Here is a 57,671-nt window from a genome sequence, read left to right as displayed (position 1 = left end):
TGATCAAAGGCAAGTCCAACATCATATGATAAGTCTCTCCCTTCCGCTATATCATACTCATTTAACATACCTACAGGTCGTAACTTAGACACTGGAATACTATACCCTTCATTATAACAATAGTTGTAATAAAAAATAGAATCGTTACTAGACATTTTAATATCTCTAAACACTTCCTCTGCCATCTTAGGCTCAAGTGTTATATAACTCCGTTCTTGCTCACTCATATTCCTAACATACTCTTGACTAACATAATTTTTCCAAACAAAACTAGAGTATTCAGCTCCACCCTCTCTACTTTTTATTAGCCCTTCTATGGGTAAAAACACTTCCCTTTTTTCTTGAGAAGAATATACCTCAATAAGTTGTCCGCGACTACTAATAGTCATTAACATCAATACTAAATAGATTAAATAACTTCTTTTCATTTTCTTTTATACATTAATTAAATATTGAAGTAGACACAATGTTTTGCGTCTTTACATGACCTGCAGAATGAAATAATAAATGCCATAGGCACACACTCCTAATTCTTAATTTTTAATTCCTAATTAAATATGAGACCTTTCCTAACGTCAAGGTGACATACTGTATGGTAAGAAAAATAATCAAAACCAATTCCCAATTAAAATCAGTTTCCTTTCATCACGTATAGCTTCACGGTGTATTGCATGGGGATTTTCTTACCTTTTATAGAAGCAGGTTCCCAGGCGTTCATGGTTACCTTATCGATTAATTGGATAAGGTGGACTTCCATCTCCTTGTCGAAGTCACTGCGCACTACCTCTATATAAGATGCAGTACCGTCAGGCTCTATCATAAAGTCAAAAATAACCGAGCGATCATAATCCACAGCATTAGTAGGAAATTTCTCCTTAAAGGCTTTGGTCAGGTTGCGAGATAGCTGCTCGATACTGATGCGAGAGCGCACAGGAGTAGCCTCCTTACTATAGCTCTTGGTAGTCTGATCGCGGTTAGGAGGAGTGTTATCCTTCTTCACTTGAGCTGTGATATCAGCAGTAGTCAGTAGTGTCAGTACAGTAGACACTAGTAGTATTTTCTTTTTCATAAACAATTTGTTGCGTGCGATTTAGCACTGTGTTTTTATTTCTTTTTAGCAATACCTAATTAACTGTTATATCGCCTATTTATTATATCACAGTTCAACATTCTCAGTATGTCCTTTTAAATTAATAAGACTAACACATACTACTATCCCTGATATAGTCTATCTTTAGCTTTACATACATAATCAAACACAACTATGAACAAGCTTATCCTACTTATCGCCACACTATTCTGTACGATATCTTATGGGCAGACGGTCAGTGACACGCCTCTATCGGAGATCACGGCTACTTATCTAGAGGTAACCGTAACAGTACCTACCCTATCAAGTAAGCATTATGCCAATATAAACTACGGGCAAAAGGCAAAAAATAAGCAACTCAAAAATGATGATGGTACACCCATGATTTTTAATTCGGATATCGATATCATGAACTATCTAGATGGCAAAGGGTATGAATTGATTCATATCAACACGCTCGTTGTCGATGGAGCTAATCATCTCTACTATCTATTTAGAAAGAAGAAGTCCACTGCGTGTACATGTACTTCATCTACTCCTATGATGCCTACATTGGGATAGCCTAATCTTTCCCATTACTCACCTCCCCTATCTCTAGGTGGAGCGATGCGCTATGCCTATAAATGAACGGATATGGAGATAATGACTCTAAAATCCCTTTTTGACCCAGTATGCCTGACTGAAATTGAAACAACACACTAATAATCAAATCACAACAAGATTTCATTTTTATCTCATTCGGAAACTATTCGGAGAGTAGCAGTGATTGCTTGGTTTAAAAGGTGTTTTACCGAACTATGGTCATTCTCTATCCGAACCATCTCCTTACTTCATCCATAGTTGATCTGAACCATCTACACCTCATCGCACAAAAAAATAGCGATATAGGCTCTCCTCTACATCGCTATAGCCGTCTCTTAGTATCTACTGATCGCCTCTAGCACCTCCTGTTCATCTAGATTTGTATACTCACAGAACTCCGTGTAGCTGACATAAGCTTCCTTAGGTTTGCGGTAGACTGTCTTGATCTTTCGCAGCAGTCTTAGTGACGTCGAATAACTCTTACCCGTGATAAGCATAACATCTTTTGGGTAAATACAAAATCTCGTTGGTTTTCTTCTCATAACATTTTACTTTTTGATGGGGTTTATAATCAGGGCACAAGATAGCATAAGCGGTCAAAAAGAGCAGATGAGTCCACCTCTAGTCCATTTATTGAACCACGTAATCAAACAAGAACAATGTTTCGAAGATTAGAGCACTTACTTCGCTTTCTAACATATTTGAATATCTTCATTTAAGCCATTTAAATCTCTATTTACCTGCTTATTTCATCAAACAAAACAAGGCTTATGACCGATAAAATAAGACATCTAAACTATACTAAACACAAATTACAAACAATCGAAACTTTGTTTATAAAGTGTATTTTTAAATGAAATCTCTTTTTTAAATTTGATACTATTCTAAAGCTATTTATCAACTTAAAAAAGACAATATGAAAAACATCAATTACATCAAGCATCTCAACTTTTGGTTTGAATTACTAAAGGATAATCCTGCTGTAAAACCAACCCATGTCAGCTTATACATCGCCTTATTCCAACAGTGGAACCTCAACCATTTTACAGAAACTTTTATTATCAACCGCCCTGAACTGATGAGCCTGAGCAAGATAGGGAGCAAGACTACCTACAGTAAGTGCCTCCAAGAGATGGTGGACTGGGGATGGATAGTCTATACACCCTCTACGTCTAGCTATAGCAACTCTGTGATGAAGATCATCTATACTCCGGATATCATAGAACGACACAAGAAGATAAAGAAGGCAAAGTCAGACACGTCTAGTCCAAAAAATGGTACAGTGCACCAGTCCACTACTTGTCCCGAAAGTGGGACACTAGAGGAGGTCAGCACTTGTCCCGAAAGTGGGACAAGTCGTGGACTAGTAGTGGGACACATATATAAAACTATAAACAATAAACAAAAACATATAAATATAAATAATTCAACAATTTCAAAATATGATGAAGCCCTATAAAACTAGTTTAGAAGACACATACGATTTGGTTGAGAGCACGAAGCAGTACGATTTTAATACTTGCTTATCTTATATCCTCGAAAGGGGAAAAAAGTTATATGGGGAGGAGTTTATCATTAATCAGTTTCTCAAAGATGCACTGTACAAAGTGCTTATCTATGCCATAGAAGATCACGCTACGCTAGAGAGATTAGATTTATCGCTAGACAAAGGATTGCTCATCATGGGGGCTCCTAATAGTGGCAAGACTGCTGTGATGCAGCTGGTCAAACCTTTTTTCTCTAGAAAAAAACAGTATGATATCAAGACGTGTCGCTCACTCTCGCATGACTTTATGCAGAGAGGCTTCGAGACGACTACGCGATACGAAAACATCAATGCAAAACCCTTCTGCCTAGATAACCTAGGCAAAGAACAAGTGGCTAAACACTATGGGTATGCCTGTGAGGTAGTTACGAATATCATTGAGAGTCACTATGAGCAACGCTTTGATCAGACGTATCCTCGCATACATATCACTACCTCACTCTCCCCTACAGAGATAGAGGATAGATATGGACAGCACTTTCGCAAGATGCTACAACAGCTCTTTAATGTTATCGTGATAAAGTAATGAGAAATAGGTATTAGAGAAAGGGAATGGATGTTGGGGAACAGGGAATGAGAGGAAAAAACAATACATTATGCCTACTACAATGTATTGATACCTTCTTTCTTTATCCATACAGGTTGTCATCATGACGACAGTATTACTCCTTTTTGGAATTAGAAAGATAATAGTCTTAAGCCTGCATTTGTATTCTTTAAGAAATAAAAAAGCCAAAAGGATCTATCCTTTTGGCTTTTTAAATGTTCATCTAATTAATCTTATCACTTACACTTACTATATAAACATTAGATAACATACTTACGATAATCAAACGAGTCTAAACTAATAGTACCCCAATCTCTCATACAATGAAAGATTCTTTTTCATAGCAATAATAATTTTCAAAATGCTAATATATACATATTTTAAAATATAATTTAACATTTTAAATAAAAATAAATATGTTTTTTTAACAATAAATACTAACCCATTCTATACAAGGTGTTTACACTCTTAGATATACTTAATGAATATACATTATCAGCTGTATGTGATACAGCCCTACGATGGGGTTGAATGGACGTGGTATGCTTACTGTGGTAGTAATTTCTCTAAAAAAAGAAAACGTGATATACTGAGTATATCACGCTCTTATCTATTGTTACTACATTTATTTTTTCAGTACTAATGTTTCTTTCTTACTCTCTTTATAATCCTTAAACTTCAAGTCATATTCTATATAAGGATCATGTACTCCTTCTAGTTTAAAGCCATACTTTCTAGAAGAACTATATCGAGTATCTACTATTTTGTTATTCTCAAATATTACTTTACCATCTTTACTAAATACACGTACTCGTGTAATCTGAAACCAATTAGGATTATCATTAACAAAACCAGGAATAATACTATTCTCTTTAATCTCTAGTGTAGCATGACCATGCGCTGCTCCATCAACATAGTTTAATCCACTTACTGTAGTAGAAACTGTTATTTTATCAAAAGGAGCCATAACATTCAGCTCTGTGCTAGCATTAATATTTGGATCTTTTTTACTAGAGGCTGTGATAGTCACAGTTCCTTTTTTATTAACAAAGGTAGTAACTATACCTTTCTCATCTACTGTAGCGATAGAAGGATTACTAGAAGTAAACACTATCATACCTGGCTCATATCTTGGAGGATCAACTAATAGTTCTAATTCCATTTTATCACCAAAAACAACATCTGCTTTTTTAGGTAATATAATAATCTGCATAATATCTGACCCTATAACTTCTACATAAATAGTTTGCTCTTTTCCATTAGGAGACTTTACATTTATAAAAACACTTCCTAATGCTACTGGCTCTGCTAGTCCAGTTGGACTAACCTTAACAATCTTCTCATTAGAACTACTCCATATTAATCCAGTAAGCTCTGCGTCTTGAGGATAGGCAGCTGCTTTTAGTTGTTCTTTTTTATTTAATATTAATACTCCTTCTAACCCAACAATATGCAACTCGCTTATCTCAGCTGGTTTAACAACAACCTTAATAGTAGCTTTGACTTGTTTATTAGTTGCAGCCGCTGTAATGTTCACTTCCCCTTTAGCAAAACCTGTTACTACTCCATCTTTTATTTTAGCAAAGTCATTATTATCCAATGTCCAAGTCAACTCATCTTTTGCCACATTCTCTAAGGTTAATAATTCGTTTAGATCAATAGTATTTCCTCTGTGAACTTCTACTTTCTCTTGCTTGAAAACGACCTTAACATCTGCGACTATCAGCTTTAGGGTGGCTTTCTTATCACTATTCTTTACAAATGCGGTAAGTGTAGTCTCTCCTTTAGCTGTTGCTTTAATCGTAGTACCTGATAAGTTGACAATCTTATCATTATATCCAGTCCATTGAATAGTCTTAGTATCTACATTCTCTAATATTAATTCATCTAATAAATTAAAACTTTCGTTGACTAAAAGTTGTTTTTCTTTTGTCTTAAATTCTATTTTACTTGGCTTAGTTGGTGTACCTCCGTTATCATCACTAGAAGAGCAATTAAACAGAAATAAAGAACAAGCTACAAATAGTATACTCTTTAATTTCATAATAATAGTGGTGTTTATATTAACTGTAAATTAACATAAAAAACTCAAGACTAAAAAAACATTTTTTAGACATTCATTTAATAAACCACACATTAATCTCCTCCGCCTCCGCAACCTCCACAGCTACTACCACATGAGCTACTAGAGTCTGTGCTACAACTATTAATACCAGAGTTAGACATATTACTATACTTACTATTCGATAATATAACTGTGGTAGTTAGAGCTGCTCCTAGAGCTGCTATACCTCCCTCTACATAAGACCACTGCCAGTTGTTCTCTTTTGCTTTCTTAGGGATAATTCTTGACTGATAATAGGCTAAAACTCCTTTTTCGATTAAGCTAGATGATACTGCACTTACAGTAGCGATGGTAGTGATAATCATCACTATAGTCAGTATAGCAATAAGAGACACAGGCTTATCTCTACTAATACCAATAACTATACGCATAAATGCTAAAAAAGACATTCCGCCTAATGTAACAAGTAGTTGAATAATCAACTGATTAATCTTATTTGAGTTACGGATATAACTAAATAGGGCCTCTATAACAGTCTTGTTATTCATAAAGACGGGTTTAGTCTTCAGCATATTCACTAGATCCTCATAATCTCTTATATCAGTCTCTTCTATACCTTTTAGTACAGCAGCCTGTTCACGGTTTTTCACAATGCTACTCTGTATCAACCTAATTCTACCATTAGGCTCTAGCTTTAAATTCTTCTGCTCTATCAATTCGTGAAATGTTCCTATCACACCTTCACTAACTCCTCTATTCTTTAGATACATCACTTCATACGGATGTAGATTAAAGATAAATGACTCGTAACTACTATCTGTAATAATCTCTTGAATCTTGGCCTTACTATAACGAACCATAAATATATATAACCCAATAAAGAAGATTACACAGAATGGTAAGAATACTTCACTACTAATCTCTCGATAAATAGCTCGCAATGGATAAAATAAAATAATAGAGAGTGCTATAACAAGTACTACTGATATCCCCAATAGTCTATTATTACTTAGTTTAGATTTCTTTAATCGAAGGCTGTCATACATCGTGCGATACTCCCATATCTCTTTAGGTTGTTCTCCGAATGTTTTAGTATAGAGGGTGGTAGTCTGTTCTTTTGCTTCTTTGAATTTGTCTATCTCAGTACGGTTATGTGTAGAAGGGATATGCTGTATATCCTTACCTAACAATTTACAGAAGCGATTATAGCTCTGTGTGAAGATAAGGTGCTGATGCCATACGATATCGACAATATCTGATGGTGAGACCATCTGATCAGAAGTGGCAGCGAGATACATAAACTTCTTGTATTCTAATATAGCTGATTCTGTAAAATGCTTAGTCCATAAGTTCTCTTTCGCTAAGCGTAATACGAACCCGTACTCATCTGTCCATTTATCTAGTTGGAACGCTTCTATCTTTGCCCAAAGTTCTTTATTCATTCTCATCTCGAGTTTAGGTACTATAGAGTTGGGGGCCTCTATATGTGTTATCAGAACTAAATGTAAGAAGAAAATGTTAAATCCCTTTTATCAACCTATAACAATCTAACTCATATTCTAATGACCTTTGCCAAAAAACAGATAAACTAGCAAAAGAAAAGTGTTACTTTGCAGTTAGTAAAAAAACAGACCCATTATGGCTAATAAACCACGTATAGCATTGTTTATCGGAATAATATGTATCTCTATATTCCCTGTGATTGTGAAGTTAAACTTGACTCCGAGTCTAGTATCTGCCTTCTACCGTATGGCTATAGCAGCAGTATTCGTAGTGCCTTATGCTATCTTTACGAAACAGATCAAGCTATACGATGCTAAAACAATGGGACTGATCGTGCTATGTGGAATATTCTTTGGGTCTGATATCGCTGTATGGAACTATGCGATACAAGGGTCTTCTGCTACACAGGCTACATTACTGACTAACCTCGCTCCTGTATGGGTGGGTGTAGGTAGTTATCTATTCTTAAGTACTAAGCCTACGTCTAACTTCTGGATAGGAACAGTATTCGCTATTCTAGGAATGGTAGTCCTTATCGGAGTAGAAGTATTCATGGATTTCTCTTTTGACCTGCCTTTTGCCTTTGGGATATTGTCAGGAATATTGTATGCGTGCTATATCCTGATGAGTAAAAAAGTACTATCTACAGTAGAAGTTATCCCATTTATGACGTATAGCTTACTAGTCTCTTCTGCCTTCTTAGCAATAGTGAATCTAATAGTGGGTTCGCCTTTTACAGGATGGTCTACAGAGGGATGGGTGACGCTAGTGATACAAGGTATTATCTGTCAACTATTAGCTTGGTTATTAATCAGCTACTCTACTCAGCATATGCGAGCTACTCGTGTATCACTGAGTTTACTAAGCCAGGCGTTGCTAGCGGCTATACTTGCTTGGGTATTCTTAGACGAGCAAATCACTGTACAGATGATATTAGGAGGTGCTATTATCTTATTAGGTATCGGAATTACTTTTATAGAAAAACCGCTGTTAGGTAGTAAAAAATAAAAGATAGTCTATATTTAGAACACTTATTTTTGTATATTTCAACTAGTTAACTATTAAAAAAAATATTATGAAAGTTGATTTATACACTAAAGCTATACTTACAGTGATAGCTGCATGCTTAGTGGTGATAGTATTTAAAGATATCTCTATCGTCACACCTGCACAAGCGAATACTCCTGCTAACTTCACTCCTAGTGCTAATACAAACTATGGATTAGTACCTCTAAATGCAGATGGTAGTATGAATGTACGTGTCAATAACTTCGACGAGTACGCAAATGATGTAAATGTTCGCTTCAATGATGAACTAAAAGTACGCATCACTAATTCTGAAATTAAGACTCAAGTGAGTAGTGCATGGAGAGAAACATTCAAAGTAAAAATAGAACAGTAGTTCTAAATTCACAGACTGTGTGGTAGACGCTATATGTAGCATGTCCTGAATGAATATACGTTTAGCGTGTCACCTTGACGATAGGAAAGGTCTCATTCGAAAGTCCTTATTGGGATGGGATGCTTCCTTCGTCAGCATGACATTGCTTTTGGATAAATAATTGACGACTATCTTAGAACCATACTGAGGCGTTATTCCAAATAATCTTTATCCCTAAACCTATAAAGATGATAGAAACTACTACCTTCATAAAAGTAGAAACTAAAAAACCAATCAGTGAGCCTGTAGCCGCTCTTAATGCTCTACCTTTCTCTTTGCTATTATAGATTAGCTCTCCTACTAAAGCTCCTACAAATGGCCCTATAATAAACCCTAATGGAATAGGTGCAAATATCCCGACTACGAGTCCGATATTGGTTCCCCATACACCGTACTTACTCCCTCCAAATTTCTTAGTACCCTGGGCAGGAATGATATAATCTAGAATAGAAATCGCTATCATCACCACAAAGCTCACCCACAGAATAGGATGATCCATCTCTACTCCCTTAGTCAAATATAAGCATAGAATACCTACCCAACTCAAAGGTAGTCCTGGTAGTGCAGGTAAAATACTTCCAATAAGTCCTCCTGCTAATAATAAGATACTGATTAATAATAGTACATATTCCATCTGTATTTTTTGTATTTTTGAGAATTAAAGATACAATAATCCAAGCTATGAAAAAATTACTCTTTTCAATTTTCTTATCGATAGTATTACTAGGTTGTCAGAATAAAGCGAATTATCAGCTAGACGAAGAGGCTTTATTACAAGAAGAATTAGAAAAGATAGACTGGAGCAAGGTAGATAGTTATCCGTCTGTAGAATCATGTGATTCTCTAACAGATAACCAGGCTAAAAAGGATTGTTTCTTTTCATTTGTTACCCAAAATCTACAGTTAAGATTAAATGCGGATACTATTCAAGGCAACTTCGATCAACTAGATACCCTCAAAATACTGGTAACTGTACAGGCGAATTCTAAAATAGACTTTCAACTATACGAAATACCTGATAGCCTAAAAGGATTGACCAAAACGATAGATGATATCTTACACAAACAAAGTCAGGATTTCTCTACGGTACACCCTGCCTTGAAAAGAGGTGTTCCTGTGAAAAGTCAATTCGTGGTTCCTGTTGTATTGAGTAAGCAGTAATAGTGTATATTATTCTAGTAGATACAGTGGTTGTTCTCTATTTTTTTACTTTAAACGTCAATACAAAGTAACTACCGATACTGATCGGCAAAACGATATTCAGTAACCATATCAAGGTAGCCACTAATGCGACAACCCACTGATTAACGTCTAAAGCAGTGAAAATAAACATGGCAATACTCCCCTTGACAGCAAATTCTAAGAACTGAAAGTTAGGTAATGAAGATGCCATTAAATAGATAGCCGATACGGCACATAAGAGCTCAAAATAAGGTATATCTACACCAAATAAATAATACAAAATCACATACTGATGGGTAAATGATGCATAACGAAGTAGGGCTAAGAATAGATTCTTGCGGTGTTTCTTCTTTGGTATCTCATTTAATAAATTGAGAATAGTCTGTATAGAGTAGCCCTTTATAGCGAAGTTTCTGATAGAGAATAACAAGGTAAATACAACCGCTATCACAGCGTATACAATGTATAGATAAGTATTAGGGATAATCTCATGGAACTGATTCAGAATAGTCAATCCCATCAACCCAAAAACAATAGCGTAGATCACCTGTACCCCATTACACACCATATTCAAGAATATAACACGGGGGGCATCTTTCTTCTCAAAATAAAGTGCCTTACCTGCGTACTCCCCTATCCCATTAGGGGTAAATATTCCAAGTGTCAAAGCACTCAATACTTGCTTAGCAGCTTGTCCTACAGAGACTGGTTTAATTAATGAAGATAGATTCTGCCACTTCAGAATCTCTACAAAACGATTAGAGAATGTCAAAAACATCAACGCAGCAATAGCGAGGTAATTCTTAGGGTCACTCACTACTTCGCCTAAAATATGGAAATCCAATGTCTCATCATTTGACAGTTGGTTATAGATGTAATAAAAAGCGGCGCTTACTACTAATATTTTAATTAGAAGTACGAGATATTGCTTAATTTTGTCAGATAGTATCTTCATTGCTACAAAGTAAACGATATTTTTAGTGTGATCGTGTATCTAGTACAAAAAAGTAACTACAGCTCCTATACAAAAGCTGTATTGCTAAGGTTTATAGCAAAACTGAACAGTTTTTTGGAGTAGTGTGGATTTCGTATCATCTTTGCATAGATATTAAAAACAAGAATAGATTGACAGTAGATAGAATCATATTAGGTATAGACCCTGGAACAACAGTCATGGGATTCGGCGTCATCAAGGTGGTGAATAAAAAGATGGAATTCCTTCAGCTGAATGAATTGCTATTAGCTAAGTATGAGGATAGATATACTCGTCTAAGATTGATATTTGACAGAACCATCGAATTAATTGAAACTTTTCATCCTGATGAGATTGCTATCGAAGCTCCGTTCTTAGGTAAGAACCCTCAGTCTATGCTAAAACTAGGACGTGCGCAAGGAGTAGCGATGGCTGCAGCACTGTCTCGCGATATCCCTGTGACGGAGTATGAGCCTAAAAAAATAAAGATGGCGATCACGGGTAGTGGTAATGCTAGTAAGGAACAGGTGGCAAAAATGCTACAACAATTATTACCTGGACTTAAAGAACTACCTAAGAATCTAGATAGTACGGATGGACTAGCAGCAGCTGTCTGTCACTTCTTTAACAGTGGGCGAACATTGGCTACTAAAAGTTATAGTGGCTGGGATGCATTCGTAAAACAAAACCAAGATAGAGTAAAAAAATAATGGCTGGTATCTATATACATATTCCGTTCTGTAAACAAGCGTGTCACTACTGTGACTTTCACTTCTCTACTTCATTAAAGAAGAAAGAGGAGATGCTGGCAGGTCTAAAACATGAGATGGCACTGCGCCAGAATGAACTAGATGGTGAGATCATTGAGACGATATATTTCGGTGGTGGTACGCCTAGTATCTTGGAGGTAGATGAGATTAATGACTTGATACAGACAGCCTATAATTTATTTGAGGTTAATGAACATCCAGAGATCACATTAGAGGCGAATCCGGATGATCTAGATAAAGCTACCTTATACAAATTAGCAGAATCTAGAGTAAACCGACTAAGTATCGGTATTCAGTCTTTCTATGAGGACGACCTAAAGATGATGAATAGGGCTCATAATTCTACAGAAGCTATTGAATGTCTAGAGATAGCTACGAGTCTCTTTGACAATATCTCAATAGACTTGATATACGGTATTCCGAATATGAGCAATGAACGATGGCTATCTAATGTACAGCGTATCTTAGACCTTGGCATTCCTCATATATCGTGCTATGCGCTAACTGTAGAGGAGCGTACAGCCTTAAACAAACTCATCAAAAAAGGGGTTATCCCTAGTCCTGAAGAAGAGGTGGCTCATCAACATTTTATGTTATTAATAGAGACTCTAAAAGCGAAGGGATATATCCACTATGAACTATCTAACTTCGCTAAACCGGGGTATTATTCTAAGAATAACTCAGCCTATTGGTTAGGTAAAAAGTACTTAGGTATAGGTCCTTCAGCACATAGCTTTGACGGAGTACACAGAAGTTGGAATATAGCGAATAACAGTCTTTATATAAAAGATATTTCAGAAGATAAACTACCTAGAGAAATAGAAGAACTCAACCTGACGGATCGATATAATGAATATATCATGACTGGACTGAGAACGATATGGGGAGTAGACCTGACTCGTGTAGAAAGAGAGTTCGGTAAGACTTATCACGATTATCTGATCAAACTTAGCGCTCCTTTCTTAGAAGAGGGACTGATGCATAAAGAAGGGGATATCCTTACGATCACAAATAAGGGAAAATTCTTAAGTGATGGTATTGCATCTGATTTATTTTATTTAGATTTGAAATAAAACAATGAAAGCAACGATAACCTATTCAGATACAGATTATCAAATCGACTTCTCTAAGCCGATAGATATCTCTATCCCGCTTATCAATACTGACGATAATCCTATCGCATGGTATCTAGATAAGCCTGAGATATCTCCTGTAGTGGTAGAAGACTGGATAGGGAAAGTAAGTGAAGGTAAGTCTTCGACTAACTTTAATAATATCGCATTCAACCCTCATGGGCATGGGACTCATACAGAATGTCTAGGACATATCACGTATGACTTCTACAATGTCAATGAGAGCTTAAAAGAATACTTCTTCTTTGCTCAACTTGTGACTATCTCTCCAGAAGTACAACAAGATGGAGACTGCGTAATCACATTAGCACAGCTAAAAAAGGTATGGACTGCTAATCATCAAAAAGCGATTATCATACGTACTACGCCTAATGAGTTAAACAAGAAACAACGAAAATACTCTCATACCAATCCTCCTTACTTATGTGCTGAGGCTGCTACCTTCTTAAGAGAGCAGGGTATAGATCATCTACTCATAGATCTGCCAAGCGTAGACAGAGAAGAAGATGGCGGGCAACTACTCGCTCATAAGGCCTTCTGGAATGTAACAGATACTCGTCATCTGAACGATGATGCTAGGCTAAAGTCTACCATTACAGAGATGATATATGTGGATGATGAGGTAAAGGATGGGTTCTATTTTCTGAATATACAGCTAGCTTCTTTTGTCAATGATGCTAGTCCTAGTAAACCTGTATTATATAAAATCATATAAACTATGGAACTAGATGAATTATACGACTATTGTTCTTCTAGACCTTACGCTACAAGTGGTTTCCCATTTGACGAAAACTTAATGACATTCCAAGTTGGCGGAAAGATATTTGCGATGATTGCCATGCACTTTTGGGAACAGGGTGATCGCAATATTATCCTCAAATGTGACCCTCAACTTGCGACTGAATTAAGAGAGGAATATGAAGATATTACATATGGATATACCATGAACAAGAAACACTGGAATACGGTATATCTCAGAGGCAGATTTACACCTGATCAAATCAAAGAATGGATAGACCACTCTTATGATCTAGTCTACGATACTCTATCTCGAAAAGAACTAATACAACTCGGTAAAACACCACTATAACAATGGATGTACATACACTCTATGACTACTGCCTAAATAAAAAAGGGACAGTAGAAGACTTCCCTTTTGATGAAGAAACTCTAACATTCAAGGTGGGAGGTAAAATATACTTACTCCTAAACCTAACGAAATGGGAACAAGGGAACTGCTTTATCAATCTGAAGTGTGATCCTGAACGTGCAGAAGAATTACGTGCTGATTATAGTGAGATCACACCTGGGTATCACATGAGCAAAAAGCACTGGAACAGTGTACACTTAGGAGGTTCTGTACAGTGGCCTCTATTAAAAGAATTAATAGATCATTCATATGATTTAGTATTCAACAGCTTAACTAAAAAAGTACGTGAAGAGATTAATCCATAGTATTACTCTTCTACAAACAATAAAATAAATAAAACAATGAAGGTATTTATAGAAACAGAACGACTACTGATTCGTCAATATAAAGAAAGTGATCTAGCTGACTTTATAGCTATGAATCAGGATGATCAGGTGATGGAGTTTTTCTTGAAGAAAATGACAGCTGAAGAATCAACACAGGCATACAACAGACAAAAAAGTAAAATAGATACTCAAGGATATGCATTCTTCGCTGTAGAAGAAAAAAGCAGTGGAAGCTTTATTGGGTTTGTCGGGTTATTAGATATTACCTTTGATGTGGACTTCGCTCCAGGAGTAGAGATAGGATGGCGTATGCTACCACAGTTCTGGGGTAAAGGTTATGCTACAGAGGCTGCTAAAGCGTGTATAGCATTTGGTAAAGAAACTTTAGAATTAGATAAGATCTATTCATTCACTACGACACAGAATAAGCGTTCTTATAATGTAATGGAGAAAATAGGAATGTCTTATGTAAAGAACTTTAATCATCCTCTTGTCCCTAAAGACCACCCTCTAGTAGAACATGTCTTATATGAGATCAACTTATAGAAATCTTAGCAAGGTAATCTTCTATTAAATGACTCTGTAGTAAGTCCGTAAATTCGTATAAATAATGGACTTACTACAAAGGTATTATTACATCAATAAAAAATCAATAGGTTTACATTATTCAGAGATATAGTTCTATACCAAGAGATAGTTTACTCTTTTCTTTTCTCTAATAACTTATTTAAATCTGCTGGAGTCATAATAAAGTCACTCTGCTTAATAACGAAAGGGATTGTTACTTGAGATTTAATATGCTTCCCTTCTTTTACCTCAGGAGTCCAAGCTCCTACATTCATAGCGATAGTCTTCATTCTTTCCTTGACATTGCTATTATCTACACCAAGAACGATGACTTCATTCACCTCTCCTGTATCAGTCAATAACAAACTAAGAACAAACTTAAATTCTGCTCCACTAAATACAATCTTACCACTCTCCTTAAAGAATGCTCTTAAGAAGTCTTCTTTAAAATCGCCTTGATACGTAGCTATTGTATCACGAGGAGATGTAACAACTTCTGTTGTCTGCTTATTCTTTGACTTTTTATTCTTTCTCTGAGCCACACTGTACTGAGCCCCTAATACAAACAAGGTAAAAACAAATACTAGCTTTAAGGTTCTATGTATCATTCTATTTTCTTTTTTTAGCAAGTTCAAGATAAACAAAAAAAGAGAGCGATATGCTCTCTTCTCTAATTTCGTTATACTTCTAATATGGATACATTAATATAAAAAGGTACTGAATATCGTGATGCTATTGCTGTTTTACCCTCTGTAGCAGGCTTCCACTTCTTTAGAGACTTCACTGTACGGACAACCTCCTCTGATATAGATGAGTCTGTAATACCAGGCACAGTAATATTATCTACCTGTCCTGAATCTGTTACTGTAAAATTAATAGTAAAACTAAGTTCTGTCTCTTCTGTCTCTATCTCTTGGTTATTCTTGTAAAAGGCTTTTACAAAATCATTCATAAAATGACCTGGATACTTAGCGTGCTTTTTATCTGTCAGAACAGATACTTCATTCGATAGGCTATTTGCTACCACTTTATGCATCCCGCCTTCTAACCAAAGTTAGGTAGTAGATACAAGTGTTAGTATTACTTTAGTTGTCGTTGTATTGAACACTGTATTGTGCTTTTTATTAACAGCTAACTAAGATATCTCTTATAACTATAACAAAAAAGCCCCTACATCACATTGACACTAAATTTCATTAACATCTGCTAATAATATAATCGGCAATGTATACTGTGAAGTAATCTTCTCTCCTTTATAAGAAGCTGGAATCCACGTATCTGCTGTTATCGTATAAATGATCTCTTTTAGCTTATCGTTCTCTTCTGATGTAAAGTTGCTGCGCAATACACTGATATCATTAATAGATCCGTCTTTCTCAATGGTTATTTCAAAAACAAGATTAATATTATTACTCACCTTCTTATCAGGAAAAGCTTGGTAAAAATGCTTAGAAAAGTTTATAGATAATTGATCAGCACTCATACGAGAAGTAGCGGGTTTAAACTGTTTGTTATGCGTGAATTCAACAGTATCTGTATTAGACCTAGCACAGATCAAGGCAGACTTAGGAGTATGCTCATGGATAACTACTCTATCTTGTGCGAACGAGGCCATAACTAAGGTAGAGATAAAAATAGTGAAGAAGTACTTAAAATAATTAGTTCTCATTTTTTGTTTTAAAAATACAAATTATTCAAGTGTTAGTATAAAAAAACCTGTCTTTTAACGACAGGTTCTATATAAATTTATTCTAACTACGAAGAAAGTACAAAAGGTAATACCTCCTTATTCAGATCATATTCATCTTCTAATAACTCTTTCAGTTTATCACTCTGAAGCATCTGAATAAAAAGAGCACCCTGAGCACGAAGCAATCTTTCTTCTTTATCAATACCAAGGTTTAACTTATAAATACCCCTTATTGAATCTATAAAGTAATTATATACATCATACTGTTCATTTCTAAGATTCTTCATAATGGCATTGAAAGCAAAAGCTTCTACAAAGGGCATACGTATAGCTTCAGTATTTTTAATACTATTTAATCCTACACATACCCTCGCCGTGTACTCTCCCTTTGGGGTAATATTCTCTATACTAAAGAACTTAACAGCAACATTAAGTACTTCATCCATAGAGATAGAATCTTTTTTACTATCCTTTTTTATCACTTGAGCGTTATACTTCTCTACTAACGGACTAAAAATAGTATCCGACACCATCATAGATAGAAAGCTATCTTGTGACAAAGTAATCTCTTTATTCGAGGCAAATGTATTCTTCTCTAAAGACTCAGAAAAATTCACTACAAGATAATCCCAAAACAAACGATGCTTATTAATATACTCTGCTCCCTTCACAGTAGAGTCTACTTCTTTTACTGTTTTTAATAAACGTATATCGCCTGAAGAAAGCTCAACTTTCTCAAGTGCAAGAAAGTTACTGTAATCCTCTAATATCTCTTGTCCCATACTTGTTAGTACACCTCCTAATAAAGTCACTACGCAAGTAACATATAGCTTAAATGATAATAATACTGTTGTTATTGGTCTCATGGTGTTGCTCTTTTAAAAGTTATTGGTAAAGTAAACACTGTGCTTACTACTTCTCCATTCTGCTGTGCAGGAAGCCATTTTGGCATCGTCCTTAAGGTCTTTACTATCTCTTCTCCTACTCCTAGCGGATCTCTTAAAACCACTATATTCTCTAATGTCCCATCCACTTCTACTGTAAACTGTACTACTACTTTAGCCTCACTCTCTTCTGAATAGGGATATGGATCTGTAAAATTTAGAAGAAAGTCATTAATAAACTGATTCATCCCTCCTGGATATTGAGCTCGCGTATCTGTCGCTTGGAATGGTATATCAGCTGTATCTGTCGTCACTTTCTGATTAGTTGACTTGGCTTGAATAGCAAGTGTGCCCACTAGTAAAAAAAGAACACAAGACAAACTGATCCCTACTCTATTTCTCCATGGACTATTGTTTTTTGTAATCATGATGAATCGCTTCTTTGTCAAGTTAAAGTTGAAAGAGCTCGTTACTTGTAACTCATGCTGTTTATAAGTCTGAGCTAATAACAACTGTAAATATGCTCCTGCTTCTTCTTGAGAAGAAACGCTCGAGTCATCTGCTAAAAACTCATGGTTTAACGCTATACAAGTCTTATAATAATAGAATATTGGGTGAAACCAAAAGAGCACTTTTAACATCTCTATCAATATAATATCCAAGCTATGTCTCTGCTGTACGTGTACTATTTCATGTTGCAATATTTTATTGTCTTCTGACACTTCTTCTGTTATAGGAAAGTATACTGTATTCCCAAACGAGAAGGCATTTGTGATTTGACTAGATAAAACTATAGCTACATCATTGAACTCTATACTAGTTCCTTCCTGTTTTAACCTTCTAATTTTGATAGTTTCGACAACTAACTTAAATAGTAAAAATAATATCCCTATCAGATATAACACCCCTATTCCATAAGACCACTCTATAGTAGAATTAACCATCACCTCCTGTTTAGGAGTTTCCATAATGACGTCGTTTAACTCTTCTAAAGTTTGGTTCCATGATACAATCTCCACATCTGTAGAAACAGTAATAAACGGTAAAAAAAGCCCTATAAGCAATGTCCCTAGTAGGTAATATCTCTTAAAGTGATGTGCTTTACTATTCTCTAACAACAGTTTATATATCACTAGTGAAGCAATGAGAATGAGTGTGATTTTGGATAGGTATAATAACATAGCTATTTCGTTTTTAACTGTTCATCTACTATTTTTTTTAATTCTTCTAATTCATGTTTACTCATCTTACTTTTTCTAGTAAAAAAAGAAGCAAAACGCAAAGCAGAGTTATCAAAGAAGTTCTCTACCATGACGTTAAGATGTTTCTCAAAGTAATCGTCTTTCGCTATTAAAGGGTAGTACTCTCTAGAGTTACCATATAATTTATAATCAATAAACCCTTTGTCAACTAATCTTTTTAACAACGTTGCCACTGTTGTTTGAGCAGGTTTAGGCTCTGGATACTTTTCCATAATATCCTTTGTAAATGCCTTCTCCATATCCCAAATATATTCCATTAGTTGTTCTTCTGTTTGTGGTAGTTTTATCATTCTCGTACAGTTGTAATATGTTCTAATATTCCTTTTTTATAATGCTTTACTTGTATTAATCTTCCCTTTAGATCATAGATAAACCAAGATCCTGTATAGTAATAATGCAAACCTTTATTAGTTTTGACCAATACCGTTTTACCGATTGCCTCTACCTTATGATTAGGGTGATAAAAAGTAGTGTGAGCTATAGAATCTCGTATCACTTCTTTTTTATAAAGCTTTCCATCTCGCTTATACCTCCATGTCCCTTTCTGAAAACCCGCACTGTCGTATCTTCCACGTTGTACTTCCTGCTTTCCCTCGACTGTACTTTTAAACACCCAACGACCTACTTTCTCGCTTCCAACTTTCTGATTAATCTTACAAGAACTGAAAGATACAATTATTACAAGACTAAAAATGAATACACTATATTTCATAATACTGATATTTGTAGATGTTGTTCTACAAATATAGAACACTTGTTTAGAAAAACAAATACTCACATCATTATTTTAAAAATAAGTACATAAAAGATCAATTTCTTATTAGTGTTTATTCTTAAACTAATGATTGTTTTCTTTTGACTTACTAGGGGATTGCTTGAGGGTTTCTTGCACCTTTCTTTGACAAAAACACCCTCTAGGCAAGAAAACTCCTAGGAATCCCCAAAGAATCCTCAAGAAAGTGCAAGCAAAGCGTACATATTATAAGATATATACTGATGAAATCAATCTAAGACAGCACCATCATTAATATAAAAATCACAAAGTAAACATTGCTTTATTTTCTATTCTTAATAATAACATTTCATATAGTTATTTTTAACACAAATAACTAAAAAACAACACAATAAAAGTAAATAAAACATATAATATACATTTTTTTTAGTAATTTTGCATTACTAATATTCATTCATATGAAAAAGGCTATAACTAACATTTTAAGTACTTTATTAGTATTTATTACTATAGGATGTAGTTCTGATAGTAATAATTCTAATGATGACGGCACCTCCAATTCAGGGAAAGAAAAAATCACTGTTCTAGATGTCTATACGAATATAGATTCCTTTAAAGATGATAGTGATTCTTATGAAGTGAAATTTGCCTATGATGATCAAGGCAAAGTAACAAACCATTACATGACTTATGAGGCTATAAGAAACAATCAGTTGGTGGTGCACTCCAAGTCTGAATGCTCTTACTTTTATGATAAGAACAACCAACTTATCAAAATAAAAGAAGTCAATGGCGAGGGTAAACTGACAAAAAACTTTGTTTTCGAATATGATGATAAAGGACAAATGATAAAAAGTACTGATCTAGACTATGATAGTAAACTATTCTTTACTCATAATAATAAAAAACAAATAATAAAAGCGACTGACATAAAGAACACAACAGGTTTTAATTATGATGATCAAGGTAATCTCGTAAATACTTCTACGATAGATAATGCTAATCTGGTAGAATCTTATACTTATGATAACAACCCCAATCCTTTTAGAGACATGCCAGTAAATCTACCTCTGCATTTTCAAAAAACAACAGCTTTTGATATTATGTACTATTATAAGCCTATAAATAATGTAACTTCTTACAATCAAAACAACTCGACAAAAGGGAATGTACAATATGAATATAATAAAAATAAATATCCTAAAATAAGTATTTCTACAAATAATAATGGCACTGTTAGAGAAAAATTTTCCTATAAAGAGATAGAAATCACTAAAACAAAATAAGATTACATCTTAATGAATAGATGCTCCTATCAGTTTTTATGGCTATTGGAGCATCTATTTTATGCGCAAAACTAATCTTTTACAACTTATAAAATAAAACTTACTACATTTGATTAAAATTAATTCATTTTAATGCAAATACCTAACTTTCTTACACGCATAGATAAATCGCTTACCACTAAGTATAATACCCCAATATACGATGTTCAAATAGCAGAGGAGAAAAATGACTATAATGCCTGTACCTTCTGTATCAACAACCAAAAAATCGTCTATAGAGAAGCTAAAATAACCCCAAAAAAAACAGGGTATTTCGTAGCGATATGGCAACGTGATAATGAAGGAAAGACTATCCCATATCAGATCACAGATGATTTTGACTATCTACTTATTTCTACTCAACAAGGGTACTTTTTATACCCAAAAGAAGAATTAGCCAAACTTAATATAATATCTACTAAACTAAAAGAAGGCAAAAGAGGAATGCGTGTCTACCCAGTTTTAGAAACAGAGATGAACAAGCAAGCTTTAAAGACTTATCAATCTCACCTGCCTTTTTGGAATAATTTTTAAAGATTCTATAATAAAATACCATTAACAGAATAAATACATTCCATTAAGCTTTTTTTATATATTTGTAACGAGACTGGTTATCATTGTGATACGAAAAAGGGAATTAGGTGCAAATCCTAAACAGACCCGCTGCTGTAAGCTCATCAAAAATTAACGAATCTAGCTATCCACTGTCGCATAGATGGGAAGGATATTCGTTATGAGTAAGTCAGAATACCTGCCAATCTAAAATAAGTTTTGATGTTTTCGGGGGATGAAACATAAGGCGTTCTATGATATAGTCATTGGCAACAGTGATTTTGACGCATTTAAATCTACTCCATTGTCAAAATCAACTAGCCAAAAACTAATATGACTAAAACAAAATTACTAGTACTAACCACTGTGTTATGTATAGCAAATACTGCTATGTATGCACAGACACCTAAAGACAGTATTACTGCTCTAAATGAGATCGTGATACAAAAAGAAGTCTTTCGAGATCTTATACCTGTACAAACACTAGACGGAGCTAAACTTCAACGTCTTAATAGTTATAGCGTAGCAGATGCTCTAAGATACTTCGCAGGAGTGAAGATCAAAGATTATGGAGGTATGGGCGGCCTAAAGACAGTAGATGTTCGTAATATGGGTACTCATCATGTAGGAGTATTTTATAACGGGGTACAAGTAGGCAATGCACAGAATGGAATCGTAGACTTAGGAAAGTTCTCTTTAGACAATATCGAGACTGTAAAGCTATACAATGGTCAACGTAGTGCTATCTTCCAATCTGCTAAGGAGTTTGCGTCTGCTTCTACTGTATATCTACAAACTAAAAAGCCTATCTTCCAAGAAGGAAAGGACGTCAATATATCAGCTAAGTATAAAGCGGGTTCTATCCAATTAGTCAACCCTTCTGTACGTACAGATATCAAGGTAAATAACAATATTAGTACCTCTATCAGTGCTGAATATATCTATTCTAATGGTGATTATAAATTCAGACAAAAACGCCACAATATAGATGGCTCTGTAGCTTATGATACTATTGGACATAGACAGAATAGTGATATAGAGGCATATCGAATAGAGAATACATGGTTTGGAAAAACAGATAAAGATACTTGGCAAGCTAATTTATATTATTACCAATCAGATAGAGGCTTACCTGGTGCCGTTATTAAAAAAAGTGATGTAACTCTTGAAACAGAAAACATCAATGAACGTCAGCAAGACAAAAACTTCATGGCACAAGGAGAATGGACAAGATTTGTTTCAGACAGATATCAATTCCAACTCAAAGGAAAATATGCTTATGATGAAATGCATTACTTATCACGTAAGACAGTAGGCTTTGAAGGAGAAGAGGTAACTTATAATCCACAATTTGACAATACTTATTTTCAACAAGAGTATTATCTATCTGCAGCACACCTGTACAAGCTTACAGATATATGGGATGTGTCTTTATCTACAGATTTACAATACAATAAATTAAATGCAACACGCAAAGGTCAAGGAACGCCGTTCTCTTATCCTGAACGCTACACATTCCTGACTTCACTTGCAACTTCTGTAAACTTGGGTAAAGTAAAGGCTCAAGCTAATATACTAGGAACATTTACTAAAGAAAAAGTACGTTATAACTTTGAAGCACCTGATCGTCACTATTGGGCACCTTCTGTATTCCTAAGCTATAAGCCTTGGGATAATGAGAATCTAGTCATTCATTCTTTCTATAAGTACATTTATAGACTACCTACATTTAATGACCTTTATTATACTCAATTAGGTACAGCTAACTTAAAACCTGAAGCGTCTAGACAGGTTAACTTAGGTTTTATTTATAATAAACAGTTTCAACATTCTCTTTTTGAAGAAGTGCATCTGTCTGTCGAATCTTATTATGCTAATATTACAGATAAGATTATTGCTACTCCTACTTCTAGTATGATGAGATGGATGATGACCAATCTAGGAAAGGTAGAAAACTACGGAATAGAAACTAACTTAGGAACTACTCTAAAAATCATGGAGGACTTAAAGCTAGGAGTAAACCTAACTTATGAATATACGGTTGCCAAAGACAAGAGTAAAACGCTATATGGCAAGCCTTCTTATTACGGAGATCAGATACCTTATGCTCCATGGCATTCTGGATCATCTATAGTTAGCTTAGACTATAAAGATTGGTCTCTGAATTATAGTTTTATTTATGTAGGAGAACGTTACAATGGTAATAAAAACAATATCAAGCGAAATGAAATACAACCTTGGTATACACATGACATTTCTTTGCTGAAAAGCTTTAAATGGAGACACTATCACTTTAAAGCAAGCATAGAGGCAAACAATATTGCGAATCAATATTATGAAGTTGTGAGTAACTTCCCAATGCCTGGACGTAACTTCCGTTTCACTTTAAGCTTTGACCTATGAAATTAAACAAAATAATATTCCTTGTATTAGCATTACTAACATTAATAAGTTGTCGCAAAGATGAGATGATTTTTTTATCAGATAGTTCGCAAGTATCTATCCCTGTTACTACAGATAAATACAGCGGTTTCTATCTTCTTAATGAGGGGAATATGGGAATGAACAGAGCGTCTATTGACTTATTTGAATATCAGAATGGGACGTATACTAGAGATATCTTCTCAGAAAGAAACCCTAACATTACTAAAGAACTAGGAGATGTAGGTAATGATATCAAGATATATGGAACTAAAGCCTATGCTACTATTAACGTATCAAACTTCATAGAAGTATTTGATGTTGAAACAGGCAAACATATTAAACAAATACATGTACCTAACTGCCGTTATCTCGCTTTTAAAGATGGTAAGGCATACGTTAGTTCGTATGCAGGAAAAGTAGAAATAAATCCAAATGCAGAACGTGGTTTCGTAGCGGAGATAGATACCTTATCACTAGAAGTAACTAGACGAGTAACAGTTGGTTATCAACCCGAAGAAATGGTAATTAAAGGTAACAAACTATATGTGGCTAACTCTGGAGGATACCGCGTTCCTAACTATGATACTACAGTATCAGTGATAGACATTCCTTCATTTACAGAAACCAAAAAGATAGATGTAGCCATCAACTTACATCGTATGCAGATAGATAAAGCTGGAGACATCTATGTTTCTTCAAGAGGAGACTATTATAATGTAGAACCTAACTTATATGTAATAGACTCTGACTCTGACCAAGTGAAACAGAAGCTGGACATCCCTGTATCTAATATGACTATGGATGATGATAAGCTATACTACTACGCAACTTCTTATAAACATAACACAGGAGGTAATAATGTATCCTATGGTATCCTTAATACATTGACAAAACAAGTTATTACTGATAACATCATCACTGATGGCACAGAAAAACAAATACAGATACCTTATGGAATAGCAGTCAATCCTGAAACCAAAGAAATCTTCATGACTGATGCACAAGACTATATAGGGACAGGTTTTGTCTACTGTTTCTCTCCTGAAGGAAAGCTTAAATGGAAGACAACAGGAGGTAATATACCCGCTCATATAGCATTCATTAAAAAATAAACCAATAACTTAATATGAAAACAAAAAGATTAAAACTAAGCCTAATGGCTACTTTATGCCTATCTGCTATTACTTTTTATAGCTGTTCTAGTGATGATTCATCTCCTGTTACTCCGCCAATTGATCCGGTAGTTCCAACTGGTAATGTCTTAAAACTTGACTCTATATATAAAGTAGACCGAAGTAAATTAGTACTAATAAAACCAGAATTAAAACAGTTTACTAACCCTTCTATTTCTTGGAAAGTAATAAAGCTTAATGATATTAGTAAAGACTCTATAATTAGTGACCAACAACAGTTAGACTTTGTAACTCTAAATACAGGAAACTATACTATTGAGGTAGAAGCTAAAGATCCTAAATTAAAAATAAATCAACAATTTAACATTATTGTTAACAAAGAAAATATAGAATACAAAAAGCATATTACGAGAGTATTTGACTTCATGCCTTCTTATGGTCAATTCACTAATAAACTACCTATTTATAACATTGGAGATACAAAGGAAACAATGATTAAAAAGGCTCAAGATGCAATAGCTAAAGATAAAGCTGGAATGATTTCGCTTGGTGGATTTGGAGGTTATGTAGTATTTGGGTTTGACCATACAATTGTTAATGTTCCAGGAAAGAGAGACTTTAGAGTACTAGGAAATGCTTTTTGGGCTAGTGGCAACCCTAATCCAGAAGCACCTAGTCGTGGAGGAAGTTGTGAACCTGGAATCATCATGGTAGCATATGACAAAAATCAAAATGGTATACCTGATGAGGATGAATGGTATGAAATAGCTGGTAGCGAATATTATAAAAAAGAGACTATAAAGAATTACGAAATTACATATTACAAACCCGACCCAAATAAAGAACCTGTAAAAGATCCAAGTATCAATTGGGCTACTGATTTAGAATATATAAAATGGGAAGACAACCAAGGTAATAAAGGATGGAAACCTAAAAACACTTTCCATCAACAAAGTTATTTTCCAGAATGGCATACAGGGGACAAGATTACCTTTAAAGGAACTAAGTTAGCCAATAATGCTAAAGATGAAAGTGGAAAAGGTTCATATTGGGTATTATATTCGTATCCTTGGGGTTACGCGGACAACGCACCTAATAATGATGACGAATCAGCTATTGATATCAATTGGGCTGTAGATAAAGAAGGTAATAAAGTTAATCTACCAGGTATTGATTTTGTTAAAGTATATACAGGAATCAATCAAGAGTCAGGTTGGCTAGGAGAAGTATCTACAGAAGTAGCTGGTGCTATAGACTTACATGTTGAAGGAACCTATATTAATACTAGAAAATAATTAAATAAATTAAAGCACCACTTATAAGTGGTGCTTTATTTGTTACCTCACAATAATTACAAAGATATCAACAAAAAAACATTTAAATTGCCATTATATGACATTAATATGTAAAAATTAATAACATTTTAGAAACAATAGATTCATTTATTTCATTAATTTTACACAAAATTTATTAACTATAACACTTATTCCTAAAGATGAAACTTAGATTCTTACGTACTAGTTTACTACTTGCTCTAGGCTTAACCCTTACCACTACAGTATTCACTTCATGTTCTAGCGATGACAGTAATCACACTATCGTTATTAAAGAAATAAAACAATCTGTAGAAGCGAGAAGCGAGTTTACAATCGACCCAAAAATTGACCCTACTACACATAAGTTTGTATGGCATAATACTACTACTCAGAAGAAACTTTCTGAAGAACCTATCTTAAAGTATAAGATTGATTATGCTGAGACTCAAACTATCGCATTAAGAGTAACTTCTAACACAGGAGTATTAGAAATATATGATTATATCGTTACTGCTAAGTATGGTGAAACTCATAATATTCTTAACCTTAAAGATATTAAACTAGGAATACCTGTTGAAGGAGGTAATCTATGGACAGATACTTTTACTAATGGTGCGAGAATAGAAGCTAAACCTTTCTCATTCAGTCACACTGTTTCTACTTTCGGTGAAAACAAATACTGGAATGGATTTATTGCTTCAAACAGTACAGACCAAAAAGACCATAAAGATAAGTTTGCTAGCAATATGCATGGTAGTATGGCTAAAAATACAGATAAAGATGGTAATGCTCTTCCTTTCTTAGTAGCCTATACAGAAGGTATCACTACTAAATATGCTAAAGGTGATGTAATAGACGTAAATAAAGCGGTAACATCAGTAACGCTTTCAGATGAAAAAGGACAACAATTATTACCTGTAGAAATTAATGTAGGTCTAAGCCCTTACACTTACTACTCTATCCAAAATGGAGACAACTTTGCTAGAAAATTTAAAAAAGGTGATTATTACTCAATTATCGTTTATGGACTAGATGAAAACAAAAAAGTAATCAATAATCCTATTGAGTACAAACTTGTAGATTATAAAGATGATAAAGGAAGCATCAATACTAACTGGCAAAAAATAAAACTAGACAAACTAGGAGCTGCTAAATACTTAGTATTCTATGTGGACTCATCTGATAAAGGAGAATATGGTATTAATACACCTGCTCTATTTACAGTAAAAGATCTAGTTGTACATAAACTAGCTAAGTAAAATTTAATAATAGACTTATAATATACTTAAAGGAACTGTTTTATAGCAGTTCCTTTTTTTATACCTTGTTCTAACTATAGATTAACACACTTAATAATGAACATCCAGATAATACAGTCTCTAACTGTAACTACAGATATACAACAATTAATTACAGAATATGATAGAACGATAAAAGTAGATTTAAAGCCATTAGACAACTCCAGCAACATAAGCACTAACTCAAGTACAGATAACGTCTCTAATGAAGTGCTACTATATATAGCTAAAGTGAATGATACACTAGCGGGCTGTATAGCCATGCACAGACTTACTGATACAACTTGTGAGATTACTAATCTATATATACGTCCACAGTATCAAGGACTGGGTATAGGAATAAAACTATGCCAATACATCATACAGCATATACAATCATTAGACTTCAAGAGAATTTATGTAACCACTACTAAAGCACAACAGGGCCAGAACGCTATCTATAGAGAATATGGTTTTACCAAGTGTACACCATACGTAACAGTGCCACATCCTAACGCTATCTATATGGATTATATATTTGTTAAAGATGATTATATCCAGAATAACCTTTTAAAGACAGCCTTAAGATTCTTTAGATATCATAGAAGAGAACAATACAGATAAGGATATAAAAACAAAAAAGCTCTCCCGCACTAGGAAAGCTTTTCATTGGTCTAACTACTAAACCTTTAGTGCTTTCGCACTTAACAACACAACTAATCTTTAGCTCCCTAAAAAACTTTAGAGGGCAAAAAAAGCCGTCCCACGTTGTGAGAGGCTCCTTTTAACTGGCGGTCTGGACGGGACTCGAACCCGCGACCCCATGCGTGACAGGCATGTATTCTAACCAACTGAACTACCAAACCAATATTCAATATTTTTTACATGTCATTATCAAAATTCAACAGTTGATTAAAAAAAGCTCTCCCGCACTAGGAAAGCTTTTCATTGGTCTAACTACTAAACCTTTAGTGCTTTCGCACTTAACAACACAACTAATCTTTAGCTCCCTAAAAAACTTTAGAGGGCAAAAAAAGCCGTCCCACGTTGTGAGAGGCTCCTTTTAACTGGCGGTCTGGACGGGACTCGAACCCGCGACCCCATGCGTGACAGGCATGTATTCTAACCAACTGAACTACCAAACCAGTGTTTTTGTATTAAAGCTTAATTCTTTAACGGCGACAAAGGTAACTCTTTTTTTAAAAATTCCAAACTTTTTTAAAGTTTTTTATTTCTAACGAAGAGTGGATAAAAAAGCATCTCTATATTTCAAGAGATGCTAGTCTCCCCTTTTGCGGTCTGGACGGGACTCGAACCCGCGACCCCATGCGTGACAGGCATGTATTCTAACCAACTGAACTACCAAACCTTCGTCGTTACTGCTTTAATGCGATGCAAATATACAACCATTTTCTACAGTTCCAAATGTACTTTTAAAAAAAATAAAACTTTTTCCCTTATTAATTTTGATAAAACTGAGTATCAACAACATAAAACTTAAACTTTTTTTCATTTTTTTTACTTCATATCCCCTGTTCTTCTTATAAACAACAAAAAACACACTGATTCCGCATACTACTTAGCATAAGCACCTCTTATTATCACCTATTTTTTTCAGAAAAAATAATGCAATTATTAAAAAAACGATCTTTCAAATCAAAAAACAAAACAATAACCAACCACTCCTAGTGCATAAAATAAAACATCTCATACCCAAAAACACTCAGCTATACTCCTAAAACAATAAATAAATCGAGCTTCCCCTCCATAAAAGAGCTAACCACAAGAATATTTCTCCTTTTATATATACACTATGTCAAAGAACCTATGAACTATAATTCAGTTACAAAACTATACATTCATACATTCTTTATCTTATATACTGCTTAGTATAGCTACTAATGACTTATTTTGCTCTATAATGGTCGCAACTATTGGGACACTACATTCACTTCTCTAAAATAAAGCAAAAAAAAAAGACCCTCATTACTGAGAGTCTTCCTTAATACTATATATATCGAGGATTATAATAATCCTTCAATGAAATCTACATAAGTTTTCTTAGGTGCAACACCTACTTGACGTTGTACTACTTCACCATCTTTGAATACTAATACAGTAGGGATATTTCTAATACCGAATTTAGCAGCGAATTCTTGATTTGCATCAACATCTACTTTACCTACTACAGCTTTTCCTTCGTATTCTGAGCTGATCTCTTCGATTACTGGCCCTAACATTTTACAAGGTCCACACCATACTGCCCAAAAGTCAACCACTACGGGTTTGTCTGATTTTAATACTACTTCCTCGAAAGTAGCATCTGTTATTTCTAATGCCATTATTCTTTGCTTTTTATATTATATCAACAAACTTAATAAAATTATTATAGTAATCGACCTACATACAATTTTTTTTATCTATAAAAGTATTATCAAATAATATTGCTTTTACTAGTTTAATTTAAAATCTACTTGTAAGGCCTCCAGTTCTTCTAGTAATTCTGCTGTGATATTCACTCTACTATTGCGACTAGTAAACTCTAATCTATTCACTATTCTAAACTCTGGTACATCTACTGCTATTGGCTCATCCATATCAAAGCCTTCACTCGTCCCATCATCCTCATCTCCTTCATTCATTCCTAGCTGTGGTATAGCTATAGGAGTAGCTTCTTTCACTATTCTTTCTACTTCCAACACTTCAAAATGCACAAAACTATCCCCTTGATATCTACTAAAAGCATCTTTAATTAACTCTGCTTGCCTAGTAGCCACATCTTTTACATTCATCACCACTGTAAGCTTCTTAGCATAAGTAGGAATTACTTCATGTAGCAACTTCATTTCTACAAACTGAATACGAGGTTCGCTCTTTTCTCCCGTATCCTTATTCACCCAGCCTTCTTTGACTAGGATCTTAATATATACGAATGTATTGTTTAATAAGAAATGTCTAAACTTCAAGAACTCCTCATTGAACATTCTGAACTCAAAGCTCTCGTCATATCCTTCTATGGTAAACATCGCCCAATCTTTCCCTTTAGCAGAAGTACGGAACTGTACATCGCTAATCATTCCTCCGAACATAAGATTGCGCCCCGTGAAAGGAGTCAGGTCTGTCAATTCCTCCACCTTCACATTACAGAAATATCTCATCTCAAACTTAAAGTCATCTAATGGATGTCCTGAGATATAGATACCAACTACCTCTTTCTCCTTAGCCAATTTCTCCATCGTACTCCATTCCTCACAGATAGGTAATAGAGGCTCAGGTATTTGTACTTCACTACTCTCACCGAATAGACTAAACTGAGAAGAATTATCATTCTCCTGCGACTTAGCCCCATAGCGTATAGCTTTCTCTAAGAACACTATATTATCACTTGGGTCTGTGTGGAAGTACTGTGCTCTATGTGTATTTTTAAAACAATCAAAACCTCCTGCTAAAGCAAGGTTTTCAAATGCTTTCTTATTTGCTGATCTCAGGTCTATCCTCTTCGCTAGGTCAAATACAGAAGTGTATAACCCATCTTTTCTATTCTCTACTATAGTGTTTACAGCCCCTTGTCCTACTCCCTTGATTGCCCCCATACCGAAGCGAATCTCATAGTTATCATTTACTGTAAACTTGTAGAATGATTCATTCACATCAGGGCCTAATACTTGTAGTCCCATGCGCTTACACTCTTCCATGAAGAAGGTAACCGACTTGATGTCATTCATATTATTAGACAGTACAGCCGCCATATACTCTGCAGGATAGTGTGCCTTCAGATACGCTGTCTGATACGCTATCCATGCATAGCAGGTCGAGTGAGATTTGTTAAACGCATAAGAAGCAAAGGCTTCCCAGTCTTTCCATATCTTCTCTAGTGTAGTAGCATCATGTCCTTTAGCAGAAGCCTGCTCTACGAACTTTGGCTTCATCTTATCTAGTACATCCTTTTGCTTCTTACCCATCGCTTTACGAAGTACATCGGCCTCACCTTTAGTGAATCCAGCCAACTTCTGCGACAGAAGCATCACCTGCTCTTGATATACCGTAATACCGTACGTCTCCTGTAAGTATTCTTCACATGCATCTAAGTCATACACGATAGGTTCTTCCCCATTCTTACGACGAATAAACGAAGGGATATACTCTAGTGGCCCCGGTCTATACAGGGCATTCATCGCTATCAGATCGGCAAACACGGTAGGCTTCAGCTCACGCATATACTTCTGCATACCTGCAGACTCGTACTGAAACACCCCGATAGTCTCACCTCTCTGGAACAGCTCATACGTCTTCACATCATCGATAGGTATCTTATCCGGATCTATATCTATACCTGTACGATACTTCACTAGTTTAATAGTATCCTTAATAAGGGTTAAAGTTTTTAACCCTAAGAAGTCCATCTTTAATAGACCAGCACTCTCTGCTACCGAGTTGTCAAACTGTGTTACATATAAGTCAGAGTCTTTAGCTAGCGTTACTGGAACGAACTTCGTAATATCATCTGGAGTGATAATTACCCCACAAGCGTGAATACCAGTATTACGCATTGACCCCTCTAGTATCTTAGCCTGCTGTATAGTCTCTGCAGCTAATGATCCCTCTTGAGCTAAAGCTATTAATTCTTTTACTTTATCAAATTCTTCTGATCGAAGTACTCCTTTTATAGCGTTCTCATCCTCTGTTAAGAATCGATGTAAGTTCCACTTAGATGGCATCATACCAGGGATAAGCTTCGCGATTCTATCTGCTTCAAACAATGGCAAGTCTAACACCCTAGCCGTGTCTCTAATCGCAGACTTAGTCGCCATCTTACCATACGTGATAATCTGTGCTACCTGATTAGCTCCATACTTATTGATTACATAATCCATTACACGACCACGACCTTCATCATCGAAGTCAATATCAATATCGGGCATCGATACACGATCAGGGTTAAGGAAACGCTCAAAAAGCAAATCGTACTCGATAGGATCTAGATTCGTAATTCCTAGACAGTACGCCACAGCCGAACCCGCAGCCGAACCACGACCAGGACCTACAGACACTCCCATCTCTCTCGCTGCTGCGATAAAGTCTTGTACGATCAAGAAATATCCAGGGTATCCCGTTCTCTCGATAGTCGCTAGTTCGAAGTCTAGTCGCTCTCGGATCTCCTCAGTCACCTCAGGATATCTCGCTTCTGCTCCCTTATAAGTAAGGTGCTTTAAGAAGTTATTCTCTCCTCGCTTACCACTTCCATCTCCTTCTAAATCTCTCGCATCCTGAAACTCCTCAGGTATATCGAACTTAGGTAGTAATACATCTCGGTGTAGCACGAATGGCTCCACCTTATCCACTACCTCTTGTATATTATAGATAGCATCAGGCAAGTCTGAGAACAGCTCCTTCATCTCCTCAGTAGACTTAAAGTAGTACTCCTGATTAGGCAGACCATATCTATAGCCCCTTCCTCTACCGATAGGAGTAGACTGCTTCTCACCATCCTTCACACACAATAGAATGTCGTGTGCATTCGCATCTTTTTTATCTAAATAATAAGCATTGTTCGTAGCTATCAGCTTCACATCGTGTTTACGTGCTAGCTCTACCAATACCTTGTTCACGCGATTCTCATCTTCTTGATTATGTCGCATCAACTCTACGTATAGATCATCACCGAACTGCTCTTTCCACCACAGTAAGGCTTCTTCAGCTTGGCGTTCACCTACGTTTAATATCTTACCAGGTACCTCACCATATAAGTTACCCGTCAGTACCATCACATCTTCTTTATACTGCTCTACCACCTGCTTATCGATACGAGGTACATAGTAGAACCCGTCTGTATAAGCGATAGAAGCCATCTTCGCTAGATTGTGATACCCATTTTTATTTTTGGCAAGTAATACTACTTGATATCCATTGTCTTTTTTAGTCTTATCTGTATGATTCTCACAGATAAAGAACTCACACCCCACGATAGGAGTTAGCGTCTGTAGTGGTTCCTCCCCATTCTCAGCGCGCTCTTTATTCTTAGCCTCTATCCCCTTATTATGGTTATTCACCGCCATCACGAAGTGGAATGCCCCCATCATATTACCGTGATCCGTCATCGCTACAGCAGACATATCGCAGTCACCAGCCTTCTTCACTAGATTATTAATCGCTATCGTAGACTGCAAGATAGAGAACTGTGTATGCACGTGTAGATGTGCGAAGTTAGCCTGATCTAATAATTCTTTCTCATGATCAGATACTTCCTCAGATGCTCCACCTTCTAGTTTAGCCAGTCGCTTGCGAATCTCTTCAGACGCTTTCTTTAAATTGATATGTTTAAGGCCGATCAACTGAAATGGCTGAGGGTTAGCCTCGCGATAACGCACGATGTACTCCTCATCCTGTTGTAACTCCTGCGTAGAGAATGTTCCATGCTTTATCAATTCTAAGAAACATCGAGTAGTCGCTTCCACATCGGCAGTAGCATTATGCGCCTCAGCGAATTTCTCACCAAATAAGAATGTATGCAGTTCAGTCAGTGTAGGAAGTTTATATCTACCTCCCCTACCTCCCGGTAGTTTCAGCATCTCAGCCGTCACCTCTGTACAGGTATCTAGTACAGGCAGCTCTGACATAATACTATTCACTCCCTTACGATAAAACTCACACCCCATAATATTCACGTCAAACCCAGCATTCTGACCGACGATAAACTTAGTCTTAGACAGCGCAATATTAAACTTCTCCAATGCCTCCATTAGAGAGATACCCTCTTGTTCTGCTAATTCTGTTGAGATACCATGTATGCGCTCTGCATCATAAGGAATATTAAATCCTTCTGGTTTAATCAGATAATCTTGATGCTCTATCAGCTTACCATACTCATCGTGTAACTGCCAAGCGATCTGTATACATCGAGGCCAGTTATCAGTATCGGTAATAGGTGCCTGCCAACTTTTAGGAAGACCTGTAGTTTCGGTATCAAAAATTAAATACATACGTGATTATAAGAGTTTTAACCTTAAACAAGGTAGAATAGTGTAAAAAACAAAGTTACAAAACTTTTGTGAAGTTGTGGAGTTGTTCTTTTGTGAGGTTGTTCTTTTGTGAAGTTGTGAAGTTGTGAGGTTGTTCTTTTGTGAAGTTGTGAAGCTATGGAGTTGTTCTTTTGTGAGATTGTTCTTTTGTGAAGTTGTGATGTTGTGATGTTGTATTTATGTTGTTCTGTACATTGTCATAGACTTGAATACATAAAGTATATAAAAAAGACCACTCATAAAGAGCAATGTAGAAATTTTTACGGACACTCTGTAACATAAAAAAAAAGACTGCTCATAAAGAGCAGTCTTATATATCTCACAATGCCAAAGGCAAAAATTCGTAATTCGTAATTAATAATTCGTAATTATTTACCTACGCTCACAGGCATTTTATACACCACACCATCTTGGAAAGACTTCATATTCCTAAGTGTATTCTTATAATACTCTTTCTGCTTCGTAGTTAATTTATAGAATCCTGGCATAGTATCTTTCTTCATATTCGCAAAGAATTCAGCAGTTATCGTTCCAGGCACTTGACTATCTTTATCCGCAAACTTAAATTCCCCAGTATTAGTGATATTCTCAGCTGTCTTATAGATAGCGATAGGTGCTTTCGTTACTTTATCATAGACGATATATTGCGCAAAAGCTGTCTTTAAATCTGACACATCTACTGGCACTACATCCCCAAAAGCGAATGTTCTATCTACTTCTTCATTAGAGAAAGCATAAGGAACTCTCAGGGTAAACATCGTTGTATCCGTTTCAGCTTTTAGATACAGTATATTTTCATTAGCTACTCTTAAGTCAGTATACTGAGGTCTCCATGTTTCGAATTTTACTCCAGTTGTAAATTCTTCATTATTAACCATCGCAATAATACTCGGATCAGCCGTCTTCGTCTCATTCTCACATGCGATGAATCCAAACCCTAATACCATCAAAACTATCCCTATAACCTTTTTCATATTTTTAACTATCTTCTTTAATAACAGCAAATACAAAAATATAGTATTTAGACCACACAAAAAAGCTTTATTTTAATATAATATTAACTTTTACATTCTCTCCGTAATTTACTAGCATTAAACAATTTCATTACAAAACAACTAGAGATTACAATTTATTACCTTACACTATACCTAATCTATATCTACGTTTCCTCTAATATATAAAACATAGCCTACTTCATCCATAAAACGTTCACTTCTCATAGCTTCAGATTGCTGAACATAAGGCTTCTTCTTATTTGAAATATAAGCTCTTTTTACTTTATAAGTTCTAACAAACTCAAATTCTTCAAAACAATCTATAGATACTTTTAACTGTTCTATTCCCTTATTAATCCACTTACGAGACTCCTTATCTCCCCTATTCTTTAATTCTATAAACCCAATAACATCATCATACATAAAAACTCCATCACATTGCTTAGAATCATTGCCATCATTTCTCTTTGGTATAAGGTCACACTTATCTATTGGGGCAAAGAACACATCTTTTTCTTCACTATTAACAACTTTAGCAATCCAATGAGATTCTTCTCTCTCAAGGTCTTCACACAAATAAGCAGGTTCATTATGAAGATTAGCTACATCCCCCAATCCATTACCATTCTCTTCATCGTCACACAAGCCAAAAACGCCAACACGAGAAACTTTATATATCTTAAAGTCTTTGAATCCTTCCATAGCTTTTTAGAATTTCTCGATTTCTAACAGAGTGGCATAATCATCGTTAAACTCTCCCAATTGCTCATTTAACCAATTCTCATCAGAAGGCATCCCTTTATAAGTATCTAATTTTCGAATAGTTCCTTCTTTTTCATCTAACTGATAGATAACTAATTCTTCTCCATTAATAACAGACTCTTCAGGTACTATCTTATGAAATCTCTCTCTCTTTTCTTGATTATCACCTATTGTATCTAAGACCATCTTTCCCTTCACTGCTAACGTCAAATAGTTTATTAAATACGGGCTATGAGTAGTAATCACTAATCTATTCTCATCTAGTTCATTATTGAGTGCTAATAAACTATTCAACATAATACGTTGCGAACTAGGATAAAGATTTTGTTCAGGTTCTTCAACAATATTCAAAAACGAATGGTATAAATATGGTTTTAGTATATTTAAATTCTTATTTTTAAAAAAATCCATCTCTATCTTCCATATTTCATCTAATCGTTGTGAATATCTAATAATATTTTTATAATTAGAATTAATAACACTCAACCTTTCCTTCGGAGTTTTCCTTAAATTATTCTCACTTTCTTTCACTAATTTTTCCATTTTTGAAATAATCTCCTCTTTTTCTAACTTAATGGACTCCTTATATTTTATCATAGCAACCTCTTCTTCACTTAAACTTAAATACTTATGTATCCCACCTGAAAGTAACATTCTATTCTCATCTCTTTCTAACTTGACCAATCTTGTTAAATAACTTGACACAATATACAAGGGTACCAAAGATTGATAACCACTAGACGCTTCAGATAATTTAATCTTATATTTTTCCCCTTCACCAATAAAAGATGTTCTACTGGTACTTTCATAATGAAATTGCACATTACCTATAGGTAACTGCAAACTGTCTACACTATCTTTTAACGCTTTATCAAACTCCGCAGCAAAAAGATACATCATTGTAGACAATCCTTTCAATTCTCTAAAATTCTCAACTGCACTAATAAAATTACGATCAGAAGGAACATACATTATCTTAGGCATATTATATTCAGTAGACTTATTTTCTTCTAATGACACTTTATTATCCTTCAAAGTAATATTTACTTTTTCGCCTTGATAATCAAACTCAGTAATTACATTGCCTGTCTTATCTAAAATAAAATACTGAGAAATATTTTGATAATTCAAATATTCACTCAAAGTTTCTAGGCTCAAATCTTCTGTGATTTCCTCATTCTCTTTTACAAACGCCTTTTCTAACCAAGAAAAAGTAGAAATCAACTTAGCTACAGTACTTTTACCAGAACCTTGATTACCGATAAAAACAGTAACCTTCTTAGTATCGATATACCCATCCCCATCAACTACTCCTTCTTTTATTGGTCCAAAATTCTTAATTTTTAACTTCGCCATAATTTACTTCTTCAATGATTCTATTAAGTATAAATGTACTTCAATTCTTAATACTACTTTAGTTAGTAAAAATACATAAAAAAATTAGTTATACTTATTGTCCACGCATGTTCTTAATCCTAATTTAATTTTCGATTCTTCACAACCATACCTCTCTGCCCTCTTATGACACTAATGCCTCAATATTCCCTTTTTGCACAATAATGATGGCACATCCCTAAACTAACCACCTCATTATCAACAATCAGAACTAATTCAATACTAATTCTTTCGGATACCATTCGGGTAGAACCAGTGTTTACTTAGGTTAAAGAAGGTTTTACCGAACTGTACTAATTCTCTACCCGAATGATCTACAGAGTAGCTCAGTTTAGAATAATAGAAGAGAATGGATTTACTTACACCACAGAACGCACAGTGTGTCAGATAGATATAAAATAAAAAAAATCAATATATTAACGAATCACTTCAAAATAAATATTATCTTTGCACCTCAATTTTGAACCGAGGTCGGGTACCTCAACTAATTAAATTAATTATGTCTGTAAAAATTAGATTACAAAGACACGGTAAAAAAGGAAAACCTTTTTACTGGGTAGTAGCTGCTGATGCACGCGCTAAAAGAGATGGTAAATTCTTAGAGAAAATCGGAACTTACAATCCTAACACTAACCCTGCAACTGTAGAATTAAATGTTGATGCTGCTGTTAAATGGTTATTCAACGGTGCTCAACCTACAGATACTGCTAGAACATTACTTTCTTACAAAGGAGCAATGTTAAAACACCACTTACAAGGTGGAGTTAACAAAGGAGCTTTAACTCAAGAGCAAGCTGACGCGAAATTCGCTGCTTGGTTAGAAGAAAAAGCTGCTAAAATCAACGCTAAGAAAGAAGGATTATCTTCTTCTAAAGCTGCTGACAAAGCTGCTAGATTAGCTGCTGAGAAAGAAGTAAACGCTAAGCGTGCTGCTGCTGCTCAAGCTAAAGCTGCTGAAGCACAAGCTGCTCCTGCAGAAGAAACTGCTGAAGCAACTGAAGAAAGCAACGAAGAAACTCAAGCATAATTTACTAGCGATATGCGTAAAAAGGATTGTTTCTATTTAGGCAAAATCGCAAAGAAATTTAGCTTTAAAGGGGAGGTACTTATTTATTTAGACACCGATGAACCTGAGTTATACGAAAACTTGGAATCAGTGTTCGTCGACTTCGACGGACAACTGGTTCCTTTTTTTATGGAACAAGCTTCATTACATAAAAGCGATTTTTTAAGAGTTAAATTCGAGGAGTCTAACTCTGAAGAAGATGCTGACCGATTAGTCGGATCAGAGATATACCTACCACTGACGATGCTTCCTAAACTAGAAGGAAACAAGTTCTACTACCACGAGATCACTGGTTTTGACGTAATAGATACTAACGAAGGTGAAATAGGTCAACTAAAAAGAGTAAACGATAGTAATTATCAACCTCTATTCGAGATAGACTATAACGGAACCGAAATATTAGTTCCGATGATAGATGAACTTATCCATAAAGTAGATCGTGAGAATAAGAAGTTATATCTTAATGTACCTGTTGGGTTATTAGATATTTATCTAGGGAGATAATACATCACATCATACAGCCTCGAGACACTTGTTTCGAGGTTTTTTGTTTTTATATTTGTCGATTATGGTAGCACTACATCACTTAGGTAATCGCATCTGCATCATTGGGCTTAGCTCCTCTGGCAAGTCTACTCTAGCTCAAGCCTTAGGCAAGAAACTGAATCTAAATATCCTGCATTTAGATCAGATAGCGCATATCCCTAATACAGACTGGATACCTCGTGACAAAGCGCTTATGACAGCTGATCATCAGACATTCTTAAGCGATCATACAGACTGGGTGATAGAAGGCAACTATAGCTTCTTAATGCCTGAGCGACTTAAAGATGCTACCTGTGTTATCTGGTTAGACTTCTCTCCTATCGGAGCACTGTACAGATACATAAAGCGCAGTATCACGCATAGAGATACTCGCCCTGGCAACTTAGACGGTGCCGAGAGCCAATTCAGTATGAAGATGGTCAAGTATATCTTATTCGAAGCTCCTAAGAAAAGCCCTAAATATGTAGAACTGATTAATAATAGCCCTGCTACCTTCATCCATATCAGAAGTTTTAAAGAACTAATGAAGTGGTATAGAGTGTGGTTGTAATAGTTTATTATCCTTTAAGTATATAATTATATTTTTGTAATTTTATAAAAAAGTTACTATTAACTATACATTATGATTCTTAATAACCTTGAGCAATTACATCAACAAATATTAAACAATAATGATACTTTTTGTATATTCCCTTTTGCAAAAAACAAAATTGTTTTTAATATCTTATTCGATATAGGTACTACTCCTTTTAAATTAGTTCTTTTACAAAAAAAAGGAAATTTTAGATTAGAACTTGTTGTAACTCATAATTACAATATAGATTCAATGTTAGACAGAGAACTATATAAACAATTATGTGAAGTCTTAGATTTAACAAACGATAGTAACAATCGCTTTAGTACTAATGCTTTTTTTTCAGAATTAAATACAGTGATTCCAAGACAATACTATAGATCAACTGCAGAACGACCCCTTTATGTTTTTTATAGCAACAATATAGAAGAGCCAAATAAACTATACTATTCTTCAATGACAGATTGGAAAAACACTTTAAATCGAAAGAATCATAAAGTCACTGATAAAAACCTAGAAAAAACACGAGTGTTATATCCTGAAATTTATGAATTCTGCAAAGACAACAATATCTCAGTAAACTACACTTCAGAAAATATTAAAAAAGATCTAAAGAAAGATATTTATAAAATTAATCGTTTTATTTAAATCTCAATTTGTTCTTTATTAAGTCTCTACTCCATATTCTTTATCCAGATAATATCTCCTTCTGGTGCTTTAGCTTCTTCTGGAGTTATACCATTCAGAGAAGTCACATAAGAAGCAAGCTTCGCTATATTTCTCACGCTCCTTTATATCTTCTATAACGCTCCTTCATAGGCTCTTGATTAATACTCCAAACAGAAGTCATATAATATAAGATTGCACTTAATACTAAACCAAAAATAACACCGATTAATAGTTTTGATTTACTCCTTTGTGGCTTATTATTCTTTGATGTCCAATTTTCCATAGTCATATATTTTTAGATACTCTACCTAGGTAGGAACTCTCTTCTAAACGATTAAGAACTCATTACAATACTCTGTATTCTTAATTTACAATCAATCTATTACCCCATTTTAAACTATGCAATTATACCAATACACTAAATGTTAAATAAAAGAATTATATTAGATTTATAAAACCACAATTATGAAAAAGTATCTATTCTTATTATTGATTATGACCTCTTCTTTTGCTCAGAATACCTCTGAAGTAGAAGTGATGAGATACAGTTATAAAACGAGTGTTGCCAATGGGTCTAAGAAGCTTGTCCGCGATGGTAATGCTATACTTGATATAAAAGATAAAGAATCTAGATTTACAGATCTGATGAACTATAGTTTTATAACCTCTCAGAAAACAGACAATCCTGAAAAAAACAATCAATCAACCTTTAAATGGACTGTATATGCTGATGGAAATACTACTTCGTTTTATGATAAGATAGGATTAGACCTGAGCTATTATGAGGAAGATAAGAATAGTATAAAGTGGACTATACTTCCAGAGGTTAAAGATTGGAATAACTATAAGGTACAAGAAGCAACTGCTACTTATGGTGGTAGAGAATGGACAGTGCTATTCACCCAAGATATACCTGTACAGAGTGGCCCTTATAAATTCATTAATCTACCAGGCTTCGTAGTGAAGGCTTGGGATAGTGAGAATCACTTTGTTTTTGAACTTCTTGACAGTCAGAAAGTATCTACTTCATGGGATATTGTCACTGATGATAAGTATGCAAAGTATTCGAAAGACCAAACGAATAAAGCACGTAAAGTAGCCGCTAGTAAAACGTATGCACAACTATTAGAAGAAAAAGGCACTGTCCTGGACAAAGTTACTGCTGAATATTTCAATAGAAAAGTAGGTGACAGTGAGAACCCTATTGAACGTGATTTTTAACTTAAGTCTTTTATTCTACCTTACACTTCTGTACAGCTATACATTAGGTCACTAAACCTCCTTTTTGTACTTTTGCAAAAAGACTAAGCAAGATGTTTCAATTTAAACAGTTTACGATACAGCAGGATAAATGTGCGATGAAGGTAGGTACGGATGGAGTACTATTAGGAGCATGGACACCGATAGACAATAATCCTTATAAGGTGTTAGACATAGGGTCAGGCACAGGACTGCTAGCCTTAATGATGGCACAGCGCACAGGTGCAGAGCAGATAGATGGAGTAGAAATAGACGAAAACGCACATGAGCAAGCTGTAGAGAACTTTGAGAACAGCCCTTGGGGTGATAGACTATTCTGCTACCATGCCGACTTAGAGACCTTCGCTAATGAGATGGAAGAAGAATATGATCTAATTATCTCTAATCCTCCTTTCTATAGTGAAGATTATCACACGAATGATAAGCAGAGAGATACTGCTCGTTTTCAGGATGCGATGCCTTTTGATTTATTAATTGAGGCAGTAGAATATTTCTTGTCTGAGAAAGGGGTGTTTAGTGTAATTATTCCAGCCAAAGAAGAAGAGACACTGATGCGATTGGCAGCCGAGTTTGGTATCTATCCATTCAAGGTAACTCGCGTTCGAGGGAACGAACAAGCCGAAATCAAACGTAGCTTAATTGCTTTTTCACGTCAATTAGTAGAGAAAATCCCCTTAGATGAGCTAACTATCGAAGTAGAGAGACATCAGTACACCCCAGCATTTGAGGCACTTGTGAGAGATTTTTATCTAAAATTATAAAAAAAGTTAAAATTATTTTGTTTATTCCGAAATAATTTAATGATATTTGTACCAACAAAAACAAAGAAGAAAAAATGAATACAGTTTATACAATGATGATGACAATGATGATGTGGAGAAATCCGCAGGGCTTGTTATTTGCATAAACTTAAATTCTAAATAACATATATAAAGCCCTTGCGATAGCGAGGGCTTTTTTTTTTACACTAAACCAAACAGTATATAATTAGATAAATATAAATACCATGATTTTCAATACTAACACAATGATGATGGCAATGATGATGATGAACATGATGATGTTCACGACGCCCTATTGCCTAAAGTCAACGAGTTAGTTATAATCTAAACAAAGAGATTAAAATACTTGAAGTCCTTTTGGCAATGCCGAAAGGACTTTTTTTATGCCCTTTACTCAGCAGGGTTAAGTACTGAGAAAATAAAAAACTAAAACATTAAAAAATATAACCATGAGCAATCTAAATTTTTCAACACAAGCATTACACGCAGGACACAATGTACAATCTACAGCAGGAACAAGAGCAGTGCCTATCTATCAGACATCATCGTATGTATTCGAAAATGCTGATCATGCAGCAGGAGCTTTTAACCTGTCTATCCCAGCGTATATCTATACAAGATTAAACAACCCTACTAACGATATCTTAGAACAACGCTTAGCAGCACTTGAGGGAGGTATCGGAGCAGTGGTAACAGCATCAGGAGCATCTGCTATCTCTACAACGTTCTTAACATTATTAAAAGCAGGAGACCACATCGTATCATCTAATAGCTTATACGGAGGGACTTATAACTTATTTAATGTTACTCTTCCAAGATTTGGTATCAACACCACTTTCGTAGATCCATCTAATGTAGAGAACTTCAGAACAAATATTCAAGAGAACACAAAAGCAATATTCGTAGAGAGTTTAGGTAATCCTAAGTTAGACATCATTAACCTAAAAGCAGTTGCGAAGATCGCACAAGAGTTTAAAATACCTTTCATCGTAGATAACACTGTTGCCTCTCCTGCTCTACTTAACCCGATCGAATATGGAGCTAATATCGTAGTACACTCACTGACTAAGTACATCACAGGTAACGGTACTTCATTAGGTGGAGCGATTATCGATGCAGGGACATTTGATTGGTCAAGTGGTAGATTCCCTGAATTCACAGAACCATCACCAGGATACCACGGACTAATATATCACCAAGCATTAGGTAATGCGGCTTTCATCGCTAAGATAAGAGTAGAAGGATTAAGAGATTTAGGTGCAGCACTTAGCCCATTCAATGCTTTCCAAATCATCCAAGGATTAGAGACATTGCCTATCCGTATCCAAAAGCACAGTGAGAATGCTCTTGCATTAGCAGAGTGGTTAGAGAAACAAGATGCTGTAGCATGGGTAAACTATCCAGGACTAAAGTCAAGCCCTTACCACGACTTAGCAAAAGAGTACTTACCTAAAGGACAAAGTGGAGTGGTAACATTCGGATTGAAAAAAGGATTTGAAGCAGCGAAGACAGTAGCGAACGAGACAAAACTATTCTCACTACTTGCCAACATCGGAGATACCAAGTCATTAATCATCCACCCTGCTTCTACTACACACCAACAGTTAAGTGTGGCTGAACAAAAAGCAACTGGAGTAGCACCTGACTTAATCAGACTATCAGTAGGAATAGAAAACATTGAAGATTTAAAAGCTGATTTAGCTAACGTATTTAAAACATTATAAGATGAGTACCCAAACAGATATACTAAAACACATTCCGATAGACCCACACACAGGAGCCATCGCAGTACCGATCTATCAGACAACGACATTCGCTCAAGAAGCACCAGGAGTAAACAAAGGATTTGACTACACACGTACCAACAATCCTACTCGTCAAGCCCTTGAAGAATTAGTTGCCTCTTTAGAAAACGGTGCAAAGGGGTTTGCCTTTGGGAGTGGACTGGCAGCTATAGATGCTGTATTTAAAACACTGAGTCAAGGAGATGAAGTAATAGCAGTAGCCAATATCTACGGTGGTACATACAGACTGTTGAATGAGGTATATGCAAAGTTTGGGATCAAAACTCATTATGTAGATACAACAGTAGCAGCTAATGTAGAGAAAGCAATCAATGACAAAACTAAGTTGATATGGATAGAAAGTCCTACTAACCCTACACTGCGTATATCAGATATACAAGCTATAGCAGACATTGCTAAGAAACACAAGGTTTGGTTATGCGTAGATAACACTTTCGCTACCCCAATAGCTCAAAAACCTTTAGACTTAGGAGCTGATATAGTTGTTCACAGTGCTACGAAGTACATAGCAGGACACTCAGATGTAGTAGCAGGATTGGTCATCACGAAAACAGAGGAGTTAGGCAAGATCATTAAGTTTCACCAAAACTCTACAGGAGCTATACTAAGTCCTTTCGATAGCTTCTTAACCATCAGAGGCATTGAAACACTCTTGCTCAGATACAAAGGATATTCAGAGAATGCCCTAAAGATAGCAGAGTACCTCAGCACACATCCGAAGATAAACAAGATATACTATCCAGGATTAAAAAGTCATGAAGGACATGAACTTGCTAAGAAGCAACAAAAGTATTTCGGAGGAGTCATCAGCTTTGATCTAAAGGACAACAGCAAAGAGGCAGCTCTTAAGATTATACAAAGTCTAAAACTCTTTACACTGACTGAGGGTTTAGGAGGAATAAAGAGCTTGAGCAATTATCCTTTTGAGATGTCTCATGGCTCAGTACCTAAAGAGACTAAAGTACAAGCAGGGATAACAGAAAGTCTAATACGACTATCCATAGGATTAGAAGAAACAGAGGATTTAATAGAAGATATCAAACAGGCATTAGCACAATAAATAACAACAGAATACCATGAGTCGCTTACAAGAAATAACAATCACTAATCATACACTACCAAACGGAAGTACACATACTTTTCACATCACCTATCAGGTGGTGGGACAGCCTTTACACAGTGCTCCAATTGTATTGGTCAACCATGCTTTGACAGGAAATAGTCAAGTAGCAGGCGATGACGGATGGTGGAATAGCTTAGTGGGTTATGACAAAGTAATCGACCTCAACCGATACACAGTCCTTGCCTTTGACATACCTGGTAATGGTTTTAACCAACAGGAGGCTCACCTCATCCAAGATTATAAAGCACTAACGACTAAAGTAATTGCAGAAGTATTTTGGAAAGCGTTAGATCGATTACAGATCAATAGACTATACGCTGTTATCGGAGGAAGTTTAGGAGGAAGCATTGCTTGGGAATTAGCTTTTTTAAGGCCAAAAGCGATAGACCACTTAATCCCCATAGCGACAAGCTGTAAAGCATCTGATTGGTTAATAGGAAATGCTTTAGTACAAGACAGTATTCTGAACAACTCTTCTCAACCGATAGAAGACGCCCGTATGCATGCTATGTTACTCTACCGCACTCCTGCATCGCTCCAGCAGAAGTTCGCTAACGGATATAAAGAAAGCGAAAACCAATATGCGATAGAGAGCTGGCTTAAATATCACGGACAGGCTTTAGAAAGTCGCTTTAAACTCCAAGCCTATAAATTGATGAATCACCTTCTGAGAACCATAGGCCAAGAGCAAACACAAGACAGTTTAAAAACTTTTGCTCAACAAACCAGTGCACACATACACTGTATAGCAGTAGATACAGATTATATGTTCACCAAAGAAGAGCAAGAGCAAACAGTAGAATTACTAAAAGACTGTTGCAAACACATTACATACCAAGAGATTCAGTCCATACACGGCCACGATGCCTTTTTGATTGAATACGAACAGTTAAACAATTTATTAAAACCATTATTTTAAAATCAGCACATTATGAAAGTATTAAAGTTTGGAGGGAAATCCCTTGCATCAGGACAAGCTTTTGACAACGTTATAAACATTATCAAAACAAAAGTAAACGAAGGACCTATCGCTATTGTGGTTTCTGCCATAGGAGACACTACAGATACCCTTGAACATATATTAGACTTAGCAAAGACTAAACAAGATTATACAACTGCCTTTGAAGCTTTTAAGAACAGACCTTACCACCAAGAAGCAGATATAGATACAGAAATAGGAGTATTGAGCAAATTATACGAAGGAGTATCTCTAATCGAAGACTACGGGCTAAAGATTAAAGACCAAGTATTAGCACAAGGAGAATTAATATCAAGTAAGATATTAGCTGCTCAATTAAATGCAAAAGGGATAAGAGCTACCTCTGTAGATAGCCGTCAGTTCTTTATCACAGATAACAACTTCGGTAGTGCACAAGCTATAGATGAGCTATCAAAAGAAAAGACTAAAGCTTTCTTTGATCAATTAGACAAAGACACTATCGCTATCGTTACAGGATTCATAGGAGCTACCGAAAAAGGAGAAACGACTACTCTTGGACGCAATGGTAGTAACTACTCTGCAGCACTATTGGCTAATTTTATCCAAGCAGATGAATTGCAAAATTATACTCATGTAGATGGTATTTATACTGCTAACCCTGATTGGGTTAAGAATGCACAGAAGATAGAAGAACTTCACTTCGATGAAGCAAATGAGTTGGCAAACTTCGGAGCATCTATTCTACACGCCAAAACAATATTGCCTTTGGTAGAGAATAACATTCCGCTGCGTATCTTAAATACATTGAACCCTAATAGCAAAGGTACACTTATCTCAAACAGACAAACAGTAAAGGGAATCAAGTCTTTATCTGTACAGTCTAACGCAGCCTTAATCCAATTCGAAGGACGTGGACTATTAGGGATCGTTGGAGTTGACGCACGTGTATTTACAGCATTGGCTAACGAAGGAATAAGCGTTGGGGTAATTTCACAAGGTTCTTCAGAGCGTGGTTTAGGATTTATCGTGGAAGAAAAAGACGCAGATAAAGCAAAGGATGCCTTAAACCGCGAATTCTCTAATGACTTCTATACACGTGATGTGAATAGCATTTCTATTATCCGTGATATAGCCGTTATTTCAATCATCGGACAAGACCTAAGCACATTTGACAAGCCTTATGCTGCGTTAGTAAAGAATAAGATCGTTCCTATCCTATTCAACAATACAGTGACAGGAAAGAACGTGAGTTTAGTAGTACGCAAAGAAGAAGCGAAGAAAGCGCTAAATGTGATCCACGGACAAATATTTGGTATCGCTAAGAAAATCAATATCGCTGTATTCGGTCATGGTTTAGTTGGAGGTACTTTAATTGATCAAATCTTACACTCTGCTCAATCTATCGAAGACAAAAAGAATATTGCCCTTAACATCTTCGCCATCGGTAACTCTAAAAAAGTATTGCTAAACGATGGGGGGATTAACTGCAACTGGAGAGAAAATTTAAAAGATAAAAGTGTTGCCTATAATATCCAAGAGGTCATCGACTATGCGAATGCTAACCACTTAGAAAACTTAATCGCAATAGATAATACAGCATCAGGAGAATTTATCAAAAATTACATCCCATTAGTAGAGAATGGCTTTGATTTAATCTCATCAAATAAGATTGCCAACACTATATCGTATAGTTTCTACAGAGAGTTACGCCAGACATTAAAGGCAAACCACAAAGAGTATCTATACGAAACAAATGTAGGTGCAGGATTACCCTTGATTGATACGATTAAATTACTTCACTTATCAGGAGAGAATATCACGAAGATAAAAGGAGTGTTCTCGGGAAGTTTGAGTTACATTTTTAATAACTACTCTATCCAAGACAGACCATTTAGTGAGGTACTTAAAGAGGCTATCACTAAAGGGTTTACAGAACCAGACCCACGTGAAGATTTATCAGGTAATGACGTAGGACGTAAGTTGTTAATCTTAGCAAGAGAGTTAGACTTACAAAACGAGTTCGAAGAGATAAACATTCAGAACTTAATTCCAACAGACTTACAAACTGTGGATACCCCAACGTTCTTAAACAGTTTAGAGAAGTTAAACCCTTATTTCGACAAGATAAAACAAGGCTTAGCACCAGATACAGTACTTCGCTATGTAGGAGAGCTATCAGGCGATCTACAAGAAGACAAAGGAGTCTTAGAAACGAAGTTAATCGAAGTACCAACAAGTTCTGCATTAGGACAACTAAAGGGTTCAGACAGTATATTCGAGATATACACAGAGAGCTATGGCGACAACCCTATCATTATCCAAGGAGCTGGAGCTGGAGCATCTGTAACTGCCAGAGGAGTATTTGGAGATATTTTAAGATTAGCTGATAAATAAATTGGTTAACAGTAGACAGTTTACTGTTAACGGACTAACCAACGTAACTGTAAAAGTGACACAGAATCTTGTGTCAAACACTATTAACTGTAAACCGTTAACCATAAGCTGTAAATCAACATAGTGTCCCACTTTATGCTACCATTTAATACTAAAATAATCATATGAGACCATAATAGTCAAGTATTTAAAGAGGCTTTGATTAAGCAACTACTTTTGATTTACAAGTGAATACCAAAAACTAACCACTGTTAACTGTAAACCGTTAACCGTAAACTAAAAAAAAGATGAGTACAATTAACAATGATGAAGGCTGTTGTTTTGAGACACAAGCCATAAGAACACAGACAGAGCGCTCCCAATACAATGAGCACTCTACACCACTATACCTAACCTCAAGCTTTGTCTTTGACGATGCTGAAAATATGCGTGCCGTATTCGCAGAAGAAGTTGAACAATATTCTTACTCACGTTTTACTAACCCTAATCAAACTGAGTTGGTAGAAAAGATCAGGCTATTCGAGAAAGCAGAAGCAGGTTATGCCTTTGCCACAGGTATGGCGGCTGTGTACTGCAGCTTGTTCCCATTATTAAAAACAGGTGATCACATTGTTTCTTGTTCTAACATCTTTGGTTCTACGAGAAGTTTATTCAGTAATATGTTTCCAGAATGGGGAGTTGAGACGAGTTACTTTGACCTTAATCAAGTCTATGATGTAGAAAGCTTAATTAAGCCTAACACTAAGATTCTCTTTGCAGAAAGCCCTACTAACCCAGGAGTGGATGTATTAGACTTAGCTTTTTTAGGAGAGATTGCAAAGAAACACAACTTGATCTTTATTGTAGACAACACTTTTGCCACTCCTTACTTGCAGAACCCGATTTCATTAGGTGCACATATAGTCATACACTCGGCAACTAAGTTAATAGACGGACAAGGAAGAGCTTGTGGAGGTGTGACTGTTGGCTATCAAGACTATATTCAGAAAATATATGTCTTCGCTCGTACCATTGGCTCAAGCATTTCACCATTTAATGCATGGGTCTTGTCTAAGAGCTTAGAAACATTAGCTGTACGAGTAGACAGACATTGTGAAAATGCCTTGACTATAGCAGAGTATTTAGAAAGACATCCAGCAGTGGAGTTTATCAAGTATCCGTTCTTGCCAAGTCATCCACAATATGAAATAGCAAAAAAACAAATGAAACAAGGAGGGAACATCATCGCCTTTGGGATTAAAGGAGGACTGGATGCTGGTAAAGCATTCTTAAATGCTTTACAATTATGTAGCCGCTCTGCTAATCTTGGAGATAGTAGAACGATCGTTACCCACCCTGCTTCTACCACACATAGTAAAGTTCCTGCAGAAGAAAAAATAGCCACAGGTATTACAGACAACCTGATACGTCTATCTGTTGGCTTAGAGAATACAAAAGATATTATCCGTGACTTAGAGCAAGCATTATCTACTGCAATTAAATAATGCCTTTCAAGACACTTCAAAAAACATTGATTAAAAGAGAAAATTATGTCAACAACACGAATACATACTGATATCAGAAGCCTATTAAAAGAACGCACCTTAGTACTCGATGGAGCAATGGGTACAATGCTTCAGGCTTACCGATTCTCAGAAGAAGATTTCAGAGGGGAGCGCTTTGCTGATTTTGCTCACCCCCTGAAGGGAAATAATGACTTGTTGTCTATTACTCAACCTGAAGCTGTTAAAGAAGTACACAGACAATATCTTTTGGCAGGAGCTGATATCTTATCTACAAACACTTTTTCAGGGACTACCATTGCGATGGCAGATTACCACCTGGAAGATATAGTATACGAACTAAACTACCAATCGGCTAAGATAGCCCGAGAAGTAGCAGACGAAGTAGAAGCTTTAGATCCTGACAGACCTCGCTATGTAGCAGGGGCTATCGGACCGACGAATAAAACAGCGAGTTTATCTCCTGATGTTAATAACCCAGGATATCGTGCCATTACTTTTGAAGAGCTGAGAGTAGCTTATAAGCAACAGGCTGAAGCTCTATTAGATGGAGGATGTGACTTACTATTAGTAGAAACCATATTTGACACACTAAATGCTAAAGCAGCTTTATTTGCTATAGACGAGATACAGGCAGAACGAGGTATTGATATTCCGATCATGATTTCGGGTACGATAACTGATGCTTCAGGACGTACTTTATCAGGACAGACTGTTGAGGCATTTCTGATTTCTATAGCACATATTCCTCTGTTGAGTATAGGGTTTAACTGTGCATTAGGAGCGGAGCAATTAGAACCGTATGTAAAGCAATTAAGTCAACATGCAGCTGTGAATATCTCTGCTCACCCGAATGCTGGTTTGCCAAATGCCTTTGGAGAGTATGATCAAACACCAACAGAGATGAAGGAACTAATCGACAGTTTCTTAAGTCAAAACTTAGTGCAAATCATAGGAGGGTGCTGTGGTACAACTCCAGAACATATTAAGCTAATTGCTCAGGCGGTAGCAGAACACAGTAAGGACAGAAAACCAAAAGAAAACAACCTAAAACCAGTACTTGCCCTATCGGGATTAGAACCTTTATATGTGACTGCAGAAGCGAACTTCATCAACGTAGGAGAACGCACAAATGTTACAGGATCACGTAAGTTTCTTCGCTTGATCAAAGAAGAGAAATTTGACGAAGCCTTAGCTGTTGCGAGAGAACAAGTAGAGGGTGGTGCTCAGATTATTGACATCAATATGGATGAAGGATTGTTAGACGGTGTGCATTGCATGACTAACTTCCTTAACCTCATCGCTTCTGAACCAGATATTGCGAAAGTTCCTATCATGATTGACAGTTCGAAGTGGGAGATTATCGAAGCAGGACTACGCGTAGTACAAGGTAAAGCGATTGTGAACTCGATCAGTCTAAAAGAGGGAGAAGAGTTATTTATCGAACACGCTAAATTAATTAAACGCTACGGAGCTGCCTCTGTAGTAATGGCATTCGACGAAAAAGGACAGGCAGATTCCTTAGAAAGACGTATAGAGATCTGCCAACGTTCTTATGATATATTAGTCAACCAAGTGAACTTCGCACCTCAGGACATCATCTTTGACCCTAACATATTTCCTGTAGCGACAGGAATGGAAGAGCACAACAACAATGCTTTGGACTTCTTTAATGCTACCAAATGGATCAGAGAGAACCTTCCTTATGCCAACGTAAGTGGTGGTGTAAGTAATGTTTCTTTCTCTTTCAGAGGAAACAACAAGGTAAGAGAAGCAATGCATGCTGCCTTCTTATACCATGCGATACAGCACGGTATGAACATGGGGATAGTGAATCCTGAGATGTTAGAAGTTTACGATGAGGTAGACAAGGATTTAATGGAACACGTAGAAGACGTATTGCTAAATAGACGAGCTGATGCGACTGAACGCCTACTCGACTTTGCCGAAAGTATTAAAAATGAAAGTGCTATTCAATCAACCGAAGTTAAAGTAGAAGAATGGCGTTCAGGTAGTATCCAAGACCGACTAACACATGCCTTAGTCAAAGGAATCGAAACATATATCGAACAAGATACAGAAGAAGCTCGCCTTAGCGTACCTCAACCGATTCAAGTGATTGAACAATATCTAATGAATGGAATGAATGTAGTCGGAGACCTTTTCGGAGCAGGTAAAATGTTCTTACCACAGGTAGTAAAGTCTGCACGTGTGATGAAAAAAGCTGTTGCCTATCTACTTCCGTTTATTGAAGAAAGTAAAAAACAGAATGCAGAAGCCTCTGTAGGTAATGCAGGTAAGATACTTATGGCTACTGTGAGAGGAGATGTACATGACATCGGTAAGAATATCGTAGCAGTGGTATTGGCTTGTAATAACTATGAGATCATCGACCTTGGGGTAATGGTTCCACCTGAGAAGATTATTGAAACAGCGATAAAAGAGCAAGTGGATATTATCGGACTAAGTGGATTAATCACTCCATCCTTAGATGAGATGGTACACTTGGCTAAAGAGCTTGACAAGGCCAATAGCAATATTCCAATCATGATTGGTGGAGCAACTACTTCCCGTGTTCATACAGCTGTGAAGATTGCACCAGAATACAAGAATTGCGTTGTACATGTACACGATGCCTCACGTTCAGTGACCATTGCCAATCAGTTGTTACAAAAAGAAGTTGAAGCAAGCTTTAAAGAAAACATCAAAGCAGAATACGATCAGCTTAGACGCGATTACTTAGGTAGAGCAAGAGACAAAAGCTATATCACAATCGAACAAGCAAGAGCAAACAAAGTCAAGATAGAATGGGATGCTAAAGACATTGTCAAACCCAACTTCATCGGTACGAAGACCGTAACAGTAGAGCTGGACGAACTATTGCCATTTATAGATTGGGCACCGTTCTTTCGTTCTTGGCAGTTGTTTGGCAAGTTTCCTGAGATCTTGACAGATGAGATAGTAGGACAGACAGCAACACAAGTATATGACGATGCTTTAGTAATGTTAGACAAAATCATCACTGAACGTTGGTTCGAAGCACGAGGTGTCTTAGGCATTTTTCCTGCAAATCAAGTTAATGATGACGATATCGAAGTGTACAACGAACAAGGAGAAACATTAGATAAGTTATTAACGCTGCGTCAACAATCGCTGAAGAACATCAAGGCTCCGAATATTGCCTTAGCCGACTTCGTTGCTCCAAAAGAAAGTGGATTAGAAGACTACATTGGTTTATTCGCAGTCTCAACAGGTTTTGGAGTAGATGAAATAGCCAAACAATACGAAGACGACCTTGATGACTATAACGCTATTATGGTGAAGGCATTAGCAGATCGTTTAGTAGAGGCTTTTGCAGAATACCTTCACCACGCAGTGCGTAAAGAAATTTGGGGATATGCTTCTGCTGAACGCCTTAGTAATGAAGAACTGATAAAAGAAGCATATCAAGGGATTCGACCAGCACCAGGTTATCCAGCTTGTCCTGATCACTTAGAAAAAGGAACAATATGGAAACTCCTACAAGTTGAAGAACGCATTGGTGTTAGTCTAACAGAGAGCTATGCCATGTTCCCTGCCGCTGCAGTATCGGGTTATTATTTTGCCCACCCACAGAGTAGATACTTTGGATTAGGTAAAATAGAACAAGATCAATTAGCAGACTATGCTAAGAGAAGAAACATAACAATAGAAGAAGCTGAACGTTGGCTGTCACCCAACTTAGCACAAAATAATAAATTAACGACGAACGAATCATGAAAGTAACAGAACACATCCAAAAAGCAAACGGGAAAACACAATTCTCTTTTGAGATATTACCTCCCTTAAAAGGGCAAAATATTCAAGGAATATTTGACTCTATCGAACCGCTAATGGAGTTTGACCCTCCTTTCATAGACGTAACGTATCATCGAGAAGAATATGAGTACAAAGAAGCAGGCAACGGACTGTGGGAAAAAAGAGTTGTCAGAAAAAGACCAGGAACTGTCGGTATTTGTTCAGCTATCCAACATAGATTCAAGTTGGATGCTATACCACACATCTTATGTGGAGGCTTCACCAAAGAAGACACTGAAAACTTCCTTATAGACCTTGATTTCTTAGGGATAGATAATGTTGTAGCCCTTAGAGGGGATGCTGTGAAGAACGAGACTTACTTTAAACCCGAACCGAAAGGAAACAAATATGCCTCTGAATTAGTTACTCAAATCAGTGAACTTAACCAAGGTATCTATTTAGACCCAGAGCTTGAGAATACCAGTAAGACTGACTTCTGCATTGGAGTGGCTGGTTATCCTGAGAAACACATGGAAGCACCTAACTTTGATACAGACCTTAAATACCTAAAGCAGAAAATAGACAACGGAGCAGAATACATCGTTACACAGATGTTTTTTGACAACAGTAAGTTCTTTGCCTTCGTAGAGAAATGTAGAGCTATAGGTATTGATGTACCGATTATCCCAGGACTTAAACCATTAGCAACACTAAATCAACTCAATCTATTACCTCAACGTTTTAAAGTTGACCTACCAGATGATTTGGTTGCTGAGGTACTCAAAGCAAAAGACAATGCTGCCATCCGCGAGATCGGTATTGAATGGTGTGCCCAGCAGTCAAAAGAATTAATAGATGCGGGTATCCCTATTGTACACTACTACTCTATGGGTAAATCTGACAATATCAAGAAGATCATTAAGCTTGCAACAGTTTAGAGAACAGTGAACGGTTGACTATTTGTAGACCGTAAACTAATAAGCTCGTTATTTATAATTTTTTGGTTGTGATAAACCTCTTGTCTATAGGATAAGAGGTTTTTTTAGTTTCATATACAAGCCCTATTTCCACAACGTACATCCACCATCCTTGTCATGCTGAAGAATGAAGCATCTCACACGTAACTCCACACAGTAACCACAATCCACTATTAACCATAAAACAATATTTCAAAGAACATCCTCTAAGTGAACTTAAAGGGTAACTGATACACTATCAATCACCCTCCAAAAGTACTTCTCTTATCAAATGTTCTTTTTAATACTGACTATTTTGATTATGAATGATATCATTTAGTCACTTTTAGTAGCAGAAAGTGGGACACTATATCTAATAGGGCAATATAAAACATTCCTAATTGTCTATCCTCAATTAAACTCCTCCCTATAATCAGTGATTTAAAACAATATTTTCAACCTCTAATAGGCTATATATCAAATCATAGTGTACATTTGTTAATAAAAAAACATGAAAAAAACATGAAAAAGACACTCAAACTATTAACCCTAATGTTATTCATAACATTAACCTCTTGCTCTAAATCAGCAGAATACGGAGAAGCCTCTGCCGTTGCTTTAGAAGATATCAGCACAACAGATATTGCTGCAGAAACCACTACTGAAGCACCACAATCTACAGATGCTACTCAAGATATCACTGTACCTGAACGTATGATAGTCAAAGAGGGAAATATACGTTTCGAAACTTCGAATGCACAAGAAACTCGAGCTAATATCGTAGCAAGTAGTAAAAAACTCAACGGATATCTATCACAAGACACATCAAATGTCTACAGCAATCGCACTGAACATACCATTGTGATTCGAGTACCTGCGAAGAACTTCGAAACCTTGTTAGAAGGAGTTACACAGACTGCCACTAAAGTAGACAGCAAAAACATCAATGCCTTAGATGTAACCGAAGAGTTCATCGATGTAGAAGCGAGAATCAAGACGAAGAAAGAAATAGAAGAGCGCTATAAAGAATTACTTAAACGCGCCAATTCAATAGATGACATTCTAAGAATAGAAAGAGAACTGGGGGCACTACGCGCAGATATAGAATCTTTTGAAGGACGACTAAAATACCTAAAGAGTAGAATATCGCTAAGTACCCTTACGGTAACTTTCTATGAAAAAGGAGAATCAACAACAGGGTTTGGGTACGAAATATCATCTGCCTTTGGTTCTGGATGGAGTAATCTATTATCATTTGTGATAGGACTATTCTATATCTGGCCATTTATCCTAATCTCAATTGGATTAATCTTGATCATCAGACGTATCAGAAAACGCAGAAAACAGAATAAAATAAACTAATATAAAGCAAAAGCCCTACTATGACAGTAGGGCTTTTTACATTTCTTTAATTATGTATCTACCTGCTTTATGTGACACGCAAAATATTGCGTCTCTACAGTAAACCTATACCTAATACCATAGGCAAAAACTGTTAACCGTTAACTGACAACTGTAAACCTGTTATCTCCTCCTTCATCTCTAACAAATTCAACTCTCCATCGTATAATGCGTGAAACACAAAAGGCTTACTCTCTAATATGTATTTATAGATAAACCAATCTGTTTTCGGAGTAGGTACATTCAGCAAGTCCTCATACGCTATCCACTCTAAAGTTCCCTCGTTACACTCAGGAGGAGTTACAGCATCGATATCAGCTACATACACATAGCTTAGCCAATTATACTTAGTAGGAGAAGTCTCCGTCAGTATACCGCAGAACTTCACCTTCTCTACTTTTATACCCGTCTCTTCAAATGTCTCACGGATCACACCCTCCTCAGGAGTTTCGAAAGGTTCTATCTTACCTCCTACAGGAGTATACGTATCTTTATTGGGTTCTTTTAAACGCTTTAGCAGCATTAAGTTGCTACCATTTCTAAGCACACATAATGTCGCTATCTTCTTTATGCCCTCAGGGATGATTACTTTACTCATCTTACTTCTCGTTTAAAAGTTGTTGAAAACGATCTACGAACTCCCCTACATGTACTCCATCCATCAGTGCATGATGTCCATGTATAGATACCGCCATACGCTTACGACCATTCTCTTCCATCACTTTACCAAACGAAATCTTAGGGCAGCTATCAGGAAAATCATAGTGACGTGCGTGCGACATAGAAGTAAAATCAAGCCAAGGCACAGCAGATATATGCAATACATTCTCCCCTTTTGATGCTGGGAAGAAGTCTGTTGATTGCTGTACTCGATCAATCTCTTCTTTTGCCTTAATCAAAAAAACTTCTTTATCACTATAGTAATCCATATACGCAAACCCAAACGTACCATTCGGTCTATTGATAGTAGGTGATGCGTGTACCTCATCATACAGATATACCTCGTTATCCACTATTCTATATCTAAACGCCTCTACCTCATTAGCAGCCTTTAGTGCGTCGTATAAATAAGTTAAGAAAAAAGAATGCCCTTTCTCTTTTGCTTTTTGGTAAGCAGTGGTACAATCCACTTGTACGGTTAATCCAAAGAAAGGTTCTGATTACTATGATAAAAGCAAATAATAATTCATAATATTTATTTCGTTTTTCTGATAATAATTCAATAATCTAAGAC

The 57,671-nt window shown here is 36.0% G+C and carries 53 protein-coding genes, 3 tRNA genes, 1 pseudogene and 1 riboswitch (1 of these 58 running past the window's edge); of the genes and pseudogenes, 33 read left to right on the top strand and 24 right to left on the bottom strand.

Going from position 1 to position 57,671, the window contains the following annotated elements; genetic code table 11:
* Positions 1-428, bottom strand: the 5' end (the start) of a protein-coding gene (locus HX049_RS00285; RefSeq protein WP_286413335.1) for a hypothetical protein. It extends 547 nt beyond the left edge of the window; only the first 428 of its 975 coding nucleotides appear in the window; it begins with the start codon at positions 426-428; the stop codon falls past the left edge of the window.
* Positions 429-631: 203 nt separating this feature from the next.
* Entirely contained in the window at positions 632-1,069 is a 438-nt protein-coding gene (locus HX049_RS00280; protein ID WP_286413334.1) for a hypothetical protein, read from the bottom strand.
* A gap of 195 nt (positions 1,070-1,264) precedes the next feature.
* Between HX049_RS00280 and HX049_RS00275 the strand changes: the two genes are divergently transcribed.
* The 3 genes from HX049_RS00275 to HX049_RS00265 all read left to right on the top strand — a co-directional run bounded on the left by HX049_RS00275 (position 1,265) and on the right by HX049_RS00265 (position 3,744).
* Positions 1,265-1,651, top strand: a complete 387-nt coding sequence (locus tag HX049_RS00275; RefSeq protein WP_286413333.1) for a hypothetical protein — start codon at positions 1,265-1,267, stop codon at positions 1,649-1,651.
* Between the two features lie 937 nt (positions 1,652-2,588).
* Positions 2,589-3,131 carry a hypothetical protein gene (locus HX049_RS00270; protein WP_286413332.1) on the top strand — a complete coding sequence of 181 codons (543 nt, stop codon included), beginning with the start codon at positions 2,589-2,591 and terminating at the stop codon, positions 3,129-3,131.
* Positions 3,115-3,744 carry a hypothetical protein gene (locus HX049_RS00265; protein ID WP_286413331.1) on the top strand — a complete coding sequence of 210 codons (630 nt, stop codon included), beginning with the start codon at positions 3,115-3,117 and terminating at the stop codon, positions 3,742-3,744. Before HX049_RS00270 ends, HX049_RS00265 begins: the two co-directional genes overlap by 17 nt.
* 646 nt (positions 3,745-4,390) lie before the next feature.
* Here the strand turns inward: HX049_RS00265 and HX049_RS00260 are convergent.
* Positions 4,391-5,809 (bottom strand): Ig-like domain-containing protein, encoded by a 1,419-nt coding sequence (locus HX049_RS00260; RefSeq protein ID WP_286413330.1) that lies wholly within the window; start codon positions 5,807-5,809, stop codon positions 4,391-4,393.
* A gap of 92 nt (positions 5,810-5,901) precedes the next feature.
* Positions 5,902-7,272 (bottom strand): glycine-rich domain-containing protein, encoded by a 1,371-nt coding sequence (locus tag HX049_RS00255; protein WP_286413329.1) that lies wholly within the window; start codon positions 7,270-7,272, stop codon positions 5,902-5,904.
* Between the two features lie 196 nt (positions 7,273-7,468).
* Here HX049_RS00255 and HX049_RS00250 point away from each other — a divergent pair, with 196 nt between their 5' ends.
* The gene (locus HX049_RS00250; protein WP_286413328.1) at positions 7,469-8,341 is read left to right on the top strand and encodes a DMT family transporter; all 873 of its coding nucleotides are present in this window, start codon (positions 7,469-7,471) and stop codon (positions 8,339-8,341) included.
* Positions 8,342-8,408: 67 nt separating this feature from the next.
* The gene (locus tag HX049_RS00245) at positions 8,409-8,735 is read left to right on the top strand and encodes a hypothetical protein (protein ID WP_286413327.1); all 327 of its coding nucleotides are present in this window, start codon (positions 8,409-8,411) and stop codon (positions 8,733-8,735) included.
* 172 nt (positions 8,736-8,907) lie between these two features.
* Here HX049_RS00245 and HX049_RS00240 read toward each other — a convergent pair whose 3' ends face one another.
* Entirely contained in the window at positions 8,908-9,408 is a 501-nt protein-coding gene (locus tag HX049_RS00240) for a DUF456 domain-containing protein (protein ID WP_286413326.1), read from the bottom strand.
* A 47-nt stretch (positions 9,409-9,455) separates the two neighbouring features.
* Between HX049_RS00240 and HX049_RS00235 the strand changes: the two genes are divergently transcribed.
* Entirely contained in the window at positions 9,456-9,935 is a 480-nt protein-coding gene (locus HX049_RS00235) for a hypothetical protein (protein ID WP_286413325.1), read from the top strand.
* A gap of 37 nt (positions 9,936-9,972) precedes the next feature.
* Here HX049_RS00235 and HX049_RS00230 read toward each other — a convergent pair whose 3' ends face one another.
* A complete protein-coding gene (locus tag HX049_RS00230; protein WP_286413324.1) occupies positions 9,973-10,911 on the bottom strand; it encodes a hypothetical protein in 939 nt (312 codons plus the stop codon).
* Between the two features lie 170 nt (positions 10,912-11,081).
* Between HX049_RS00230 and ruvC the strand changes: the two genes are divergently transcribed.
* From ruvC to HX049_RS00200, 6 genes are read left to right on the top strand one after another with little or no spacing between them, the layout of a single operon-like run.
* Complete coding sequence (gene ruvC / locus HX049_RS00225; RefSeq protein ID WP_286413323.1) at positions 11,082-11,639, top strand: crossover junction endodeoxyribonuclease RuvC; 558 nt, start codon at positions 11,082-11,084, stop codon at positions 11,637-11,639.
* On the top strand, positions 11,639-12,772 hold the full coding sequence (gene hemW, locus HX049_RS00220; RefSeq protein ID WP_286413322.1) for a radical SAM family heme chaperone HemW: 1,134 nt from the start codon (positions 11,639-11,641) through the stop codon (positions 12,770-12,772). The genes ruvC and hemW overlap by 1 nt, the downstream gene beginning before the upstream one ends.
* A gap of 4 nt (positions 12,773-12,776) precedes the next feature.
* Positions 12,777-13,547, top strand: a complete 771-nt coding sequence (locus HX049_RS00215) for a cyclase family protein (RefSeq protein ID WP_286413321.1) — start codon at positions 12,777-12,779, stop codon at positions 13,545-13,547.
* Positions 13,548-13,550: 3 nt separating this feature from the next.
* The gene (locus HX049_RS00210; RefSeq protein ID WP_286413320.1) at positions 13,551-13,922 is read left to right on the top strand and encodes an MmcQ/YjbR family DNA-binding protein; all 372 of its coding nucleotides are present in this window, start codon (positions 13,551-13,553) and stop codon (positions 13,920-13,922) included.
* Between the two features lie 2 nt (positions 13,923-13,924).
* The gene (locus tag HX049_RS00205) at positions 13,925-14,287 is read left to right on the top strand and encodes an MmcQ/YjbR family DNA-binding protein (RefSeq protein ID WP_286413319.1); all 363 of its coding nucleotides are present in this window, start codon (positions 13,925-13,927) and stop codon (positions 14,285-14,287) included.
* 36 nt (positions 14,288-14,323) lie between these two features.
* Positions 14,324-14,854, top strand: coding sequence for a GNAT family N-acetyltransferase (locus HX049_RS00200; RefSeq protein ID WP_286413318.1), 531 nt, complete (start codon positions 14,324-14,326; stop codon positions 14,852-14,854).
* A 152-nt stretch (positions 14,855-15,006) separates the two neighbouring features.
* On the opposite strand, the gene HX049_RS00195 is transcribed toward HX049_RS00200, so the two are convergent.
* From HX049_RS00195 to HX049_RS00165, 7 genes are all read right to left on the bottom strand, one after another.
* A complete protein-coding gene (locus HX049_RS00195; RefSeq protein ID WP_286413317.1) occupies positions 15,007-15,483 on the bottom strand; it encodes a hypothetical protein in 477 nt (158 codons plus the stop codon).
* 71 nt (positions 15,484-15,554) lie between these two features.
* Complete coding sequence (locus HX049_RS00190; RefSeq protein ID WP_286413316.1) at positions 15,555-15,911, bottom strand: energy transducer TonB; 357 nt, start codon at positions 15,909-15,911, stop codon at positions 15,555-15,557.
* Positions 15,912-16,061: 150 nt separating this feature from the next.
* Positions 16,062-16,544 (bottom strand): hypothetical protein, encoded by a 483-nt coding sequence (locus HX049_RS00185; RefSeq protein WP_286413315.1) that lies wholly within the window; start codon positions 16,542-16,544, stop codon positions 16,062-16,064.
* Positions 16,545-16,630: 86 nt separating this feature from the next.
* The gene (locus HX049_RS00180; RefSeq protein WP_286413314.1) at positions 16,631-17,431 is read right to left on the bottom strand and encodes a hypothetical protein; all 801 of its coding nucleotides are present in this window, start codon (positions 17,429-17,431) and stop codon (positions 16,631-16,633) included.
* Positions 17,428-18,630, bottom strand: coding sequence for a M56 family metallopeptidase (locus HX049_RS00175; protein WP_286413313.1), 1,203 nt, complete (start codon positions 18,628-18,630; stop codon positions 17,428-17,430). The genes HX049_RS00180 and HX049_RS00175 overlap by 4 nt, the downstream gene beginning before the upstream one ends.
* A gap of 2 nt (positions 18,631-18,632) precedes the next feature.
* Entirely contained in the window at positions 18,633-19,001 is a 369-nt protein-coding gene (locus tag HX049_RS00170) for a BlaI/MecI/CopY family transcriptional regulator (protein ID WP_006257580.1), read from the bottom strand.
* Positions 18,998-19,423, bottom strand: a complete 426-nt coding sequence (locus tag HX049_RS00165; RefSeq protein ID WP_286413312.1) for a hypothetical protein — start codon at positions 19,421-19,423, stop codon at positions 18,998-19,000. The genes HX049_RS00170 and HX049_RS00165 overlap by 4 nt, the downstream gene beginning before the upstream one ends.
* Before the next feature lie 479 nt (positions 19,424-19,902).
* Here HX049_RS00165 and HX049_RS00160 point away from each other — a divergent pair, with 479 nt between their 5' ends.
* The 7 genes from HX049_RS00160 to HX049_RS00130 all read left to right on the top strand — a co-directional run bounded on the left by HX049_RS00160 (position 19,903) and on the right by HX049_RS00130 (position 28,095).
* Positions 19,903-20,730, top strand: a complete 828-nt coding sequence (locus HX049_RS00160) for a hypothetical protein (protein WP_286413311.1) — start codon at positions 19,903-19,905, stop codon at positions 20,728-20,730.
* A gap of 132 nt (positions 20,731-20,862) precedes the next feature.
* On the top strand, positions 20,863-21,303 hold the full coding sequence (locus tag HX049_RS00155; RefSeq protein ID WP_286413310.1) for a MepB family protein: 441 nt from the start codon (positions 20,863-20,865) through the stop codon (positions 21,301-21,303).
* 57 nt (positions 21,304-21,360) lie between these two features.
* Positions 21,361-21,542: riboswitch (cobalamin riboswitch) on the top strand.
* Positions 21,543-21,654: 112 nt separating this feature from the next.
* A complete protein-coding gene (locus HX049_RS00150) occupies positions 21,655-23,724 on the top strand; it encodes a TonB-dependent receptor (RefSeq protein WP_286413309.1) in 2,070 nt (689 codons plus the stop codon).
* Complete coding sequence (locus tag HX049_RS00145; protein ID WP_286413308.1) at positions 23,721-24,857, top strand: YncE family protein; 1,137 nt, start codon at positions 23,721-23,723, stop codon at positions 24,855-24,857. The genes HX049_RS00150 and HX049_RS00145 overlap by 4 nt, the downstream gene beginning before the upstream one ends.
* Positions 24,858-24,871: 14 nt before the next feature.
* Complete coding sequence (locus tag HX049_RS00140; RefSeq protein WP_286413307.1) at positions 24,872-26,173, top strand: cell surface protein; 1,302 nt, start codon at positions 24,872-24,874, stop codon at positions 26,171-26,173.
* A 200-nt stretch (positions 26,174-26,373) separates the two neighbouring features.
* Positions 26,374-27,453 carry a DUF4465 domain-containing protein gene (locus HX049_RS00135; protein ID WP_286413306.1) on the top strand — a complete coding sequence of 360 codons (1,080 nt, stop codon included), beginning with the start codon at positions 26,374-26,376 and terminating at the stop codon, positions 27,451-27,453.
* Positions 27,454-27,549: 96 nt separating this feature from the next.
* Complete coding sequence (locus tag HX049_RS00130) at positions 27,550-28,095, top strand: GNAT family N-acetyltransferase (protein WP_286413305.1); 546 nt, start codon at positions 27,550-27,552, stop codon at positions 28,093-28,095.
* 165 nt (positions 28,096-28,260) lie between these two features.
* Here the strand turns inward: HX049_RS00130 and HX049_RS00125 are convergent.
* From HX049_RS00125 to HX049_RS00090, 8 genes are all read right to left on the bottom strand, one after another.
* Positions 28,261-28,337 (bottom strand) — tRNA-Asp (locus HX049_RS00125).
* 202 nt (positions 28,338-28,539) lie between these two features.
* A tRNA-Asp gene (locus HX049_RS00120) sits at positions 28,540-28,616 on the bottom strand.
* A gap of 150 nt (positions 28,617-28,766) precedes the next feature.
* Positions 28,767-28,840, bottom strand: a tRNA-Asp gene (locus HX049_RS00115).
* Between the two features lie 655 nt (positions 28,841-29,495).
* Positions 29,496-29,813 (bottom strand): thioredoxin, encoded by a 318-nt coding sequence (gene trxA, locus HX049_RS00110; protein ID WP_006257591.1) that lies wholly within the window; start codon positions 29,811-29,813, stop codon positions 29,496-29,498.
* 111 nt (positions 29,814-29,924) lie between these two features.
* The gene (gene dnaE / locus HX049_RS00105; RefSeq protein ID WP_286413304.1) at positions 29,925-34,451 is read right to left on the bottom strand and encodes a DNA polymerase III subunit alpha; all 4,527 of its coding nucleotides are present in this window, start codon (positions 34,449-34,451) and stop codon (positions 29,925-29,927) included.
* 407 nt (positions 34,452-34,858) lie between these two features.
* Positions 34,859-35,464, bottom strand: a complete 606-nt coding sequence (locus tag HX049_RS00100; protein WP_286413303.1) for a hypothetical protein — start codon at positions 35,462-35,464, stop codon at positions 34,859-34,861.
* Between the two features lie 174 nt (positions 35,465-35,638).
* The gene (locus HX049_RS00095) at positions 35,639-36,187 is read right to left on the bottom strand and encodes a hypothetical protein (protein ID WP_286413302.1); all 549 of its coding nucleotides are present in this window, start codon (positions 36,185-36,187) and stop codon (positions 35,639-35,641) included.
* A 6-nt stretch (positions 36,188-36,193) separates the two neighbouring features.
* On the bottom strand, positions 36,194-37,603 hold the full coding sequence (locus HX049_RS00090) for an AAA family ATPase (protein ID WP_286413301.1): 1,410 nt from the start codon (positions 37,601-37,603) through the stop codon (positions 36,194-36,196).
* A 538-nt stretch (positions 37,604-38,141) separates the two neighbouring features.
* Between HX049_RS00090 and HX049_RS00085 the strand changes: the two genes are divergently transcribed.
* The 4 genes from HX049_RS00085 to HX049_RS00070 all read left to right on the top strand — a co-directional run bounded on the left by HX049_RS00085 (position 38,142) and on the right by HX049_RS00070 (position 40,476).
* Complete coding sequence (locus HX049_RS00085; RefSeq protein ID WP_286413300.1) at positions 38,142-38,669, top strand: 30S ribosomal protein S16; 528 nt, start codon at positions 38,142-38,144, stop codon at positions 38,667-38,669.
* Between the two features lie 12 nt (positions 38,670-38,681).
* Positions 38,682-39,212, top strand: a complete 531-nt coding sequence (gene rimM / locus HX049_RS00080; protein WP_286413299.1) for a ribosome maturation factor RimM — start codon at positions 38,682-38,684, stop codon at positions 39,210-39,212.
* Between the two features lie 64 nt (positions 39,213-39,276).
* Positions 39,277-39,804 carry an AAA family ATPase gene (locus HX049_RS00075; RefSeq protein ID WP_286413298.1) on the top strand — a complete coding sequence of 176 codons (528 nt, stop codon included), beginning with the start codon at positions 39,277-39,279 and terminating at the stop codon, positions 39,802-39,804.
* A gap of 72 nt (positions 39,805-39,876) precedes the next feature.
* Complete coding sequence (locus HX049_RS00070) at positions 39,877-40,476, top strand: DUF6037 family protein (RefSeq protein WP_286413297.1); 600 nt, start codon at positions 39,877-39,879, stop codon at positions 40,474-40,476.
* Positions 40,477-40,609: 133 nt separating this feature from the next.
* Here the strand turns inward: HX049_RS00070 and HX049_RS00065 are convergent, their stop codons facing one another.
* Positions 40,610-40,780: a hypothetical protein gene (locus HX049_RS00065; RefSeq protein ID WP_286413296.1), complete on the bottom strand. Its 171-nt coding sequence runs from the start codon at positions 40,778-40,780 to the stop codon at positions 40,610-40,612.
* 182 nt (positions 40,781-40,962) lie between these two features.
* On the opposite strand from HX049_RS00065, the gene HX049_RS00060 reads away from it, so the two are divergent.
* The 10 genes from HX049_RS00060 (at position 40,963) to HX049_RS00015 (ending at position 56,398) form a co-directional block, all read left to right on the top strand.
* Positions 40,963-41,718, top strand: coding sequence for a GLPGLI family protein (locus tag HX049_RS00060; protein WP_286413295.1), 756 nt, complete (start codon positions 40,963-40,965; stop codon positions 41,716-41,718).
* 92 nt (positions 41,719-41,810) lie between these two features.
* Complete coding sequence (locus HX049_RS00055) at positions 41,811-42,518, top strand: tRNA1(Val) (adenine(37)-N6)-methyltransferase (RefSeq protein WP_286413294.1); 708 nt, start codon at positions 41,811-41,813, stop codon at positions 42,516-42,518.
* Between the two features lie 470 nt (positions 42,519-42,988).
* Positions 42,989-44,263: an O-acetylhomoserine aminocarboxypropyltransferase/cysteine synthase family protein gene (locus HX049_RS00050; RefSeq protein ID WP_155090840.1), complete on the top strand. Its 1,275-nt coding sequence runs from the start codon at positions 42,989-42,991 to the stop codon at positions 44,261-44,263.
* A gap of 1 nt (position 44,264) precedes the next feature.
* Positions 44,265-45,404 (top strand): trans-sulfuration enzyme family protein, encoded by a 1,140-nt coding sequence (locus tag HX049_RS00045; RefSeq protein WP_286413293.1) that lies wholly within the window; start codon positions 44,265-44,267, stop codon positions 45,402-45,404.
* Between the two features lie 16 nt (positions 45,405-45,420).
* Positions 45,421-46,386: an alpha/beta fold hydrolase gene (locus HX049_RS00040; RefSeq protein ID WP_286413292.1), complete on the top strand. Its 966-nt coding sequence runs from the start codon at positions 45,421-45,423 to the stop codon at positions 46,384-46,386.
* A 12-nt stretch (positions 46,387-46,398) separates the two neighbouring features.
* Positions 46,399-48,801, top strand: coding sequence for a bifunctional aspartate kinase/homoserine dehydrogenase I (thrA, locus tag HX049_RS00035; protein WP_286413291.1), 2,403 nt, complete (start codon positions 46,399-46,401; stop codon positions 48,799-48,801).
* Positions 48,802-49,088: 287 nt separating this feature from the next.
* Entirely contained in the window at positions 49,089-50,285 is a 1,197-nt protein-coding gene (locus tag HX049_RS00030) for a trans-sulfuration enzyme family protein (RefSeq protein WP_286413290.1), read from the top strand.
* A 45-nt stretch (positions 50,286-50,330) separates the two neighbouring features.
* A complete protein-coding gene (gene metH, locus HX049_RS00025; protein WP_160339606.1) occupies positions 50,331-54,062 on the top strand; it encodes a methionine synthase in 3,732 nt (1,243 codons plus the stop codon).
* Entirely contained in the window at positions 54,059-55,018 is a 960-nt protein-coding gene (gene metF, locus HX049_RS00020; RefSeq protein ID WP_286413289.1) for a methylenetetrahydrofolate reductase [NAD(P)H], read from the top strand. Before metH ends, metF begins: the two co-directional genes overlap by 4 nt.
* A 540-nt stretch (positions 55,019-55,558) precedes the next feature.
* Positions 55,559-56,398 carry a DUF4349 domain-containing protein gene (locus tag HX049_RS00015; RefSeq protein WP_286413288.1) on the top strand — a complete coding sequence of 280 codons (840 nt, stop codon included), beginning with the start codon at positions 55,559-55,561 and terminating at the stop codon, positions 56,396-56,398.
* Between the two features lie 133 nt (positions 56,399-56,531).
* Here the strand turns inward: HX049_RS00015 and HX049_RS00010 are convergent, their stop codons facing one another.
* Together HX049_RS00010 and HX049_RS00005 are read right to left on the bottom strand one after the other, a co-directional pair.
* Positions 56,532-57,035, bottom strand: a complete 504-nt coding sequence (locus tag HX049_RS00010; protein ID WP_286413287.1) for an NUDIX hydrolase — start codon at positions 57,033-57,035, stop codon at positions 56,532-56,534.
* A 1-nt stretch (position 57,036) separates the two neighbouring features.
* Positions 57,037-57,573 (bottom strand): annotated as a pseudogene (locus tag HX049_RS00005) (CatA-like O-acetyltransferase); the annotation flags it as partial.
* Positions 57,574-57,671 lie beyond the last annotated feature (98 nt).

The organism is Myroides odoratimimus (assembly GCF_030326305.1).
In the GTDB taxonomy this organism is placed as follows: domain Bacteria; phylum Bacteroidota; class Bacteroidia; order Flavobacteriales; family Flavobacteriaceae; genus Flavobacterium; species Flavobacterium odoratimimum_A.
The sequence above is the reverse complement of the archived record's forward strand: the minus strand, read 5'-3'. Positions and strand labels throughout refer to the sequence as shown.

Coding starts and splice junctions, on each gene's coding strand:
- HX049_RS00275 (WP_286413333.1), top strand. CDS start 1,265: ATGAACAAGCTTATCCTACTTATCGCCACACTATTCTGTACGATATCT.
- HX049_RS00100 (WP_286413303.1), bottom strand. CDS start 35,464: ATGAAAAAGGTTATAGGGATAGTTTTGATGGTATTAGGGTTTGGATTC.
- HX049_RS00135 (WP_286413306.1), top strand. CDS start 26,374: ATGAAACTTAGATTCTTACGTACTAGTTTACTACTTGCTCTAGGCTTA.
- HX049_RS00230 (WP_286413324.1), bottom strand. CDS start 10,911: ATGAAGATACTATCTGACAAAATTAAGCAATATCTCGTACTTCTAATT.
- HX049_RS00200 (WP_286413318.1), top strand. CDS start 14,324: ATGAAGGTATTTATAGAAACAGAACGACTACTGATTCGTCAATATAAA.
- HX049_RS00185 (WP_286413315.1), bottom strand. CDS start 16,544: ATGAGAACTAATTATTTTAAGTACTTCTTCACTATTTTTATCTCTACC.
- HX049_RS00075 (WP_286413298.1), top strand. CDS start 39,277: ATGGTAGCACTACATCACTTAGGTAATCGCATCTGCATCATTGGGCTT.
- HX049_RS00210 (WP_286413320.1), top strand. CDS start 13,551: ATGGAACTAGATGAATTATACGACTATTGTTCTTCTAGACCTTACGCT.
- HX049_RS00165 (WP_286413312.1), bottom strand. CDS start 19,423: ATGAAATATAGTGTATTCATTTTTAGTCTTGTAATAATTGTATCTTTC.
- HX049_RS00175 (WP_286413313.1), bottom strand. CDS start 18,630: ATGTTATTATACCTATCCAAAATCACACTCATTCTCATTGCTTCACTA.
- HX049_RS00010 (WP_286413287.1), bottom strand. CDS start 57,035: ATGAGTAAAGTAATCATCCCTGAGGGCATAAAGAAGATAGCGACATTA.
- HX049_RS00085 (WP_286413300.1), top strand. CDS start 38,142: ATGTCTGTAAAAATTAGATTACAAAGACACGGTAAAAAAGGAAAACCT.
- HX049_RS00130 (WP_286413305.1), top strand. CDS start 27,550: ATGAACATCCAGATAATACAGTCTCTAACTGTAACTACAGATATACAA.
- HX049_RS00150 (WP_286413309.1), top strand. CDS start 21,655: ATGACTAAAACAAAATTACTAGTACTAACCACTGTGTTATGTATAGCA.
- HX049_RS00045 (WP_286413293.1), top strand. CDS start 44,265: ATGAGTACCCAAACAGATATACTAAAACACATTCCGATAGACCCACAC.
- hemW (WP_286413322.1), top strand. CDS start 11,639: ATGGCTGGTATCTATATACATATTCCGTTCTGTAAACAAGCGTGTCAC.
- HX049_RS00070 (WP_286413297.1), top strand. CDS start 39,877: ATGATTCTTAATAACCTTGAGCAATTACATCAACAAATATTAAACAAT.
- HX049_RS00215 (WP_286413321.1), top strand. CDS start 12,777: ATGAAAGCAACGATAACCTATTCAGATACAGATTATCAAATCGACTTC.
- HX049_RS00145 (WP_286413308.1), top strand. CDS start 23,721: ATGAAATTAAACAAAATAATATTCCTTGTATTAGCATTACTAACATTA.
- HX049_RS00155 (WP_286413310.1), top strand. CDS start 20,863: ATGCAAATACCTAACTTTCTTACACGCATAGATAAATCGCTTACCACT.
- HX049_RS00270 (WP_286413332.1), top strand. CDS start 2,589: ATGAAAAACATCAATTACATCAAGCATCTCAACTTTTGGTTTGAATTA.
- HX049_RS00195 (WP_286413317.1), bottom strand. CDS start 15,483: ATGATACATAGAACCTTAAAGCTAGTATTTGTTTTTACCTTGTTTGTA.
- HX049_RS00180 (WP_286413314.1), bottom strand. CDS start 17,431: ATGAGACCAATAACAACAGTATTATTATCATTTAAGCTATATGTTACT.
- HX049_RS00260 (WP_286413330.1), bottom strand. CDS start 5,809: ATGAAATTAAAGAGTATACTATTTGTAGCTTGTTCTTTATTTCTGTTT.
- HX049_RS00055 (WP_286413294.1), top strand. CDS start 41,811: ATGTTTCAATTTAAACAGTTTACGATACAGCAGGATAAATGTGCGATG.
- HX049_RS00065 (WP_286413296.1), bottom strand. CDS start 40,780: ATGGAAAATTGGACATCAAAGAATAATAAGCCACAAAGGAGTAAATCA.
- HX049_RS00245 (WP_286413327.1), top strand. CDS start 8,409: ATGAAAGTTGATTTATACACTAAAGCTATACTTACAGTGATAGCTGCA.
- dnaE (WP_286413304.1), bottom strand. CDS start 34,451: ATGTATTTAATTTTTGATACCGAAACTACAGGTCTTCCTAAAAGTTGG.
- thrA (WP_286413291.1), top strand. CDS start 46,399: ATGAAAGTATTAAAGTTTGGAGGGAAATCCCTTGCATCAGGACAAGCT.
- HX049_RS00250 (WP_286413328.1), top strand. CDS start 7,469: ATGGCTAATAAACCACGTATAGCATTGTTTATCGGAATAATATGTATC.
- HX049_RS00140 (WP_286413307.1), top strand. CDS start 24,872: ATGAAAACAAAAAGATTAAAACTAAGCCTAATGGCTACTTTATGCCTA.
- HX049_RS00240 (WP_286413326.1), bottom strand. CDS start 9,408: ATGGAATATGTACTATTATTAATCAGTATCTTATTATTAGCAGGAGGA.
- HX049_RS00060 (WP_286413295.1), top strand. CDS start 40,963: ATGAAAAAGTATCTATTCTTATTATTGATTATGACCTCTTCTTTTGCT.
- HX049_RS00050 (WP_155090840.1), top strand. CDS start 42,989: ATGAGCAATCTAAATTTTTCAACACAAGCATTACACGCAGGACACAAT.
- rimM (WP_286413299.1), top strand. CDS start 38,682: ATGCGTAAAAAGGATTGTTTCTATTTAGGCAAAATCGCAAAGAAATTT.
- HX049_RS00280 (WP_286413334.1), bottom strand. CDS start 1,069: ATGAAAAAGAAAATACTACTAGTGTCTACTGTACTGACACTACTGACT.
- HX049_RS00095 (WP_286413302.1), bottom strand. CDS start 36,187: ATGGAAGGATTCAAAGACTTTAAGATATATAAAGTTTCTCGTGTTGGC.
- HX049_RS00160 (WP_286413311.1), top strand. CDS start 19,903: ATGAAAAAGGCTATAACTAACATTTTAAGTACTTTATTAGTATTTATT.
- HX049_RS00090 (WP_286413301.1), bottom strand. CDS start 37,603: ATGGCGAAGTTAAAAATTAAGAATTTTGGACCAATAAAAGAAGGAGTA.
- metH (WP_160339606.1), top strand. CDS start 50,331: ATGTCAACAACACGAATACATACTGATATCAGAAGCCTATTAAAAGAA.
- trxA (WP_006257591.1), bottom strand. CDS start 29,813: ATGGCATTAGAAATAACAGATGCTACTTTCGAGGAAGTAGTATTAAAA.
- HX049_RS00015 (WP_286413288.1), top strand. CDS start 55,559: ATGAAAAAGACACTCAAACTATTAACCCTAATGTTATTCATAACATTA.
- HX049_RS00265 (WP_286413331.1), top strand. CDS start 3,115: ATGATGAAGCCCTATAAAACTAGTTTAGAAGACACATACGATTTGGTT.
- HX049_RS00190 (WP_286413316.1), bottom strand. CDS start 15,911: ATGCATAAAGTGGTAGCAAATAGCCTATCGAATGAAGTATCTGTTCTG.
- metF (WP_286413289.1), top strand. CDS start 54,059: ATGAAAGTAACAGAACACATCCAAAAAGCAAACGGGAAAACACAATTC.
- HX049_RS00030 (WP_286413290.1), top strand. CDS start 49,089: ATGAGTACAATTAACAATGATGAAGGCTGTTGTTTTGAGACACAAGCC.
- HX049_RS00040 (WP_286413292.1), top strand. CDS start 45,421: ATGAGTCGCTTACAAGAAATAACAATCACTAATCATACACTACCAAAC.
- HX049_RS00235 (WP_286413325.1), top strand. CDS start 9,456: ATGAAAAAATTACTCTTTTCAATTTTCTTATCGATAGTATTACTAGGT.
- HX049_RS00170 (WP_006257580.1), bottom strand. CDS start 19,001: ATGATAAAACTACCACAAACAGAAGAACAACTAATGGAATATATTTGG.
- HX049_RS00255 (WP_286413329.1), bottom strand. CDS start 7,272: ATGAATAAAGAACTTTGGGCAAAGATAGAAGCGTTCCAACTAGATAAA.
- HX049_RS00205 (WP_286413319.1), top strand. CDS start 13,925: ATGGATGTACATACACTCTATGACTACTGCCTAAATAAAAAAGGGACA.